The sequence below is a fragment of the bacterium genome, from assembly GCA_009926305.1.
Classification (GTDB): Bacteria; Bdellovibrionota_C; UBA2361; order UBA2361; family RFPC01; genus RFPC01.
Genome location: RFPC01000008.1, coordinates 1 through 50820, shown reverse-complemented (window position 1 = coordinate 50820; position 50820 = coordinate 1). Strand labels below are relative to the sequence as shown.

Sequence of the window (50820 nt, the reverse complement as noted above, 5' to 3'; positions counted from 1 at the left end):
GCTCCACTTGCCCAAAAGATAGACCATGAACATTATTTCCCAGAGGAATTGCTCCCTGAGTTAGCTGAACTCGGTTTTATGGGAGCGACAGTTCCAGAGCAACTTGGGGGATCCGGTCTTACTCAAGTGCAGTACTGTATTCTTATTGAAGAGCTAGCAGCAGCCTGCGCTTCCACCTCGATCATCGTGAGCGCACATAGTTCTTTGTGTCTTGCACCAATTGTGAATTTTGGAACACCTGAACAACATGCTGAATTCGCAACTCCACTTGCTACGGGAGATCAGCTCGGTTGTTTTGCGCTGTCTGAACCGGGGACGGGCAGTGACGCCGCTGCTCTGACCTGTCGATATGAAAAGAACGAGGCGGGCTTCATTGTGAGCGGAACAAAGAACTGGATCACCAATGGTCCGCGAGCCGATGCGTGTGTGCTTTTTGCCACGTCCGATCTTCAGTCTGGGTATCGGGGTGTTTCAGCTTTTGTGCACTCTCTACGCTTGCCAGGGATCACCCGTGGACCTCTCGAAGATAAGCTAGGTATTTGTGGTTCTCCTACTTGTGCGATTCACTATGATAATGTGCAGTTGCCCAAATCTGCGTTATTGGGGAACGAAGGAAAAGGATTTAATGTTGCCATGTCGACCCTGAATGGTGGAAGAACTGGCGTCGCGGCACAAGCAGTTGGGATAGCTCGCGCGGCACTTCAAGACGCGCTTGGTTATGCGCAGGAGCGAAAAACATTCGGTAAGCCTATCTGCGAGCACCAGTCAATTAAGAACTATCTCGCTGATATGATGAATCGAGTTGAGGCTTCTCGCTTGTTAACGCTCTCTGCAGCCTTTAAAAAAGACCAGGGAATGAGCTATAGTCGAGAAGCGGCCATGGCCAAGCTTTACGCATCAGAGTCGGCATCATGGGTTGCGAATAAGGCGGTCCAGATTTTTGGTGGCTATGGTTATGTGAAAGACTTTCCAGCAGAAAGGCACCTCCGTGATGCAAAAATTACGGAAATCTACGAGGGAACCAGTGAGATTCAGCGTCTGGTAGTTGCTGATTCTCTCTTGCGTGAAGAGCAGGACTAGAGGGGGAAAGGTTGCGAGAGCAGCCAGATTCCGTGTAAATTTTGTACCGGATGCAAACGGTCACTGGAGCGAGACGGTTCTAGTGGGTTATACCGTAAGGGGGCTTTGAAAAGAGCGGAAGTAGGGTGGTATGGCAAACGATAAAAGTAAGAAGTCTCAGTCGAAGGCTGAGTGGCTAGCAACACACAAACCAGAATCACGACAAAGAAAAGAGCACTTCGACTCTATCAGTTTTCGTCCACATCCAACTGTCGTAACGCATGATGAGATGGCAGATTTTTCTCCGGATGCTGAGCTTGGTTTTCCGGGAGAGTTCCCATTTACCAGAGGCATCCATCCGAATCTCTACCGTGGAAAGCTGTGGACCATGCGTCAGTTTGCCGGTTTTGGAACACCAGAGGATACGAATAAGCGCTTTCGGTTTCTTCTCGAAAATGGACAAACAGGACTCTCTACCGCTTTCGATATGCCAACGCTGATGGGGTACGACGCGGATCATGCGCTCTCGAAGGGTGAGGTCGGTCGAGAGGGAGTGAGCATTTCAACCATTGAAGATATGGAAGTGCTTTTTCAAGAGATCGATCTCACGAAAGTTACCGTTTCAATGACGATTAACTGCACTGCACCCATTGCCATGGCGATGTACTTTGCTGTCGCTCGGCGACGGGGGTATGACTTCTCTCAACTTGGTGGAACTATTCAAAACGATATGCTCAAGGAGTTTATCGCACAGAAAGAGTGGATTTGTCCGCCAGCGCCCTCAGTGAGGCTCTCTTGTGATATTATCGAGTATTGTTCGCAACATGCCCCGAGGTTCCACGGGATTAGTATCAGCGGCTATCATATCCGGGAAGCAGGTGCGACCGCTGCTCAGGAGTTGGCGTTTACGCTGGCTGATGGTCTTGCTTATGTTCAGCATTGTGTTGACCGGGGTATGCCAGTTGACGACTTCGCTCCACGACTCTCCTTTTTCTTTGATGTCCACAATGATTTTTTCGAGGAAGTGGCTAAGTTTCGAGCTGCTCGCCGAATGTGGGCACGATTCATGAGGGATCGCTTCGGGGCGCAAACCACAAAGTCGATGCAGTTACGGACACATGCCCAAACCGCAGGAGTAAGTCTTACAGCGCAACAACCCGTCAATAATGTAGCTCGTGTTGCCTTACAGGCGCTTGCTGCAGTGCTTGGCGGTGTACAGTCACTCCATACAAATTCAATGGATGAGACCCTGTCGTTGCCCACAGAGCACGCAGTGAAAGTTGCTCTAAGAACGCAACAGATTCTTGCTGAAGAAACGGGAGTTGCAGATGTTGTAGATCCGCTGGGTGGTTCTTATTACGTGGAACAGCTCACCACGCAGATTGAATCTGAAGCACTGGCCTACATCGAGAAGATCGACGCACTGGGCGGCATGCTTGCAGCGGTGGAGCAAGGCTATCCACAAAAGGAACTCTCTGAGGCTTCTTATGAGTTCCAAAAGCGGGTGGATGGAGATGCCTATAGGATTGTAGGAGTAAATTCATACAAAGATGAGAATGAGGAGAACCCGATACCGACCCATCAGATCGATCTTGCCGTCGAGGAGAATCAACGAGAACGAGTTGTGGCGTTTAAGTTAGGGCGCGACAGCGCAAAAGTAGAGAGTGCGCTGGAGCGTATTAGAGCAGCATGTAAAAATAGTGAAAATATTATGCCAGTGTTGGTGGATGCGGTGGATGATGGCGTTACAGTGGGTGAGGTTTCTGATATTTTTCGGGAGGTATTCGGGATCTATCGCGACCCTGGCTTGCTTTAGCGAGCGGCTTGCTTTAGCGAGCGGCTTACTTTAGGTAGCGGATTGCTTCAGGGAGCCGTAGAGGAGAGAGTCTTTGGGGTTGGAAATAAGATTTTGTGATGGAGAGTAGTGTATGACGGGGAAGCAAGAAGTCAGTGAGCGAAGCGAATCCTCACCAATTCGGGTTCTTATTGGAAAGCCAGGGCTTGATGGTCATGATCGGGGAGCAAAAGTCGTGGCACGTGCTCTTCGGGACGCTGGGATGGAAGTGATTTATACAGGTCTTCATCAAACACCTGACATGATTGTAACGAGTGCCATACAAGAAGATGTCGATTGCTTAGGCATGAGTATTTTGTCGGGTGCCCACATGACGCTGTTTACTGAAGTGCTCTCACTCCTCAAAGAGAAGAAAGCAGAGGATATCGCCGTTTTTGGTGGCGGGATTATCCCTGAAGAGGATGCAGCAAAGTTGAAAGAGCTCGGAGTCAAGGAGCTCTTTCCCCCAGGGACTGCGACACGAGATATCGTTGCTTGGATTGAGGGGAACATCCAGGTGAAGCGATAGCTGACAAGAAGAGGCTCCTTCTGGAATCCCCCTGAAGGAGAGGGGGGGTCGTTCAAAACATCGGTTGTAGAATGCGACTTCCCTGTGAGACACTAAGGCAGAACCATTTTTGAACGGTGAACTATGAGTAATAATAGTGGTCCGATCTTAGACCGAGTCGTTATCATTCTCATTGCGATTGGTGTCGTCATTCTTGGCGCGAAGGATCTGGCACACCTGCGTAGTGATCTTGCCATGAAGAATCCACGGTTGGATATGAGTGGAACACGGTCGGTCTTAACCGAGTTACGAGCGGATCCATCAACATCGTTTTCTGATGGCGTTCCAGTTGAAAAGCTCACGGCTAAGACAGATAGCGAAGTCCGAGCCCGGTATCCTTTTACCTTTCACAAGGAGAATGATCGGTTTTCAATCCGGGCAGAAGATAGAGCGAGTGACGAGAATCTCTCACTCACGGCTCGATTGAAGCGATTATTTGGAAAGTAGGAATTCAATGCAAAGACGGACTCTTTTTTTAATTCTTGGGTTGATACTGAGTGTATCTCTAACAGGGTGTATTTTTGTTCCGTTCATTGATTCTGCTCGACAGTCAGGTTTGCTTCAGAGTGATCGACAACGGCTCCTCCAGGAGGAAGTGGTTCGTTTTAACCGAGTTCGTATGTGGGGTAAGCAATTGCAGGCTTTGTCGTTTGCGGAGCCAGATTCGCAGGCGACGATTCGGCAATTTCTTGTTCAGCATGGGAAAGACGAGCGTGTAGTCGAGAGTGAGATCGAGTCAATTGAGTTTTCTCCAGATGCTTACGCGGCTATCGTAAATTCTCGAGTTCGCTATTACCGAGTTCCATATTATGTTGTTGAGGAGCGGCAGGAGAATCAGGAGTGGAGCTTTTCGTTGTCTGGCGGGTGGAAGATAAAGGATGTTGAAGTTGAGACTCGTGGCTAGCTATCTGGTGTTATCTGGTGTGAGTGTATTTGTACTCGCGGCCTGTTCATGGGTACCCCTTGCCTCTCAAACAGAAATATCAGCACCTGTTCAAATAGAGCAGGATGCCCCTCCTTCTGTAAGCATGGATATTCTTGATGAAGTCAATGACGGAAAAATGCTTTCGCTCGTGCTCGATATAGTTCCAAGAGCGCAGATTGAGGCCGATAGCATAGAGATTGCTATTAAGCTCTTTTCCCATGGAAGTCTTGTTCGTGAAAATGGATATCGACTCTCTCAGTTACGGGCATTACGTACCCTTAAGCCCGTAGGTGAAGCAACACTGTCAGCAGATGTCTCTTCTCGAGTGCTCCTCCAGCAGCCACTCATGGAAGGGATAACGGATTATCAGATAGAGGCAAACTGGGGACACGCAAAGAATACTCCCCCCGAGTCTTTAGATATCATTGAGCATGTCGAGGTCCAAGAGTTTCCAGCTGAATGTCGTGATGAGTGTTTTGTTCCCTTCGAGTTGCGAGTCAGCCTTAAAAATCCATTCGAGAAACCAATTGGGAATATTTGGCTGAGTACGAGTTTCGAGCGGCCAGGTGGGGTCGAGACGGCCACAGGAGACCCTGGGAAATTCTCTTTAGGCGAGAGATACTTAGAGCCCCAAGAGCATTTTAACCTTTCACTACGCACACAAACGCCCCTTCCATATAATCTCTATCAGCAAGGGTTTCGTCCAGCTATTCGGCTCAGTTCGTTTGAGTTTCTATCAGAAGGGCATTAGACTCCTACTCCCAGTATATGCCAGCGGCAAATGTGGTCGCAGACAAGGTCTTATAACATGTCAGAAGAATCTCTGATTCAAATTGGTGCGAAGCAAACAGCCTCAGCCGGATGTGGAACTCATGCCCATGAGCTGATCGAACCGTCTGGTTCACATGCCGTACGAGTACCGGGTGCGGAGTTGAAAGGGGTCTATATTCATACCTTCGGTTGTCAGATGAATGTTTATGACTCGGAGAAGCTTGGGGTGCTGCTTGAGAATACTCATCAACCAGTATCGAAACCTGAGGATGCCGATCTTATTCTGATTAATACCTGTAGTATCCGAGAAAAAGCCGAACATAAGCTCTATAGCCTGGTGGGTGGTCTCCGCAGTTTGAAGGAAAAGAATACCGACCTCCTGATTGGAGTGGGGGGATGTGTTGCCCAGCAAGAGGGCGCTGAAATAATCAAGCGTGCACCGCTCGTAGACTTTGTTTTTGGCACCCACAATCTTTCGCTCGTTCCAGCGCTGATTCAGAACATACAGAAAGGAGCCGGAAAGCAGGTTGCGGTTGACTATCGTGAGGACTGGGAAACGTTGCCGCTTCATGGGCCAACTGGACGAGCCTCTGCTTTTATTACCATTTCTCGAGGATGCAATAAAAACTGCGCATATTGTATCGTGCCGACGACACGAGGACCTGAGGTGTCTCGTCCCATAGCAGAGATTTTGCAAGAAGTTCGCCTTGCTGCTACGCGAGGTGTTCGAGAGGTAACTCTTTTAGGTCAAACGGTAAACTCTTACGGATTAGATCTTTCACCGCGAATGAAGTTTTCACAACTGTTAGAAAAAGTTGCTGAGGTGGATGGAATCGATCGGATTCGCTTTACGAGCCCGCATCCACAAGAGATTCGAGACGACTTCTTTAGAATCCTCCATGACAATCCAAAGGTGTGTCGGCATGTTCATATGCCCATGCAGTCAGGCAGTGATAGAGTCTTAAAGGCAATGAACCGTAATTATCGAATGAAAAAATTTCATCGAATTGTTGAAGGATTGAGAGATGCATGTCCGAGCGTCGCAATCACCACGGATATTATTGTCGGTTTTCCTGGTGAGACTGAAGAGGAGTTTAGGGAAACTCTAAAAGCAATGAATGAGATTAGATTTGATTCGAGTTATTCTTTTGCCTTTTCGCCCCGACCTGGTACAGAAGCTGAAAGACTCTCGGAACAGCTCCCTGAAAGTGTGAAGAGAGAGCGACTTCTGGAGTTACAGGCATTACAGCAAGATCATACGGCAGAGAAGCTCACCGCTTGGATTGGCCAGGAGACTGAAGTTCTCATCGATGGGTTTGTGAAGAGTAATCCAGAGCTTGTGCAAGGGAGAAACTCACAGAATATACTGATCCACCTTGAACAACCTGAGGAGGATCTGGGTCCTGGCATGATGACGAAAGTTCGGATTACCCGTAGCTCTCGATACACCCTACACGGTGCACGGATTGCCCCCTGCTGATAATTCAAAGCGTAGAAGACTCGTGTTGCACCTTTGCACACGTAGTAATCCCCCTGAAAATAGCCTTCAATACAGTAGGAGCTGTAGAGAATTTATTCCGCTCAGCATAGACAGTGAGCCTCGCACTCGATACACTCTCTATAGTGAGAGGAAAGAGTTTTCGTTCGGTTAGGGGATATAGAGTCGATACTATGGAAGATGAATCAGCGATAGAAATGTTTGTTGGTGGTCTAGTGCTAGACCCGAACACCCAGGCTCCCGTTGTTGTTCTGAAAAATGAAGAGGGTGATATTCACCTGCCGATATGGATCGGTGTAGCAGAGGCAACCTCAATTGCAAGTGCAATTAAAGAATTAGAGATGGCAAGACCTCTCACCCATGACCTCGTGATGACTATTCTCGATGAGGTCTCGTTTCGTGTAGAGCGGGTGGTCATCACTGAGTTAAAAGACTCGACTTATTTTGCCGAGCTAATTTTAGCGAGTGGAGATAAAGCGCTTATTCTTGATTCTCGCCCCTCTGATGCAATCGCAGTTGCGTTGCGTGCGGAGGCGCCGATTTTTGTTACCCAACAAGTATTGTCCCAAGCTCAGATTAGTTTCGCTGATAACATGCATTCTGGAGGAGATTCTCAGGAAGACGGAGAGCCAGATGCTCCCTCACACTCTTCGGACGTTTCTGGCGGTGAAGGTCAGGGTCCAGCAGATGCGGAAGCAGCAAGCGATTTATTAGAAGAGGAGCTTGCTTCTCGATTTCAGAATTTTAAGGAAATCGACAAGGACAAGTGGAATGAGATTCTTGAAGAACTCGATCCTGATGACTTCAAATACAAGACCTGATTGATTCATGAAGAGGTGCGTAGGCGTTTCTCTTATCACCACAGACGGACGCAGTAGGGAGGAAATGTGAGAGTAGATAGTGGAGAGCAAGAGTCGATGACGAGTCAAAAGGCCGCATCACAGAGTCACGGCAAGAATATCAGCTCTGGAAACAGGGAGAAGAAGGGAGGTTCGGACTCAGGGGACGGCTCCAGTGAGATTATTCAACAAACCGTCGCTGAAGATCCGATTGCAAAGTTTCTTCAGACGAACTGGCGCATCATTACAACTGTAGTGATTCTGGGATTTGCTTTTGTATATGGGAAAAGTTTTTTCGAACAAACGCGCCATGAATCGCTCCGAAGGTCTGCCGATGTTCTTCTCAACCTTCAAGAGCAAGTTGAGCAACTCAGTACTTTTGATTCCACAGCAGTGGCGGATGAGACGAAAGAAGATCAGTTTGAACAAGGGCTATCGCGCGCACGAGAGTTAACGAGAGCCTTGTCTCAGGAGAGGGCGCCTTATGCTTCACTTGCGCCCATGTATACCGCTCTTCTCTCGCAGATTCAGTTAAGCAAAGCAGGAGGTGGAAATGAACTCGGTGCAGACCTTACCCCTCAGAGTTTGTCGGAGACAGAGCTCGTTCTACAGAAGGAAGAGGGGGTAGTCGTTGAGTTGCAAAACTTTCACAGAGCGTTGTATAGCCTGAATGTAGCGACACGGTCTGCAACTGATTCAGCTTCATCTGACGCCGAACCCGCCCTTCTTAAGCTCAAAGAGCTTGTTCGTACGGGGGACTTCGTTGGTGGTGCGGCTCTTGCTGTGCTCCAGGCCTTTGCTTCTGATGACCAGCAGATGCAGGACGAGTTGAGAGTGCTTGCTAAAGAGTACCTGGTGCGGAATCCCGAGCAGGCTGAGGTGCTGCGTCGAGAGCTTCCTGCTTTATACGAGTAGTTTTTCGTTTGTCGGGGAGAACGCCGATTTTATATCGACTTTGATACGTCATGTGTTACTTGAGTTGGCTTTCCCGTCTCAACGGTAGGCTCATCGCCCTCACTCAAGTGCTGTAAGTTGTAGAGTTCAACGGAAGCCTCATTGCTTCCCGTGGAAGCGTACTTCTTCTTCCGCTTCTTTTTCTTCAAATGTGGAATACTCTGATGGTCTTGCGCGACGTGTGTTGGATTCGGCATCGTTTCTTTGTCATCAAGAGAACGCAGAAGAAATCTCTCGAATCGTTTTAACAGGTTCGCAAGAAATCCAATCGGATCTTCAATAATTGAAATATCCTTTGAAGTATTCTTCTTCACCGAAAGGGCTTTCTCGTCATTCCCTTTGGGGTTTGAAGTAAGCTCGGATGTAACGTCGCTTTTCTGAGTCTCTCTTGAAAGTCCTCTATCAGTAATCGGTGAAATATCGGTCAACGTTTCTCGATACTGGTCAAGGTGAACAGAGAGTTTATTATCTAGTGTGGAGTCTTTCCGAACTACCGCTTCTGAGGTCTGGAGGGACTCCCTCGTAATTTCAGGTTCGGTGCGGAGTTCCGCTGAGTGAGACGGATTACTTTGAGGAGTCTTTGCAACCTCTTGCGCTTGTCTTGTTAAGACTTGTTTTTGTTCAGTTCCGTGACTCATTCTATCCTTTAGTTAAGCATAAAGTCGGTGCTTAAACGATTGTGCCAAGGAGCATTCTCTGTTCCCCATTCGATATAACGCATAAGACATTGAAAGATCAAAGTTTTCTCCATTTGCGCGTAGCGTGGTCTGAGAAGCCATTGCAAACGCGGTATATAGCGATGCGAGTTCTTCGACACTGTATTGTCTTCTGGCTCCTGTGTTATGGGGTATTAAGACTCGAAAGATGCATAGGTTGGAATAATAACTAACTGAAATTACTTGTTTACTTCAATTCTTCTCAATAGCCGGAAGTCAGAAAATTAAGATAAGTCGGGTAATTTCGGGCATTTGCAGCGAGCAAGCATTCTTCATGCGATTTATGCCATTAAACCTCCATGGGGTTCAGGTCGAGAGCAGACAGACTCTCAAAGACGGATTGTTTATGTTTGAGGTCTCGTATCTCAAGTAGAAAAGTGATTTCTACATTGCCTGGTTCTCGAGAAAAGCTCCGTTCATGGAAGGTTTCAAGGACGTTCGCATGTTGGTCGGATATACACTTTGTGAGTTGCATCAAAGACCCGGGGCGATCCGGAACAGATACTCGAAGGCGTACCAACTGACCTTGTTGAAACTGTGATCTCTGAATAAGTCGAGCTAGAATATTAAGATCGATGTTGCTTCCACATGCAAGAAGCACCGTCTTCTTAAAGTTCGCTGGAATCATATCAGCCATCAGAGTCGCGAGCGATGCACTTCCAGCCCCCTCAATCACGGTCCGTTCCTCATAGAGGTAGAGAGTTACTGCTGAAGCAATGATTTGTTCTTCTACATATAAAATTTCATCAACATCAGTCTCTATAATTTCTGCGGGAACGCCCCCAATCTCTTTTACTGCAATACCATCAGCGATAGGACTTGGTGAAAACGGCGATGTATATCCAGGGCCTTTTGTCCACGTTGAGCGAACCCCGAATATTTTTGCTGGGTGATTGCTCTCCTTGAGGGCACGAGCTATCCCAGCAATCAGCCCGCCGCCCCCAATAGGAACTACTATCGAATCAAAATCAGGCAGATCTTCAAGTATTTCTAGACCGGAGACGCCGGCGCCAGCCACTACGTCTACATGGTCATATCCTGGGACGAATATTTTCTTTTGCTTGCGTGATAACTCCTGCGCAAATTCATAGGACTCCCCAAGGATTTTCCCAACGAGTTGAACCTCTGCTCCGAAGTTTGAAGAGGTTTTAATTTTTACAAGTGGAGCGGTGGTGGGCATGACAATCGTGCATGGGATGCCAAGTTTTTTACAGTGCCATGCTACGGCGAGAGCATGATTGCCAGCACTTGCAGCGCAGACTCCTTGCTTTCGCTGCTCATCACTCAGTCGAAGTAGAAAGTTTAGGGCTCCACGCTCTTTGAAAGAGCCAGTGCGTAATTTATTATCCCACTTGATATATACATCTCGATTAAATCGTGCACTAAGACCATGAGAGAATGAGAGGGGCGTTTTAAAAAGATGAGGTGCGATTCGCTTCCGCGCGTCTTCGATGTCCCGTAGCGATACAGGGGCTGTGGTTTGTTGTTTCGTCATTTTTCCTTCTCTCTCGCGAAATACTCTCACTGTACAAAAAATGGGTATTGCGCGAATCAATGTTTCTCTTTGATGATACCGATAAGTTGTCGTGCATGCCACATCTCTCTTTCTTGTGACGGGTGTGGTAGGGATTGCTTGAGTGAAGAACTCGTATGATTGCTGAGTAACTTATGCTTGTTGGGCAACTTCGGAGAGGTTACCAATTTTGGAGGTAGCAATCTCTTGCGGGTAACAGCCCAAAAAGGACTGTTATTGGGCGTAAGTGATCGAAACGCACAGGAGGAAGAGCGCAATGTCACGGTACTTCATTCCTTTTTCCGGAAGAGCTCCAGCTGCTCTCGATATTAATGGGCATCGTTTGCTGATCGTTTCTCGGGACCAAGACGATATCGAAGAGAGCCTATCTTTGTTTGGTGCTGATACGGTCAAGAGTATCGAAGGAGAGTTTGGAAGAGATGAAAGTTTTGTCGCCCTTGAGAAGCTCGCTGATTCGATACAAGGGGATGTCGTTATCGCGCCTGATGATGAGCCGCTTGAGGCCATCTTGATGGATCTTCAAGAAGAGCTTCCCTGGATTCAATAGTAAAGGGGATTCAATAGTAAAGGGGATTCAATAGTAAAGGGGGCTGAGTCCATTGCGTAGAGATACGCTCAAACCATGGGATCTCCTAACCATTTTCTCTGTACTTCAGAGGAGGTTCTTTTCAGGGACCGATCAATCTGTTTAGATGTTAGGAGAGGGTATAGTTCGGACGTCTTGAGCAGGCCGTCCCCCGTGGAGGAAAAGTGTCTCTTTCTGATAGATTACTGTTGATTCAGTTCAATGATCCGAAGTTCCAGAGCTTCCTTGAGAAAGTTGGATATGAACTTTTCTCCGTTGATCAGTGGAGTGAAGTGCAAGATCTGTTAGGTCGCGAGCCGATTGATGCTATTCTTTTTGATGGCTCTACCGATACCGATTCAATCGATTTTTTGGAGACGGTCAAAAACCAGCCGAAGATTCAGAGTCTTCCCATGTTCTTCTTTGTGGATAATGAAGATAGAGCAGAGGAGCTTCAGAAAAAATCCCTGGATAAAGTCGAAGTTTTTGTAAAGCCGTATTCAATTGGTGCGGTGGCCAGCAAGATTGCGACTGAGGTGCGGTTACGTAAATTTGCTGGAGAAGATGAAGTAACAGCAACATTATCCGAGACAAATGCTGCTTTGCGAGATCTTACGCTTCATTTGAAGAAAGATCTTGAGGAGGCAAGAAGCATTCAACAGAATCTTCTTCCCAAAGTGCTACCTGAAAAAGATGAGTTTGAAATAGCCTTCTCATATGAGCCTCTTGAGGAAGTCGGAGGAGACTGGTTTTTTATCGAAGAGGTTGCCGGGAACAAAGTGAGTGTTCAGATTGGCGATGTGACGGGACATGGACTTTCCGCGGCGTTTATCGGCAGTATGACAAAAATGGCGATGGTAGCAGCTGGTGCATGTGCTCCACATGAGTTGCTGCAAAAGATGAACGGACTTTTAGAGCCGCAGCTCCCGGATGGCAAGTTCGTGACGATGTTCAGTTATTTGTATGAATATGAAACCGGTCTTCTTCACTACGCACGTGCTGGACATCCCCCAGCACTACTTCTTAGGCGTCGAGAGGGTAAAGTCTTACAATTGAAGGGGGAAGGATTTCCCCTTGGGTTTCTTGAGGGAGCAGACTATTCTCTTGGTCAAGAAATAGTTGAGAAAGATGATATTCTCATCATTTACACAGATGCCTTCCCCGAGAGTACCAATATGGAGGGAGCGTATTACGGTATCGAGCGATTGGAAAAGTTTCTCCTTGAACTTCCTCGTGAAATTTCTGCAGAAGATGTTATCCAGCTGCTCAAGGAAAATTTTGATGATTTTCGAGAGGGACGTCTCTTGAAAGATGATGCAACTGTTGTTGCATTGAGACGAAAAAATGGTGGATAAGGTATAAAATGGAAGTCCCACCCCACTTTTTTCATCCTTTCGTCATCCATGGACCTCTTATTTTTCCGTTTGTACTATTTCTCGTCTGCCTGTTCCGATTAGAGAACTTATCCAGTGTAAAGAATGAATTGTTAGCACTTGTGATATTACAGATCGGGTTAGCCGCATGGGCATTCTATTCAGGTTCATGGACTACCGATGGGATAATCGAGGATGTTCATCCGACAGCCAAGGAGGCATTAGAGTGGCATTATTTTTGGGGACGAGTTCTTCTTTTGGCCTCTCTAGTAACTGGAGGAGCTATTTTTGTGGGAATAATTGCTGTGCGGCATGAAAAGACTTTCGCTGCGCTCGCACTCCTGATGTCTCTGTTTTTATGCCTGTTATCAATCTTTACGGGTGCTACGGGTGGTAGTCTTGTTCATGAATACGGGATGAATACTCTTTTGATTCCACCTGAAAATATTTAAAAGAGTGGCACTCATTCTTCTGGCACAGACCGAGTAGAATCCCATAAATGTTCAGCCTCACCTGTAATCTCAGAACAATGACGGGCAAATGCAAAAAGCCAGTCACTGAGGCGATTCAGATAGATGAGAATAATAGGTCTTACTGACTCTTCTTGCGAGTAGCCAACGATAGAGCGTTCCGCACGTCTACATACCGTTCTCGTAATGTGAATGGTGCTCATGAGTTGAGAGCCCCCTGGAAGGAGAAAAGACTTCAGTTCTGGAACCGAGGCAGTCCATACATCAATCTGTTTTTCGAGAGCTGCTACCTCTGACTCTGTGATGATGGTAGGAGGCTTCCATTCAGACTCATGTGGAGTCGCTAACTCAGCGCCAATGTCAAAGAGCTCTTGTTGAATTTCGTGGAGGGCGGTATCAGCATCTATGGCACTTTGCCCTCTCAGTTGCGTTCTGATCATGCCGATCCAACTATTGAGCTCATCAATATCACCATACGCATGCACCTGAGGACTTGCTTTCACCACTCGCTTACCTCCAACGAGCCCTGTCTCGCCAGCGTCCCCGGCTCGAGTATAGAGTTTTGAAAGCTTTACCATGATTCATTCCTTCCACATTTTAATTCATCCCGTGGAATAGTGCCGATTCACGCTCTAAATCTCAAGTTTTTAGATTTTCTCGCCTTTAAAGGCGTAAGTGATGGAAGAGAGCTACCTGCTGGTAGGTTCAAGATTTGAGTCGTACGAAAAAAGCAGCAATGCCCCGTTACACTGACTGGATTTTTATTCAGGAAAATTACTCCCTATCAACTTTTCGTTGTCTCGCTCGTGGTTCTTTTCAGAGCGAAGCACAAAATGAAGGAAGTATCACGGAGCACGTTCCGCATTTCTCAGAATGATCTTTTGGAGAACGCTTTTCGCTTTCGCACTGAAGCAGCAACTGAAAGAGGGAGGCTGTTGAGCGGAGAAGCGTCGGACCAGAATCCTATCGAATTTAGAACAAAGTTTAATGTCTTCTTTTTGGCTCTTCTCGCGTAGAGCAGTAGTGGGCTTCCCTGATGTATTTTTCGAGCTCCGCTGAAACGGTATTTGCAGAAAAAAGACCGACTTTTGCCACCAGAGCTGAAAATATGGACCGTATCTTCAAATACTTGAATCCAAATATGGGGTTTTCCGTTTGTGGTGCTCTCCAGCGCAAAGGCTCTTTGGATGCTTTTTAGCATGACCATTGGATTTGTCTTTGAGCAGATGTCTGCAAGGAACTATGCAAAGAGGCTACAGATGGGGGTAATAAACACGGTGAAGAGGCAGCAAGCTCATAATGCAAAGTGACCACGAATCATACCTAGAACCAGCCGCTATTTCTGATGTTGGGTGTGAACGAACACTCAATGAAGATCGGTTTGCTTCGATCGAGTCGCCGTCTGGAATAACGTGGCTTGTCTGCGATGGAATGGGAGGACAGACAGGAGGCGATCTCGCTGCTCAACTTGCAATAGATGCAATTCGTCGCGAGCTTCAGAATCAGCCGGCGCGTTCTCCGATGGTATCGATCAAGAGTGCTCTAGAAGAAGCAAATCGTCGGGTAGTGCTTCGAAGACAAAATCAATCATTTGCGCAAATGGGCACGACCGCCACGGCCGTTCAGGTATTTGGCGCAGAGGTTGTCATTGCAAATGTGGGTGATTCACGTGCCTATCTTGTTCGGGATGGAGCAATTCAGCAACTCACAGTAGACCATACTTATGTACAGGAGCTTGTTGAGAAAGGCGAGATCGATGAGAACGAAGCGCTGTCCCATCCAAAAGCGCATATTCTCACAAGATGTCTCGGTGCAAATCCTGGATTAGACATTGATCTCATCCAGTACTGGATTAATCCGAGTACATCGAAAAGTGATAGTAGCCTGGGAGATATCTTGCTCCTCTGTTCCGATGGGCTTTATAGCCTCGTTGAGGAAGGAGAGATCGCTTCAATTATTAGCTCTTGTTCTCCATCGGATGCTTGCGACCGTCTTGTTACACTCGCAAAGGAGCGAGGTGGATATGACAATATTACCGCTATTATCATCCCGCTACATGGCGAGCTATCTTCAGAGCAGCCTTTTGGATACTCCAGTCAGACAGTTACGTAGTGCATCACAGCCTCGACGAAAGGTTGATGGCGCGGCGCTTTTTCAGACAACAATCATAATGGGTATTCTGTCTCTTATTGCTGTACTGACAGCGGGAATGGCCATTGCTTTGCAAATCAGATTTTAGGGAGAAGGGAATGACTTCAAAAAAAGATCGAAAGAACGAACGAGTCAAAGAAGAGGACGCAGCGGAGAGCGGCAAGGGTTCGAGAGCGAGAAATCGTACCGTCATGTTGACGCCAGATATTACGAATGAAGTTCGAGCTCGACTGGCGAAGGATATGGGTGCAGCCGACACGACTCAAGATCCAGTTGAGGATCCGGATGCATTCCAGGCTCCAGCAGGAGTGGCAACAGAGAGTTATGAAACGAATAGAACACTCCGAGAAAGCTCTTCTTCAACTCCACGTGAGGAGCGAAAACCGCCAAAGCCTCAGTTTACACACTATCAGGAGCCTCTGAGCGAAGATGAAGGAGTTGCACCCTCTGAAAGAACGAAGAGTAGTAACGCAGGTGGAAAGAGGGAGAGAACACCATCTGCCGCAAGGATTGCCACTCCGGTTCAACCCGTGACTCCTCCAGCTGCCTATCGGATTCGGCAAGGTATTATCTGGAGTAAACAGTCGAGAATCATGGGGTTTCTGGTCTCTTATGATGAGGAGGAAAACGGCGAGTTTTTTGAGCTGAGACAGGGGCGCTTAATCATTACCTCTGAACCACCCGCTTCTGGAAATTTTCTCGTACTTGATGATGAGAGCGTGAGTCCGATGCATGCCATTGTTCGCATTGCTGATTTTGGAGAATTACAGGTTCTTGATCAACTTTCAGAACATGGAACCCGAATTATCCGAGGAGATACTGGCGAAGAGGAGTCGCTATCTGGGGACAAGAGCACCGTGCGTCATGGTGATACTATTTTCTTCGGCAAGAAGCAGTTTTCCGTTTGTCTCATTTCGCGGGGTCACGCCCTGTAGGGAGTAATGGTATTCTGAACTAAGTATATGAACCAAGCAAAACTGATTCATATCCGTTCCGGAACAATTATCGCATCTCGATACAAAGTCACTCGCCGCCTCGGCACGGGCAGTATGGGGGTGGTCTATGCCTGTACCGACAAAGAGGAAGACGATCAACTTGTTGCAATGAAGGTCTTATTTCCAGAAGTTGCGCAAGATCGGGTGGCACTAAGACGGTTTCGAAATGAGATTTTTGCCTCTTACGGTGTAATTCATGAAAATGTGGTCCGTGCGTTCGACTATATACGTGATGGAGAGATAACAGGATATACGCTGGAGTACGTCGGTGGGGGGGACCTTGCAGATAAACTTGGAGAGGATCCTACGCCGATTCCGATCAGAGAAATTGTAGGTCTACTAATAGACATGTGTGCTGGACTTCAAGCAATTCACGATGCGGGGATTGTTCACCGTGACATGAAGCCAGAAAATATTCTCCTTACGGAACTTGGGAGAGCCAAGATAGCTGATTTTGGAATAGCTCGTACGGGCAGTGGCCAGAAGTTAACCGAGCACGGTGGAGTGGTCGGCACAATTGACTACGTGAGTCCTGAGTATATGCTCAACTCGCACGTCGATTGGCGTTCAGACATTTATGCACTTGGCATTCTCGGTTACGAAATGGTGACTCAAGAGCAGCCATTCAGGGGTGAAAGTGTCTATGCAACAATGATGAAGCGATTAAAGACTGAGCCAAGAATGCCAAGTGCTATACGAACGGAGTGTCCGCCAGAGTTAGAGAGAATCATTCTCAAGGCTATGGCTCGAGCGATAGAGGAACGCTACCAATCTTCCGAAGCCATGCTTCATGACTTGTTAGCGCTTCAACAACAACTCTCACGAGACAGCGTTCGGTACTCTGAGGCTAACGAAGGAAGCCTCAGAGAGGGGTCCCCGAAGAGGGCGCTCTTGGCAGAAAAGCCTCGTAAGGGAAAAAGAGCTTCATCCGGGGGAACGCACTCCTCCCGGGTTAAGGTGAGAGATATTTTACCGATTGATCAGCATGAGTCTGGTCTTGAGCGTAGGACCTCAATGGCAGAGGGTACCGATATTGCTGCCATGCTGCCCGTCTCTGGGCAGCAGAAAGGAGCAGAGCGCGGAAGGAGCAGTACCCTGTGGAGGGGGTCTTCCGCTCCCTCTGGATTTGGTGATTTTGGGGAGTCGGAGCCAGTTTTTCACTCCAGAGCTAATAACAGACCCCGAACTGGTTTGGAGCGTATCCGTTTTAACGCGAAGACATTTTTAACTATTGTTTTATTTATACTTCTCTCCTTGGCTCTGACAGGGCTTGTGGTTTGTGGTCTCGTTTATCCATCGCAATGTGGCTCTTTTTTGCCTCTAGATGCGCTTTTTATGAGTTTTTCCCCATAATCATTGTCGTGTAGGGCAATTATTCGTGAGATGGGGAGAGGCTTAATCCTAAATTGTCGAGACGTTACAGCTATAGTAGCATCTTATTTACATTGCTTATTTTAATAGGTTTTTTCGAATGAAGTTGCTTATCGTTGATGTCACCACAGAGGCACAGGCATTTTGTGCCAAGCGCATAGAGCTCTTTACGAAGAGTGACATCGAAATGCTCGACCTCAAAGTAAAGCTTGTCAGTGATCGCGATTTTTTAGAGCGAGTATCCGAAGCCGACGTTGTTGTGCTAGGAGCTGGGCTTGGAGAGCAGGCAACAGTGGTGGCTCGACAAGCAAAAGCTGCTGCTCCATGGATTCAGATTATTCTTTTTGTTTCAGATAGCACGTACGGTGGTGGGGCGTTTCGCGCCGCGCATTCGATTGGAGTTCGCAAAGTTTTTCCAGACAGTGCTGGACCTTTAGACCTCTTGCAAGAGCTCGTGGCAATCAATGCTGATTTTAAGAAGGAAGGTCGAGCTCGAGAAGGTCGGGTGGTTGCTGTTACTCATGCCAAGGGTGGGGTAGGTGCAACTTCTATAGCTGCTGCTCTCGGTGAGGTGTGTAGTGTTTACGGGAAACGAACCCTTCTTTGGGATCTCGATGTAGAAACGAGAGATTTAAGTCGTTCGTTAACCGTGAATGGAGCTGAAGCAAAGATAGTCAGTTCTTGGGTCAACGGCAGCCAAGAGATCACCCGAGAGTCGATGAAAGAAGCATCAATACCAATTAGTGAAGATGTGTCGGTGTTGATGCCGCCTGACAGAATGGCGGAATCGATGGACCTGGTTTGTCATACGGATGGAATGGGTCTCGTTCAGAGGATTGTCGATCGCGCGCGGCTTATGAACGATGTTGTGATCGTGGATACCGGGGGAAGAATGGGGCCTGCCACAGGGGGGCTTCTTCGTGCCGCTGATGTCGTTTTGATCGTGATAGATGATACTATCTTAGGGCTCACGGCTGTTGATTTATATCTCACTTTCGTCAAGGCTTTGGTCGGGAGCACTGACCGGATTGTTTTTCTCGTTAATCCATATTCTGGAGACTTACTGGGATTGCCTCAGATTAAAGCAGAGTTAGAGCCAGTTCATGGTCTGGGTGAGCTTCCGTGGCGGTTGCCACCAATTCCGAATGATCCAAAAGCTGCGATCTGGCCTGGAAGTGGCAGAACGCTGTACAGCAAGGGACAGAAGGCAACGAGAGAGGCCCTTGAGGAGGTAGCAAGAGAGATAGGGATAATAGAGTCAGGAGCTGGAGCCTCTGGAGGGCGTGGAACAGGGGGATATGGAGCTGATAGGAGGTCGCAATCATCTGACGGGGCAGGCAGTGGCAGTTGGTTGAGTAGAGTCTTGAAGCGCCGTACCAATGAGCAGGGATTCCCATCTTTTGCCGACCCCACAGATGTGGGAGAATAAGGGGGTTTCATGCGGTGGTTTGGGATGTATTGTGGCTGTTTTTCGTGAAGCCCCGGCATGCCATAGAAGCTTTTGACCAAAGGTTGAGAGTTTCGCTCGCTCGGGCGTGAAGCGTTGTGAATTTTAATCTGCGAAGTTAAGAGTTGTTCTTGTTCGCTATGTTAGGAGAAAGAGATGAAAGCAATTGTTAAAAAAGAAGCTGGGGCAAGCCTTGTTGAGTACGCTCTTTTGGTGGCTCTTGTCGCCGTTGTTGCTATCGGGGCACTCACTTTTCTCGGTAATGAAGTGAGCGAAAGATTTAGTGTTGTTGGTAGTCAAATAGCGGGGTCATAGGTCGGTTGCTTTTGCCTCGTCTGCTAAAACCGACACTGTCGGTGAATGGAGGCGAGGACTGGCCTAAATCAAGAAGGGCTCGGCATACAGGTACGTTGCCGAGCTCGGACTCTTTTTTGGCTCGCACCTTCGTGAGCCTTACCATTATTTGAGAAAAGCATTGAAATGGCTCGTCAATTTGGAAGAACACAACCATCCCGTGGGGGAAGCGGTCCTCAGGTCCTTATACTCGTAGGATTGGTGCTGTTTATCATTTCGGGAGGTGTGGCCTTTCTCCTCATACAGTCTGGAAAGAAAGGGGCTCCTGTCGCCTCTAACCAGCCCGTTGCAGTCGTGGAGCCGGTGGCGCCGATGAAGATGGTTGAGGTGCTGGTTCCCATCCAAGAGGTTCAAGCCGGAAGTGCTCTTGAGCCAAGGATGTTCCGCTCAGAATCTCGGCCGCAGGTAGGGGTGTCTGAGAGAGCTGTTCGGGGGTTCGATGAGATTCAAGGGAGCTATGCCCGCTCGCTGATTGTTCCCGGTCAGCCTCTTCATAAGGAATATATCACTACGATCCGACCAGCGAACGTGCTGACTGCTAAGATACCTGAGGGGTTTCGAGCAGTAACGATCCGTACAGATTCATTAACCAGCGTTGGTGGTTTCGCTCGGCCAGGAGCGCGGGTGGATGTGAATTGGTCGACTCGGGTAAATGGTTCTCCAGCCATTATTCCGATTGTAGAAAACGCTGAGGTGCTTTCTGCCGATAGCCAGACAACGAATCAAGATGTCAAGGCGGGTGTTGTGCCTAATACCGTAACCCTATTGGTGACAGCAGAGGATGCGAAGAAGATACAGCTTGCCTCTACCTCAGGTTCTCTCAGTCTCTCTCTTCGGGGTGATGCCGATTCTCAGGCAACTCAGGGTCGTGGAGAGGTGACCATTCCAGATTTGCTCGGACGACCGGTTACCAGAGAGAAAGTAAAGAATGAGGGTGCCGTTATCGTTGACGGGAAGAAATTCTACCTTGTTAACGGTCAGCTCCTTCCTGCGGACTCCCTAGAATAACCATCAGAAATTACCAGATACCCCTTGAATAGTGAGCTTTTGCTTGCTGCGCGGTGACCATTGAACGACGTTTTGGGTTAACGCTGTTTTGTTTTAACGCCGTTTCCAGATTTTGCACCCGAATCAGACATCCCGTAATCTAAAGGAATAGGGGAAATGCGTCGTATTTTCGCTGAGCAGGCGTAGTGCTTGTAGTGTATAATGAAGGGTTTCTAAAGGGGTTTGGAAGAAAATGAGTAAAGATCGTGATGAAGACTCAATTCTTGGTCTCTTTTCAACGCGTACCACCCGTCAAAATACAGTAGCGGGAACTGGGGCTTCACCTCACCGCGGAGCTGAGAGCGATCACAATCAGCGCGAGACACAAGAGGTTTCTTTTTCTAGACGCAGTGCACAGATAGCCGATAGCAGATCCAGTACGAGTAGAGCCACCAGTCGACATGAGGAACCGTCTCATCGAAGCACTCCGAGACGTGGCAGTGGGCAGGGGGAGTTGTCAGTTCTTGCGACTACCGTTCTTCGAGAGGCTCGACGTGAGATCGGAAGTGAATTTGGTAATCAAGCGCAGAGCGAAGATGGTCTTGAGCATGTGGACGAGGCCTCAATTGTCTCCGCAGTTGATAAGGTTCTACGCACACGTTCGGAAACTCTCGATGATATTGAGCGTGCCAACGTTATCATTCACCTCCAAAAAGATATCATGGGGTGGGGGGTATTGCAGCCGCTCATCGATAATAAAGAAGTGACTGATATTCACGTTTATGACTGGCGTACAGTCGTGTTGCAGCGCGGGAAGGTCAGTGAAGCAACAGGATTACAGTTTCCTAACCATCAAGCATATGTTGCTTTTATTGACCGGCTACTTCTTCGACTCGGAAAGTCGCTTTCAACCCAACAACATACAATCGATGCGTCATTGGCGAATGGAATTCGAATTTGTGCCGTTCATGAGAGCGTCTGTGGAAGTCGTGGACCTCTCCTGGCTATTCGGATTCCAAGGGTGCGTGATGTGTCTCTTGATGGTCTGATCAGTTATGAAGTGGCCCCACCACTGATTGTAAACTATCTCGCCAGTCTCACTCGTAGTGGTCTCGTAACAATGATGATTGCTGGAGAGACTGGAACTGGTAAGACAACGCTTATTAAGTGTTTGGCGAGTCAGTTTGGGCCAGATGAGTCAATTATCTCTGTTGAGGATACCCCCGAATTAAACTTTCAACATCCCTATTTCCGTTCTCTGGTATCTCGTACCGCGAACGTTGAAGGAATTGGAGAGGTGAGTCTGCAAGAGCATATCAAGACAACCCTTAGAATGACGCCAACACGGGTTATTCTTGGTGAGATGCGGACGCCGTATGCTGCCGAAGCATTCCTTGAGAGTGCTCAGACAGGACACGTTGGGATGTCAACTATCCATGCAAGGAACGCACGTGAGACGCTTGTTCGTCTTGAAAGTTTACTGGGTCGAGCTCAGAAATCTGTCTCTGTTGAAATTATTCGACAACAAATAGCGCTGGCCATTGAGTGTGTTGTCTGGCTTTTCCGAGAGAAGGGAACTGGCAAGCCGAGGATCGGTGAGATTATTGAGGTAGGACACTATGTGGAGGGAGTGATACAGGTGAAGCCTATGTTTACCCTCATAGAGACTGGGAGAAACCCAGTGTGGCGGGTCGATTCTTGGTCGAGTAACTACGATGAGATCTTGGCAGCTGATGGCATCTACCTAGGTGATTCTCCAGAAGAGCTTGTATTGGGAGATCGAAGTAATTTTTAACGATGAGTAGCCTCATTTGAGGAGTCGATATGAATCAATCTATCCTTATCGTACTTCTGATTGGGCTCAGTGTGGCCCTCATGGGAGTCCTGCTTGTTTTTTTTGTATCGCGAAGCCGTTCAGCTGTTATTTCATCGCAAATGCGGAATTTGGGGAGTCAAGCATCAAAGCGGGCTGACAGTCGTCGTCAGGGAGAAGGAGCACTAGAGTATGCCTATAAAGCTCCTCAAAAAAAGCGCTCGAGTTCGGTACTCACCCTTGAAAAAAAACTGAAGTATGCTCAGTGGAATCTGTCTCCTCTACTCTTTAGAGGTGCTGAACTGTTTCTAAGTCTGATTGCCTTGGGAATAGTCAGTCAATATTTTCATTTACTCATACAGTTCTTTTCTTTGTTGACTGGTCCATTGGTGATGCGTTGGGCGCTGAATTTAGGTGTCTCTCGACGCTTTAAAGCCTTTGATGCCGATTACCCACAAATGCTTCTTTCCCTTGTGGGGCTGTTGAAAACGGGGATGAACCCTCTTCAAGCGCTAGAGTCGGCAGCAAAGGGTCTGGATCGTGGATCTCTTGTAAGAAAAGAAGTTGAAACGATGATGCTTCGGGTTAGGTATGGTGTGCCTGAAGAGAAATCTATAGGAGCATTTGGCGAAGATATTTTTCATCCTGAGATTGAGCTATTCGTCCAAGCGCTTCTTCTCGCGCAACGGGTAGGGGGGGGAGCACTTTCAAATACTCTCGACCGTCTCGCGAAGCAGGTTCGAAAGCGCCAATATTTTCGTCTCTCTGCTCAGGCTGCTGTTGGAATGCAGCGTGGATCAATCTGGTTTATTATCGCTATCTTGGGCGCACTTCAGGTCTATCTCTACTTTATCTATCCAGAATCAATAATGGGGGCAATGAACGACCCGTTTGGATGGTTGGTGTGGCAGGTAGGTGGAATACTGATCGGGCTGGGGATCTTTTGGATATCTCAGGTAACGAAGATGAAAGTTTAGGAAGAATTGAGAGAAGAATGGATACATTGCTCGTTACAGGAATACTGATTGGGATGCTCGCTTTTAGTGCGCTCGGGATGGTTCTGTACATGACTTTCGGAGCACGAAAGAAAGATGCGTTTCGGACTCTGATGGCGCGTGATGGAGAAGATTCGCAGATCTCGCAACGTCTTACCCAGTCAGATTTTGAGCTTATCAAGGAGCAAACAAAGCAGGCGGCTTCAAAGAAACAAGCGCTGACGGTGGAGGAGAAACTCTTTCGAGCAGGAATTCTTGACGTCAAATTGAAGAACTCTTTTCATCGACTCAGATTTTTTGCTCCTCTTGCAGGTGCGATTCTCGGTACTATCGCCGGATTTCTTTATGGCACAGGCATGTTTCCACTCGTCAGTTTAGTGCTTGGTGTCTTAATTGGACTTCAGATCCCTGTGAGTATTCTTGAGCGTCGCACTGAATCAAGATATGAAGAGATCATTTTTTATCTACCACTCGTTATCGAACAAATTGCTATTGGGGTGAGTAGTTCACTTGATGTTGGTCCATGCATAGCTCGTGTTGTCCAGATGGCAGATGAACGTGATAGTCATAATGTCGTAACAGAACTGTTGCGAATGGTGCAGTTTCAAGTGAAGTCTGGAGTATCACTGGAAGAGGCTTTGACGGAGATTGGAGTCCGAACGGGACAGACGGAGCTAAAACATGCTTTTTTAGCACTTGCGCAAGTAGCAAAGCACGGAGGAGAAATTACTCGGCAGTTAAATGAGTTGGCTGATGCAGTCGCGAATCAGAGAGCAATGCAAATCGAGGCGAAGATTAAGAAGCTTGAATTGGCTGCAACTGGACCTGTAGCGCTTGTTTTCCTCGGATTTTTAGCCATTTTATTGATTGGATTCGGCATACAGATTCGAGATGGCTTTGGTTGAGGTGGAGACGGAAAAGACAGGTAGGGATATGGTTCTCTAGAGGGAAGAGAAGTTTACGATAGGAATGAAATGACGAAGGGTTGGCCAAGAATCAGTGAATTGTTTGTATCGCTTTTTGTTGCAGCGATAGCATGCCTATTGTTGGTACCCTTGCCGACGGCGGTACTTGATATTCTCCTTGCGCTTAATCTTGCCTCAGCTTTCTTTCTTCTCCTCGTTGTCTTGTATCTGCCAAATGCAGTCCAGCTTCTTGCATTTCCAACTATTTTATTGCTAACGACACTTTTTCGTTTAGGGTTGAATGTAGCTTCAACACGACTGATTTTAAGTCAAGGCGATGCGGGGCAGGTTATTGAATCTTTCGGGACGTTTCTTGTCGGAGGAGAGCTGCTCGTTGGAGTCGTGGTATTTGCCATTATCACCGTTATCAATCTTATGGTAATTGCAAAGGGCGCCAGTCGTATTTCTGAAGTCGCGGCGCGATTTGCACTCGATTCACTTCCTGGAAAGCAGATGTCGATCGATGCAGATCTTCGAGCAGGACTTATTTCACCTCAAGAGGCGGAACGCAGAAGGGAGCAGCTTCGCAAAGAGTCTCAGCTCTATGGCGCTATGGATGGAGCGATGAAATTTGTTCAGGGCGATGCGATTGCCGGGGTAGTCATCATCTTTACCAATGTGGTTGGTGGCTTATCCCTTGGCCTCTATCATGGGATGGGGCTTGAGAATGCGGTGTCAGTGTATACCACGCTCACAGTAGGAGATGGTCTCGTAAGCCAGATTCCAGCATTCCTCATTGCCATTTCTGCAGGCCTCGTCGTGACGCGCATTGGAACAAGTTCTGAAAGTACGATCGGGACAGAGCTACGGCATCAACTCTTTAGGCAGCCAATCGTCTTAATAGTGGTGAGTGTATTACTTTTTGGTTTGTCGGCAATCGATGGAATGCCATGGCAGCCATTTGTCATCGTGGGTACGCTTTCGCTTGTCTCGTGGTTCGCCATGCGGAAGATGCGAGACTTGAGCTTGAGTCGCGAAGGTACCAGTGTCGACGGTACTCTTATCGGGGAAGAGGGGAGCGTCCTACAACTTCCTTTACATGATACGTTTGTACTCTCGGTTTCATCAGAGATAGGAGCAGTAGGCTCTCAACGTATTGATAGCCTGACAACACAAGCATGGAAAAGTATGTCCCAAGAATCATACTTTTACTTTGGTGCGCATCTGCCAGCTCCACGAATAGAGCTCGATAAAAGCTTGCGGGGCGGCGAATACGAGTTGCGACGTGGACAGCAGGTTCTTATTCATCATGCGATACCAGAAAAGGGACAATTTGTAGCAATACACCCTATTCATGCGAAAGCACTTGGATTCGTCGTATTAAAGGAGGAAGTGACACCATTGTTCGGTGGGGCCGGTTCCTGGATCCGTGTCCATACTCCAGGCGTGCAACGCATGGTTGATGCGCTTGAAGTCAGATCATTTAATCCTCTCGAATTCATGGCACTACAGCTTTTTGAATTTTGTCGCCGTAATCCTGAAGAAGTGATAACCATGCGCTGGCTGCATGCCGAGCTCAAAGATCTTGAGAATGCTCAGCCAGGGCTTGTATCCGAGGCTTTGGAAGATTACGGAATTTCTGTCAGCAGATTGTTAAGTGTTATTCATCAATTGCTCCGCGAGGGCTTACCAATCCTTCACTTGCAGCGGTTGGTAGAGGATGTTTCTACATTCTATTCCTCCGCAAATTCAGCAAGTGAGGTTGATGAACAATTTAATATGGTTGAACTGGTCGTCTTCTTGCGCCATCGTCACCGCGAAAGACTCATGGGCTTTCAGAAGAAAGGCCGTGCTCCAATGCGTATTATCAGAATAACCCCAGGAGTAGAGTCTCTTTTTCTAAGTGCTGGTGGACAACTCCTAGGGGGAAGTCTGCAAATGAGTCGCTCTGACTACCGGAATCTGCGGGAGACCTTAGAGAATATCTTACAGACGGCCAGAATGAGAGGAGTTCTTCCGATTGCTATTCAGTGTCCAAGTTTCCTGCGTGTCCCCGTTTTTCATTTTCTTCACTCACTTGCATTCACGGTGCCTATGCTCTGTGATGATGAGATTTCACTAGAGTGTCCTCGCGTAGTATTTCATGAGTGGAGTATCGGTAGTGACTCCTGAAACCCTCCAAGGAGTATCAGGAAGACAGGATCAGCGTGATGCAGGGCTGGTCTCGGGATGTCTTTCCTTGTTTCCAGGTAATGTAGTGCCCTGTGCAAAGAATTTGGTGCACATATTCTTACCTCTTTCATGCGGATTGTTATTTTTCGGGATGTTGTCTTCCTGTGATAGTGGGCGTACGCCAGCGAGCTTTCCGGATTGGGAAGCTCAACGACATCTCGAAGACTTGATGAATTTAAAAGAAGGTGAACCAAGAGCAGTCGTAGTCAAACGCTTCTTGGAGTTGAATATTTCGCGAGAGCAAAAGATAAAAGTGGTCAAATTACTCTCAAATTCTGATGATCTTTTGGCTCTTGAGGTTCTAATTGAAATTGCTGTGCAAGGAGGAGAGAGTGATCTGAGGAACGCTGCACATGATACGCTTTTTAATCGAGCCGCCCGTCAGGGACTTTTGTTGACTCTGGAAAGTATGCGTCTTTGGTTGCCGGTATTAGCTGTTGACTATCCACGGACCCTCTATAAATCGTCTCTCAGTCTTCTCGATCGGTCGCTTCCACAGGAAGCGCGGCTTACAGCTCTTCGTAGCCTGTATAAAGTGAACAGCTTACTCGGGTTACGCCTTAGTGGAGCCTTAGGTTTTGATTTGATGCAGTTACCAAGTTTTCAACCTCTCTTTGCTGAGTTTGTTCGAGACTCCCTCGCCCTCCAAGATCTCCCAGAGCATTCTTCGTTAGCACTACTTGTCGTGCATCCTCAGTTAAGAAAGATGTTTCATGATGAAGTGCAATACAACTCTTCGAATCTGTCGCAAAGTGAAATATTTTGGGTTTTGGAGCAGTTGGCATATCAGCATAGCCCGCTATTTCAGACAATCGTCCAGCAGCTGCAGAGTGAGCAGATAGAGAATCCAGCGCAACGAAAATTTCTGAAAATTCTAAGGAGTGATGACAGTATTCTCAAGCAAGATGTATCGTTATCGTTACTTCGAGGCGTTTACGGCAAAATTCAACTCCAAGATCTGACGGTTATTGGACGCTGGATTGATAGACGGGCTGAAGTGGCGCTGCTTGCCATTGTTGCCAGTGAAAAGAATCCACTGATCAGTACGAAAGCGTATGAAATGCTCTTCGGAAAGAGCATTAGCACTGAGCCACTTGCGACTTTGCTTGCGTGGATTCGAAAGCATCGATGGGAGGAGAGGGACAAATACAAAGAGTTGGTTGGAGTGGTAGGCAATCGGGATATTGTGGGTGAGGAGCAAGTTAAGGCAGCATTCAAGAAAATTCGTGATGAACTGAATGCAACAACTTTGCTCGACGCATTACTTCGAGTGTCTGATGCTTTGCTGATATCGTTATTTGTCGATGATTTTGAAAAGGAAATGTCACTAGGAAGAAGACTCGCACTCCTCTCTCATAGAAACGATTCTGTAAGAGCATTAGGTGTCCGCTCACTGGCGGGATGTAGTGATGTAGGTGCTTTGAAGATTCTTCGTGATAGTTATCTGGGTGAGAAAAGTCAGACAGTGATCGGCGAGTATGAAGCTGTCTTTCCAGAGTTTCCGAATAACGGCTCCCAACATATATTTGATGAACTCTAGGGTTTTGCTCTCTTTCCTCGACCATCAGACTATGACAGTGTTGACACTGTAAATAAGGCGATAGAGCACTGATGCTTAGTCTGGGGGAGCCGACAAAAGGGGAGTCTGCACAATGCAGCGAGTAATAGGAAAGAGGAATCGGGGTCGAAAATCATTGTTGTTTTCATTATGCATTGTATGCCTTGCTTCGGTGGTAGGATGTAGTTCTCAGTCTTCGAAGTTCGTTCCACTCGACATCGAGTCTCCTCAAACACGAATTACTCGTCTTGATGGTAGTTATGTCGGACTGCAGGAGTATGCAGGGAAACGAATAGCCATCCTGTTTTGGGCGAAGTGGTGTAGTAAATCAAGACGAGCATTAAAGCAGTTTGTATCCCTCTCTACTGAAGCACCAAGAGATACCGCCTTCGTTGCTATAAGCCTTGATCCGCTGAAATATGAGAAGGCACTTCGCGAATATTTAGCTGTCCATCCTCGCGGAAGAGTAGACTTCGCTTTTTCAGGGAACGGTGCAGATGACGAAGCAGCACTTGCATTTCAGGCCTCTAAATTGCCGTCAGTGTACCTTATTGATGCTAAAGGATTGATTGTTTCAAAAACAATCTCACTAGAAATCCTAGAGGATTCGGTAGCAGCAGGTGTCCCAGAGCGATGGCTTCCGGAAAGACAGGGTTAAAACGAGATTGCGGCTGAGCATTCCGTAGGGCAGTAGGTGCTATCAGGCTATCCCAAGCACTTGGTCTGTTTTCCATTGAAAAATTTCTGCTGGTGGAGTTCGTGGAGGAATGCAGCCTGATGGGCTTGGGCAGTTATCTCCTCGTAGAGATTGAATGCTCCGAGATGCCCAGTATTTTCGCCGATATCGAGCGTGAGTGGTAATCTGGGAAAGCGCTCAATCAAATCAGACGTCCACTGGAGCAGAGGTTCGGCAGGTAGCAATGCGTCATCCTGTCCTATTCTGAGGTAGATAGCCGGAAGAGGATCTTTCAAGTGTTTGATATCAAACTTTGTATAGAGTTCCTTGATCTGTCTGTGGTTTGGATTCCCCCATTCTTTCTCTTCTTGTGCCCAATATGGATCCTCTGATGTGATTTGGCGAAGTGGGTCAACGAGCGGCATTTCAAGGATAAGTCCCTCTAGCTTACTGCTACAAAAAGTCTGTGATGCGAATAGTGGCCACGCCCCTGCGCTTTTGCCGATTCCGATCATTATTCTTTTAGGATATCGATGCCGTAGGTACTCGATAGCAGCACGGAGGTCAGATACAGTACGTTCTTTTTTGTGAGCACGCGCTGCCTTATGCCAGGTAGACCCGTTGAAGCCGCCTCCCCGAATATGCGGTATCGCGATAATAAATCCTTGCTGCGAGAGAAGGGAAAGGAGGGGTTGGAACCGCGAGGGGAAAACTTTTCCATAGCTACCATAGGTTAAAACGAGGAGTGGGGCAGTACGTGTACTCTCTTCACGAGGAGTGGATGTATTAAAAATCGTAATGGGAATGTTCAATCCATCATTTGCTATGGCGAATTCATGATTTGGGACTGCGGTGGAATCTAAAGCCGGCAAGGTTTGAAGCTGAGTGCTAATCCTCCGTGACTGAATATCAAAGCGAACGGCATGATTTATAGCGACAGGCGTTTCACATCGAAAGAACAATGATGAGACTGCTCCAATGTACGGCTCGTGAAAGAGCGAGCAATATTGTTTTCGAATAGTGATAGGGGTTTCCTTCTGAGGGCCATTGGAAGGGAAAAAAAGATAATGGACAAAAAACCCTTGCCGAGCGCGTACGAGAAATCCTCCTGGTACCCGATAAAGCTTTTCGGGAAATACATCCGGCGCGAACTCATATATCTGTTTATGGTTGCCAGCAATGCCTCGATCATTGGTCCGAAAGATGGAGTACGAGCTGTCGGCAGCAAGTGAAATCATGTATGAGGCTTTATCGGATGATGCAACCGAAATAATCTCGCCCACTCCCTGTATTTCATCAAAAGCGTTTTCAAGCGTGGAATACTTCCACCATCGAAAGCTGTCGCCAGTGGAACATCTCATCAAGAGCTCGTCCTCTTGCAGCACCTCTAGATTGGCATGAATACACGGGAGTGGAAGTGGCACAACGTTTGGATGTTTACCGATAATATGCAGGGCAAGCAGGTCTTCTTTCTTATTGAGAATAGCGACTGTCTGATCTGAGGGAAGCGCGAAATCAATAATCTTTCCCTCGAAGAGTTTTCTCCATGTCGAAGTCATTGGATTAAAGAGAACGAGGAGTTGTTCTGCTTGAGCTTCAAGTAAGGCAGCGCCGTACTTCCCATGAGGGCTAAAGCGTAAACCACTGAGATAAGGGGCCGAGAAGTGGTTTAAAATTGGCTCGAATGAGAAATCGTTCCGTACTTTCTGCTCATTATCTTGAATAAAAAGGCGTGGCGCTCGGTCTTTTTTTGCCTGTTTTAGGGTGATTGAGCCGCCTGGGGTATGAATCTTAGATTTCTCTTCCTTCATGAAGAGCGCATAGTCTTTCAGTTGTCGTATTGATCTCTTGAAGGCGCGATTGTTTGAAGTCGGCTGATGAGAAACGACCGTAACGCCTGAACTGCCATGTGTTCGAGTAAGAGGCGTACAAGAATTTGTTAAAAGCAGAAGGGTGGCTATGAAGCCAATCGCAGAGCTCCTTCTCTGTTTCTGCCATCTTTTAGAAGAGACATTTCTTTTCATGGGCGTAGTACATTTTTTATTTTGCGCGCACGAGGGTGCGACGGATGAATTATAGTGTTTTTTACGGGGTTTCTACAAAAGAAGAATGTCTGAAAGGAAAAATAAAGAGAGCAAGAAATGAGAACAGAGACATGGGATGAACGGAGAAAATACAGGGAGAGAATACAAATGAAGGAGAAACCGGCTCCCAGTCAGGTACATAGCTTGCCTCGAATAACATAGCTTGCCTCTAATAACACTGAGCTGATTTGTGAAAGTAGTGAGCTGGTTAGTAGTACTGAGCTGGTTAGTAGTACTGAGCTGGTTAGTAATACTGAGCTGATTAGTAATACTGCGGGCTGAATTAATGTCGCGCAAATGCGGGAGGAGGGAGTCGAACCCTCACACCTCGCGGCACTGGATCCTAAATCCAGCGTGTCTACCAATTCCACCACTCCCGCGCAGCGACCCGAGATACATACACTTCTCCGCCAAGCAATGCAAGTTATTGAGTATAAAGAGGAATGTTTACTGGAGTTTTTTCTCTTCTAGCGATATTCTATTGGGATTCCGACCAGTTCGGATGATAGTGGAAAATAGCAATAGAAAGAGAACAACACGACAAGGTATTCGAATGAATCAAGTAAGTACCGACTTCTCCCATGAGCGGTCTGATATCGATGAGGTAACAACAAAAATTGAAGTAACAGTTCCCCAGGCCGAATTTGAAAAGCGAGTTGAAGCCGAAGTGGTAAAGTTGCAGCCGCAGGTGAGTCTGAAAGGATTTCGAAAGGGGAAGGCTCCCTTGGGCATGGTAAAGAAAATGCACGGAGAGCGAGTTCGATTTGAGGTCTCACAACGACTAATTTCAGAGACTCTGTATCAAGCGCTCGTCAAAGAGGAGATTAACGAAACTGTCGGAGAGCCAGAGCTTGAGCTCGGTGAGCGACAGGATGGCGGTGACTTCTCGTATGTAGCGAAGGTATTCTTTCCGCCGAAACCGAACATCGAGAAGTACGATGCATTTAAAGTGGAGCTCGATGAGGGGGATGTCACTGATAGTGACGTGGATAATGCCATAGAGGAAATGCGCGCATCTCAGAGTACCTTTCGAACGATTACTGACCGCACCGTGGTAGAAAGCGGTGATGTCATTAAGGGAAAGATTCGTGTTGGTCTTGAGGGGGAGGAGCCCGCAGCGGAGGAGCCTCTTGTTGTTCGGCTGGGAGATGGACGCTTGCCGGAGGAATTGGAGTCAGGTCTCCTTGGACTTGAGGTGGGAGAGACGAAGTCAATCGAAACCACGCTCCCAGATGATCACAGAGATGAACAGCTACAAGGCAAGAAAGCGGTATATCTCGTGACTCTTGATGAGTTGCAAGAGCAGCTTTTGCCAGAGGTGACCGATGACTTTGTAAAAACCTTGGGTATGGGTGCGCAGACAGTGCTTGAGCTCCGGTTGAAGGTTCGGGAGCAGATGGAGAAGCAACGCGAGCAACAAGAGCAAGCGGAGATTCATGCACAAATCCTCAAAGAACTCCTCGAGAAAAACGCCTTTACTGTGCCCCAGAGTATGATTGACGGCGAGATTCGCTCGTTGCTGGTGCGTAATGGATATGTCGATCCACAAAAGGTTGATGTACATCGAATGCCTGTTGATACTTTCCGAGAGCAGTTGGGGAAAATTGCTGAGGAGCGTGCCCGTACTACTATTTTAGTAGAACGAATTGTAGAGCAGGAGAGTATTGATTTTAGTGATGCTGAGCTCAGCACGCTTTTATCCGAAATATCTGAAGAACATGGAATGCCGATAGCAGATGTAGAGAAAGCGTTACTCTCAGATGGCAGAAAAGCAAACTTTGTGAGAGAACAGAAGCAGAAGAAGGCATTAGACCTATTGCGTGATAGAGCATCTATTACCAGAGTAAAGAAGTCTAAGGACTAAACGAGGGAGCACGAAGATGAATGAGCAAGCAATGAATTATATTCCCTACGTAGTAGAGCAGACCGGAAGGGGTGAGCGTTCCTACGATATTTTTTCGCGACTCTTAAAGGAGCGTATTGTATTTCTGGGAAGTGAGGTAAACGATGCAGTGGCAAATGTCATCATTGCTCAGCTCTTATTTCTGGAGAGCGAGGACCCTGAGAAAGATATCTATCTTTACATCAACAGTCCTGGTGGTTCTGTAACTGCAGGGATGGCGATTTACGATACGATGCAGTACGTGAAGCCAAGTGTTGGGACCGTCTGTGTAGGGCAAGCGGCAAGCATGGGAGCTGTGCTTCTTTCAGGTGGTGCTGAAGGAAAACGTTCTGCCCTACCGCATTCAAGAGTGATGATTCATCAGCCTATGGGTGGATTCCAGGGGCAGGAGTCTGATATCGCAATCCATGCCCGAGAGATTGCGAGAGTGAAGAAAGAGCTTCTTCAGATTCTGGCAAGGCATACTGGAAAGACGCTGGAAGAGATTGAGCGGGATAGTGACCGGGACTACTTTCTGACTTCAATGGAAGCGAAAGAGTACGGGGTCATTGACCACGTGTATGAACGCCGTGGAGAGGACGCAAAGTAGGAATAAATAGTTCATTTCAAATAGTTAAGGCGGATATTGATGTCCTTTGCTCTGTGACCATCGGTGGCCTGTTCGCAATCATGAACAAGGTGAGTATTGGAATTTCTGATAGGTGCTCACTTAGTCGTAGCTGGTATGGTAGACTTGAGGGAAGAGGGGAATTGAGGTCGCCTCTGAGCATTAGGAATCTTTGAAAGGGAGATGAGAGTTGGCGAAAGGAAGTGATAAGGGAAGAAATACTCTCGTATGTTCATTCTGTAACCGCACGCAAGAGGAGGTGCGTAAGCTCATTGCAGGACCTGGTGTCTATATTTGTGATGAGTGTATTGACCTCTGTAACGATATTATCGCTGATGAGGTAGAGCAGGAAGAAACCCTTTCGGGACAATCGCAAGTACCCAAGCCGCAAGAGATAATGGATTTTTTAGACCAGTACGTAATTGGTCAAGCGTACGCGAAGAAAGTGCTTAGTGTTGCAGTGCATAATCATTACAAGCGAATCGATGCGAAAGGCGGCTCTTCTGACGTGGAGATTCAGAAATCGAATATTTTGCTGTGTGGTCCAACAGGAACTGGGAAAACACTACTTGCACAGACCCTCGCGCGCATACTAAAGGTGCCCTTTACGATCACGGATGCAACAAGTTTGACCGAGGCGGGATACGTAGGAGAAGATGTTGAGAACATCATCCTCAATCTATTGCAGGCTTCAGATTATGATGTTGAGCAGGCTCAGCGCGGTATCGTGTATATCGATGAGATTGATAAGGTTTCACGGAAGGCTGAAAATCCCTCTATTACTCGCGATGTTTCAGGTGAAGGAGTTCAGCAGGCATTATTGAAAATGTTGGAGGGGACAGTAGCGAGCGTTCCACCGAAAGGCGGAAGAAAGCACCCCCAGCAAGAGTTCTTACAAGTGGACACCTCTAATATTCTCTTCATTTGTGGTGGGGCATTCGTTGGCCTAGAAGATATCGTCCGCCAGCGGGTTGGAGAGAAGAAGCTGGGGTTTGGAGTTGCTTCTGAAGAAAAAAAGTCAGCTTCAAAGAAAGAAGAACGTGAGAGACTCCTTTCACAGCTACAACCGGAGGATCTGTTGAAGTTCGGATTGATTCCGGAATTTATTGGGCGTCTTCCACTGATTGCGACTCTTGAGGATCTCGACGAAGAAGCGCTGGTACAGATACTGAAAGAGCCGAAGAATGCGCTTACGAAGCAGTACAAAAAGCTTTTTGAGCTAGAGAATGTAACTCTGAAGATTACAGATGAGGCCTTGCTCGCTATCGCCCGAAAAGCGTTAGAACGAAAATCTGGAGCGAGAGGTCTTCGCGCTATCTTAGAGGACCTGATGCTTGACATGATGTTTGAAATCCCATCTCAGCCTGACATTAAAGAGGTGGTGATTAGTGAGGACACGGTCGTTAAAGGTGAAAAGCCTCTGGTGGTCTACCATCAGCAAGAAAAGTCAGCCTAGTCATTTTTTCAATCCAAAACCCCTCTGTATACTTCGCCAAGCGGGGCGTTGCTCCCTTGAAGAGAGATTTTATGGTATTTGAAGTGCCTTTCCCTAGAGTCACAACCCAGCCTCCTCCGATATCGAAATGAGGAGTGCGCCTTTTTAGACTTATCCACAGGATGTGGATAACTTCCCCGAAACCTGTGTTGCGCCCTTTTGCAACCAGGAATATGATCGGTAAATAGTGAGATTGTTGCTCTTTTTTACCAAAGGCATCTCTGGCTGTCCCTAAAAATTGTCGATCTGGTCAATGATAGGTTCGAACAGGGGAGGCTTTGTTGAGAAAAGAGAAGAAAATCATGCAAAGCCAATAGTTTGGCGGTTCTCGCTCCACGAGATTGCATCATATAGAGAGAGGCTCTCTGTTTGGTGTTTGGAGAGAGCTAGAGGCTTCTTCCTGATGATGTAAGAGATAGAGGGGAGGGGCGTCTCTTACGAGAAGATTAAGAAAAGTTTCTTGGGCTATCTCAAGAAGCGCATATGGAAAAGATGAGCATGAAAGAGTCAAAGAAGACCCACAACGTTCCATTACTGGCATTGCGAGAGCTAGTGGTATTCCCACAACAGGTTGTCCCGCTCTTTGTCGGACGAGAGAAGAGTGTTCGGGCAATCGAAGAGTCTCAAAAGGAGAACAAGCTCATCATGCTCGCAGCACAAAAAGATGCAAGGACAAGTAATCCGAGCTCGAAGGATATTTATGAAGTCGGGACGTTGGGAGAAGTTGTTCAGTTAATTCGCTTAGCGGACGGCCCCATCAAGGTGCTTGTCGAGGGAAAACAGCGAGCTCGTATTACTGACTTCACACAAGAAGATGAATTCATGATGGTTGAGGTCGAAGAGCTTGCTCCTGATATGGCAGCCTCAACAGAGCTTAAAGCGCTTATGCGTTCGGTGAATACAACTTTTGAAAGTTACGTAAAGCTCGGGAAGAAAGTAAATCCCGAGATGATTATGCAGGTGAACGCCATTGAAGATGCCTCGCGTCTTGCCGATGCAATTGTTGTGCAGCTCAACATCAAACTTGAGGACAAGCAGGAGATTCTCGAAATTATCGATCCAGAAAAACGATTGGAGAAAATCCTCTCCCACATGAAGTCTGAGATTGAGATTCTGCAGGTAGAAAAGCGGATCCGCAGTCGGGTCAAGAAGCAGATGGAGAAGACCCAGAAAGAGTACTATCTGAATGAGCAAATGCGGGCTATTCAGAAGGAGCTTGGTGATAAGGATGACTTCAGGAATGAAATTCAGGAGTTGGAAGATCAGCTTCGAGCAAAGGAAATGCCTGAAGAGGCAAGAGAGAAGACAGAAAAGGAGATTCGCAAGTTAAAGATGATGTCTCCCATGTCCGCCGAAGCTACCGTTGTTCGCAATTATGTGGATTGGATGATTTCTCTCCCATGGGATGAGATGTCTGAGACGGAGATAGATGTTGAAAAGGCTCGTGACGTCTTAGAGGCTGATCATTATGGGCTGGAGAAAGTGAAGGAGCGTATTTTGGAATACCTGGCAGTTCAGAAGCTGGTAGGGAAGATACGTGGACCTATCCTATGTCTTGTGGGCCCTCCTGGGGTGGGGAAGACCTCACTTGGAAAGTCGATTGGTAAGGCAACAGGTCGAGAGTTTGTTCGGGTAGCCCTTGGTGGGGTTCGAGATGAGGCAGAGATTCGTGGCCATCGTCGGACCTATATTGGGGCATTGCCAGGTAAAGTTATCCAGTCTCTGAAGAAAGCAGGAAAGAGCAATCCGATCTTTCTTTTAGATGAGATTGACAAGATGTCAACAGACTTCAGGGGAGACCCCTCTTCAGCACTGTTGGAAGTATTGGACCCAGAGCAAAACTGTACTTTCAATGATCACTATCTTGATTGTGATTACGACCTATCTAAGGTGATGTTTGTGTGTACCGCCAATACGCTACACACCATCCCTGGGCCGTTGATGGATCGGATGGAAATTATACGTCTATCAGGTTACACGGAGCTTGAGAAGCTTGCTATCATGCGCAAGTACCTTGTTCCAAAGCAGCTTGAAGAGAACGGATTGTCCGAAGAGAATGTTGATCTGCAGCCGTCTGCTGCTGTGCAAATTGCAAGACGATACACTCGGGAAGCAGGAGTGCGGAGCCTTGAGCGTGTGGTAGCGACCCTCTGTCGAAAGGCGGCCGTTGAGGTTGTTGAGCATGGGCCAGACCATCAGGTGATATTTACGGCAGATAATCTTGCTCAGTATCTGGGTCAGCCAAAGTTTCGGTATGGAAATGCTGAAGCAGAACATCAGGTGGGAATGTCCACTGGTTTGGCATGGACTGAGAAGGGTGGAGAGATGCTGGTAATTGAAACAGCAATTCTACCAGGTCGAGGGCGTTTGCAGATTACTGGGAAGCTTGGGGATGTAATGCAGGAGTCAGCGAAAGCTGCTCTCAGTTATGTTCGTTCAAGGGCGGAGATGCTGGGCCTTCCACGATACTTTTTTGATAAAGTGGACATTCATGTGCACGTCCCAGAGGGAGCTATTCCAAAAGATGGCCCCTCTGCTGGGATAACGATGGCAACATCACTAGTCTCGGCGCTAACTGGGATTCCAATTGATAAGAACCTGGCCATGACTGGAGAGATTACTCTTCGCGGTAACGTGCTTCCAATCGGTGGTTTGAAGGAGAAAGCGCTGGCAGCACACCGAGGGGGAATTACGAGGATCTGTCTTCCGAAGGAGAATGAAAACGACATCGAAGACATTCCAGCAACTGTTCGTGACCAACTTGAGTTTATTCCAGTGGCGCACGTTGACGAGGTGCTCTACGAGGCCTTGGTAACTGATGGGCGTGCTGGATTTGAGCGTTTACTTGACCAGACAGCGATTCGTGACGAGGTACTGTTCTCTGATTTTGTCAAAGAGGAAGATAAGGTATCTGCTGGACGAGATGGCTCAAAGTCTGCTCAGATTAGTGATGTAGTGACTCACTAGAGAGCGCAAGCTGGAAAGATACGAGCGCAAAAAAGGGAACGTCTATACGTTCCCTTTTTTATGGTTCCAATAAAGACTCAGAGGAGACGATCTCACCACAAGGACGTCTAAATAGCCGATAATTTCTACTGTAATCTTGTGGAGTTGACATCTCTTTTCTTCGTGGGTACTCTTTGGCTTCCCTTCAACTGGGGGCGCTTAGCTCAGTTGGTAGAGCGTCAGCCTTACAAGCTGAATGTCGCAAGTTCGATCCTTGCAGCGCCCATTTTTTCATTTCTGTTTCTATTCTCGCTGTTTTCATCTCTCGCTCTTCTGATCTCTAGCTGCTCTTATTTCTCGTGCTCTTATTCTTTTTGCTTTCGAATCTTTAGCAGCAATAATGTTTAGCACCAGTGACTTTTAGCAGCAGTGATCTTTAGGAGCAGTGCGCAGTAGTGCATCGAAAAATTTGCGCAATTTGATACATCGCAATCCGTTCTCTACGATATCTTTATTGCAAGATATGCCCAACCTATGAGGAGCAGGATTCCTCCGATCGGTGTTATGCGACCCAGCCACCTGAGATCTGTTACGGCAAGAGCGTAAAGGGACCCAGAAAAGATAAGAATTCCGCAGAGGAAGATGAGAGCGCAGACTTTCATATGTTCTGGCTGAAGTTTAAGGCAGGGAATAGAAAGCAGTACAAGCGCGTGAACGATATGATAATTCCATGCTGTTTGAAACACTTCTTTGTGGTAGGCGGATAGAGAGTCTCTCAATGCATGGGCACCAAAGGCTCCAAGGAGTACAGCAAAAAAGCCTAAGATGGCACCGATTTTCATGTAACCTCCCTCTTCTTATCCGTCTATCCCGGCCTGCGGATGCAGACTCGTTAATTAAAGTTTACTGATGGGGGTTGTTGAGCAGCTTTTAATTCAGCCTCATCCAGTTCAAAAAACTCACGAGCATTGAATCCGGTAAAGCCCGCGACGATGTTATTGGGAAATTGTTGGATTGATGTATTAAAAAGACCAACAGAGTCATTGTAGTGTTGTCTTGAAAATGAAACTTTATTCTCGGTGCTTGTCAGCTCTTCCTGTAGCTGAAGGAAATTTTCATTTGCCTTGAGCTCTGGATAGGACTCTGAAAGAGCAAATACTTGTCTTAGCATGCCAGCGAGCATCCCTTCAGCTTCAGAGACTCCGCGAACATCTCCTTGTGAAGCTGCGGCCATCGCAGAGTTTCTTGCCGTAATTACTTGTTCAAGGGTCTCTTGTTCATGCTTTGCATAGCCCTTGGCAGTTTCTACTAAGTTCGGGATGAGGTCGTAGCGGCGTTTTAATTGGACATCAATCTGAGACCATGCGTTATCAGTCGCAACTTTTTGACGAACGAGGCGATTATAAATGCCAACCCCATAAATAACGAGAATAATGAGCGTGAGTCCTAAAATTGCGAGCGTGTTCATGCTTCTTTCTCCCTAAGAATTGGAGGACCGTCGATATGCCTTCCTCTGTCCTAGGGTATCAGAATCAATACTGTTCGAGAAGTTGCGAAGTGGGGGGTAATGCTATTCGCTATCTCGTGCTGATTATTTTTAAAAGATGGTGGGCGAACCCTTTCCCATAAGACTCACTTCTACCACAACTCGTGCCTTCAGTCGGTAGAACAGGGATAATGCTGAGTTCATTGTTAGGGTCTAGTTCTTCAATGAGCCATTTTTCGTCTTCAGGGATAAGGATGCATCGGGGTGATGAATGTTTTATGAACTCGCGGCAGGCATGTAAATGCTCGACTTTCTTTAGGTTGGGGTCAAATCCAAGACCTGATGTCACTATAATATAGTCTGGACGTACGAGAGAAACATACTGCTGGACTTCGGGTGTCTTCGTTATGCCACATTCCAGTATAGACACCGCATGTCGTCTCTTCGCGATAAGTGCTTTTTTCAGAATCTGAAAAACTACTCTGAGTTTTTCACGAGTATTTTTCGGAAGAGAAAGTTCCAATATTGAGAAGGATAGTCCGGTAAGAGTATTGTGAGAAAGATGAGAGCTGATGACCGAGTGTTGCTTGCTGAGGCTTTCGCTGATAATTCGCCTCACAATTGTTTTTCCTCTCATTCCGATAATAGCAACAACTGGTCCACTAACGTTTCTTCGAGCAAGTCGAGTCAAGGTAACGAGCAGACGTTGCTTTTTTTGCTTTCCAGAAAGAAGACTTTTATTCATCGATTCCAGCGGGACATTCTTTATCTTTCGTTGGAGTCTTCTACCAGCCGTAGTCCGCTGAAGATAGTCGCCGAAGCGTGTCATCCCTTCCCGGATGTCCTCTTCGCTTCTTCCAAAGTTAATACGAAGATGTGACTCTCCTGATGGACCGAACGCTGCTCCTTCAACAAAGGCAACGTTTGCTTTTTTTAGAATATCATAAACGAGTCTCCGCGACTGCCTTGCCAGCGGCACGGTATCTTTAATACGAGGAAATGCGAAATATGTAGCTTGTGGAACTTGATAGTCTAACCACTCAGACATCTGATCGAGAAATGCGACCGTCAGATCGCGGCGTTGACGAAATTCCTCAATGGCTGCAAGACGAGCAGATTCACCATAACGAAGTGCAGCAATAGCAGCGTATTGAGATGCAACTGGAGCACATGAAACCATAACGTCATGGATCTTGAGAATACTTTCAGTAACGTGCGATGGGGCCGCAAGAAATCCAACCCTCCAGCCAGTCATGGCATACGCTTTTGAAAAAGAGCAAACTCGAATCAGGTATTCTCGTGCCCATGGGAATGCCGCTGGTGAAATGTGTCCAGCGGGTGAGAAGTAAAAATCTTTGTATACTTCGTCAACGATCACATATATGCCATTCTTGACCGCGAGTCGGAGGAGTCCCTCAAGTAGTGTTGAGGAAAATACTGTTCCAGTTGGATTATTTGGAGTACAGAGGATAATTGCTCGCGTGCGGGGTGTGATTGCCTGCTCAAAGGCCTCTAGCGAAAGATCAAATCCAGTATCTTCATCAAGGGGAACATATACCGGGGTAGCCTCAGAAAGGTGAATGGAACCAATATAGGAGGCATAAGTAGGGGAGGGAACAAGGACTTCATCACCTCGTTGTACGAGTGCTAGGAGGGTCGCTGTCATGCCCTGAATTGAGCCTGCTGTGACAATCATCTCCTTCTCCGGATCGTACTCCGCCCCGTCAGTTCCAAGCGAGAGCGCTAGCTCTTCTCGTAATTCTTCAAGTCCTGGAGAAAGCGAGTATCGGTCGCATAGTCCAGCTCGTATCTTCTCCTCGACGTACTCGACAATTTCTTGGGGAGTATTAAGGTATGGGATACCTTGAGCCAAAGAGATTGCTCCAGGAATCTTCGAGGCCTTTAACTCAATTTCCTTGATGGGAGAGAGAGAAAAGCGTGAAGCGCGATTACTTATTCTAGCGAGGTGCTCTCGGGAGGGAACCGAGGATAACCAATTCTGAGTGCTAACGCGACCTTCCGCTCTTGTCATGCTCTTTAGCCTAGCAGTGAAAGGAGCGAAATTCTACAGTTGTTGAACGAACTCAGAAGGGCTTTTTCCTCTCGGTCGATTGATATGGTCATAAGCCTCGGCCAGACAAGCCTCGCTCAGTCAACTCTCTACCAGTCAATGCAAGAGACTGAGTGAGAATCTTTTTTACACAATGTATTGCAGTAGGAGAGAGGTTAAGCCCTCTAACTTCTCGCTTCTAATTCTTGCCGCAGCTCTAGTAGGAACGGAATATCCTGAAACTGGTCTTCTTGTACTGCTTCCCAGAGCACTCCAGATGGGCGGGGATGAGCACTCTTCGTTTCTATCGTTTCTGATGGTGTAAAGACCCACTCAAGCGGATAGTCGTGTGGTTGTAGGGTGATAACACCATTATCAACCAACTGGACATCGTGAATGGTAGTTACCACTTTTGCATGGTCTGGGATGATATTCAGTTCCCCGAAAACACCGAGCTCAAGGTCGGCAAAGCCACCACCCTTTCCAGTTCTTGCTCCATCCCGAGTTACAGCAACGCTTCCAACCACAAGAATATCCATCGGCAGCATCTCAGTGAAGCGCACCGGTGTTCCATACTTAAGAGCTCCTTCAATATGAGCAGCCTCCAGAAGGTCAATGCCATCTGCATTGAGCTTTGCTGGATCCAGAAGAACGAACGGAAAGTCTTCAACAAGTTCTGGTACTGGCGTATACAGCAACTTACCATCGCGGAGCGCATTATAGCGTACTGGAATCTGAGGCATGTCAGGGTTAGACTTCACGACTCGAGCGTCTTTCCAGAAGGGCATGGCTGCCAGTCGATCAGCAGCTTTATCGGCATCAACAAAATTAGAAATACGATTCCAAGCTGGGCCGACGGCGTACCCTTTCTCTTCTAGGGTCGACCAGATAAGACTTCTGAGTGAATCTTTCTCGGTATTTCTCCCTGCCCAGCGCAATGCTTCTTCCGCCATACTCTTGCTCCTTTTGAATGAATGCGTGCCTGACTATAGCCCAGGTCAGGAATTAATTCAAAAAATCTCATGCGATGGTCAGAGATGCTAACGTTGAGTTAAGACTGAGAAAGTCTTGAAATTTGCTTACCGCCATAGGCTTGCTACTCTAACAGGGAGGTCCCCCAGAAAGTGAGCTGGGAGTGCTGGTATTTTCCAGTAGTAGGAATGAAGAGACTTTTTGATATGGTGGAGCCTAAAAAGGGAAATCGGTCGGAGTCTGCTGAATCAGGTCATGATGAGCGTTCCCCTGCACTGCCTTCGCTCTCGGATACTGCCTTCGAATTGCCTCATCCTGATCAGGATCCCCTTCGTTCAATTGATCAGTCTGATCGATACGGCTTTGAGCTTATCGAACGGAGAATCAAGGCTATTCCCGAGTTATTTGAAAGATATATGGAGAGCCCGCTGCCAGATCTCCAGCCGTTATCCGGCTCAGTGGGTGTTTATGGATTGGGAAGTTCTCGTTCGCATGCGGAATATCTGGCTACACTCCTGCAACGGATTCCAGGCGTGCATGCCAGCAGTCAATCTGTGTCATCTCTTCATGATCAGAGTGGAGCAGGCGAGGTAAAGATAGTCTTTTCTCAGGGAATGAGCACTAATACGCATGGTTTGATTCAATCACAGATCGCTGATGAACGAGGTATTCTTTTTACCGCTACTACATCAGAAGGAGCTCATAATACCAGGAAAGCTGAAGTTCATAGCCTGTTAACAGACATCAACTCTTCAGGGGTCGATACGGTCATCATGCCGATGGAAAATGAATATCAAGTACTCGTTCGGACGGTTGGGCCATGGTTCGGGTTCCTTGCTGCATATCGTGTTGCTTCTCAATTAGCGCCAAAGGAGTTCGCCCCAATCCGTACCGAGCAGATCGTCGAGATGTTTTCTGAGGCGCCCCTTAAGGCGAAGGAGATATTATCGCAGACCTCGAGAGAAACCCTAGCATCCGCGAGCATTTATCTTGTCGGGCATACTCCTGCCATTAATCATCTCCGAAATATCGGATACAAGTTTATGGAGGGAGCCTTTCTTGAGAACCCCATGGTATCAACCGTGATGGAATTTGATCATGGACCGTTTCAATTAGTTCAGCGAAGGGGAGGGTCGATATTTCTTTTTAGTAGTGAGGACGAGAGCGAGATAGATTTTAATCGCTCGTTGACGGAGAGTCTTGTTGCTGTAGGGCAAGCTCCACCACTTGTTGTCTGTTCCACCCTAAAACCTGAACTGAGAGTCCTAGAATATGAAATGGTAATGAATCACGTCATGCTGGACTTGATGAAGCAAGGTGGAAATGCCTGTAATCAATTGGATTTTCAGGAAGGTGAGAATTACAATAAAAACCCGACCAAGAGATAGAATAGCGTTTGTTTTAGTGGTACAACGTGGTTCACGCGATACTGAAAGACCGACCCCAAGGGTCTTAAGTCGTCAGGGCGGCGGGAAAGAGTTGTTGAAAAGAAATTCCAAGTAAGACACGGAGTTGAACTTGATGAGGCCAAGACCTCACGATCCCAAGACGGAAGCCAATTCGATTCCAAACGAACCATTTCAGAGTGCACCGTCTACTGCTGCAAACACGTCTGAGAATTTGGATAAGTTAAATCCCCCCAATGTGTTTGCTGGAATAGGTGAACTTGTGGAGGCCTTTCGTACAGATCCTTCGCTTGCGCCAGTTCTAGCGAACCTCCGGGCTCAACTTGAAGCAGCGTTATCGGAACATGGCAGTAAGCAAGAGGGAAAGATAACAGAACAACTTGTTGCCTCAGCCTCTGTCCATGACCGTGGCTCTGCGCTCAGCCAAGAGTTAGGGGAACGGCCTACACGAGGGGCAATTACGTGTTTAGGCTCCTTACCTTTGCCTCTAAGGCAGGGGGATTTCAAGGCGTATGTTTTTGAGTCAACCCAATCGCATGATCACCTGATTGCTGTTACGAAAGGTGACATAAGTTCGGATGAGCCTCTACTGGTCCGAGTTCATTCTGAGTGTATCACGAGCGAGACCCTATGCGGATGCGACTGCGACTGTGTTGAGCAGCTTGAGGGTGCGCTCAGTCAGATAGAGGAGGAGGGGCGAGGTATTCTTTTTTATCTTCGGCAGGAAGGCAGGGGCGCTGGGTACTCCAACAAGGCACGTGATCGAATGTTAGTATGTGCCTCTGAAAACGAACTTGGCACTTTCGACGCATATAGGGGGCTTGGACTCCCCGAAGATAGACGGAACTACGAAAGTCTTCGGGATGTTGCATACCTTTTGGATATTAATGCGCCCCTCATTGTAATGACCAATAACCCCGATAAGCTGAATGGACTTCGACAACTCGGATTTACGGTTGAGAGCCGCTCGAAGTTGACGATTCCTCCGAACCCTCATAACGCCTATTACCTCAAGACGAAGGGTGAGAATGGGCATATGTTGGACAAGAGCGATACGATGGATCAAGAGGAACAGGGGATCCAGTCTGCTTATCCCTGGGAAGTCAAAGCATTTGTGCCGCATTCTTTAGATGTTGCAACTCGATACACGCATAATGCCTCTTATCCGCTTCCGATTCGACCATTACCAGGTGTACTCGTACTGGATCCGAAACAGGTAGGAGAGCTGTATAGTATCCAAAGTAATCTTGGTGTGTCTTTGATTCAGAATATGGAGACACTTTCCTATGGGAAATTTCATATTCAATTAGATGCCAATCTTACTAATGCCAAGCTCGAAGAGAATGCGCATGGACCTCTCGCAAAGATCATTGGAGCCAATCCACACTGGTTCAATACCCATGTTTATCGCGATAGTATCGCAGGGCTTGATTATGTAACGCTTGAATACAATGTAGCGCCTCTCGCAGCTCCAATTGTCCGAGTCCATAGTGAAAATCTCCTAGATCGATTTCCATCGTCCGATACTACTGACACCAGTAAGTATCAGCGCTCTATTGATACTATAGTGAAGAATGGGCGTGGATTACTGTTACTTTATCCAGAGGATGGTCGCGGGAAGGGATTGAGTGGAACGTTTCTTGAGCGCATGTTAGTAGCGAAGGGCGCTGCTCGGAACAGCTCTGAGGCATCCGCGATTCTTGGCACTGAGGATGATCGACGTGATTATGCAGCTATAGCGAAACTGGTCCGGCATCATTATCCTCACGATAATATTACTCTTCTCTTCAGCTCAACAGATAGCATCCCGAAAAAGCAAAACCTGCTCGCTTGCCTCTTACAAGAGGGAGTCAAGAATTTAAATCTCAGTTATCTGAATAAAAGCCGAAAAGGCTGAAAAATAAAATCTCGGTCTTTTTATGGATCCTTTTACAGAAGATGGAAGGAGCAAAAGAGATGAAACGAGTAAGGGAGTCACTCTTATTACGATCAAAGCCTCATCATCGTTCAACCCAGAGAAAGCTGGTTAAGTTATTTTTGAGGTCTTGCAGATCTTCATCGATTATCTTGAGACCATATACTTCAGCAAGTACTCTACTTCCCATAGTAGCAATATTGATTGGCAATTTCCCCGCATGGAGATGCTCGGCCACAACGGCATGGTCAATCAGGTTCCCCGTTCCACTGGTGAGATTCAAGGTTTTATAGCGGCGCATTAAGTTCTCTCGGCACTGCTTCAGTACTTGGGGATGAGTCATAATGGTATCAATGTCATCGATTGAAGCATCAGGATGACTCATCAGCGTATGTTGAATTGGTATTGCATATTGTTCGACTATTTTAAACTTCCATTCTCCCATAGCATTAATGCTTTCCTCAACAACTCCGCCTGTGGAGTTATGAATCGCAAACTGACCAGCATCGATACGTCCCTCACACAGTTCGCGAAGGACATTTTCAGTCGTATGAAGGTACTGGACGGTCAGGTTTTCTAACCCCTGTTTTTGAATGCGGTACTGAAGCGCTTCTTCATTGAAGCTTCCTTTGCCACCCTGAATACCTACGGTGAGAGTTCCAGCATTTGCCTGTTTTGGAAGTAGAGCTCCATAAACGGTATCGAGCGCTTTCCCAAGCTTAGAGCGCATCGCCATGGTATACGGATTGAGAGTCTGCAAGTCTGAAAAGAGATCCCATGAGTCGTTACATGTCTGCTCTCTGAGTTCAAATAACTTTTTTGCTCCTAAAGTATCTATTGTTGTCGGTTGAAAGTCGAAGCTATCGAGCACTCGACCAATGAAGTGCGTGAGTCCCTGACTACCTGCAGCAAGGCGGTCATGTTCATCTGCCGAGAGTTCAAGCGTCCGAAACCCGAGCTCCTCGAAAAGAGATTTCCATCGTTGATAGAGAACTTCCGGGCTATTGAGATTCTCCAGCACGATGGGAAGGTCACGATTGGAGTCTGACAGGATACTGTCTGGACCAAACATTGGATGAGTTAGAATAGTATATGCATCATCACCAAGATATTTCTGAAACAGCTTCTTGGGATAGCTCTTGACCGATAAGACATCGAGGACCAACGGCTTATTCGCTCGGGATTTAATAATGCTGACATGTTGCGCGAGTGTCCGCTTTAATTCGCGAATAGGGATGCAGTAAAAGAGGGCATCTGCGTGGAGCGCTTCAATTTCATCCACGAGTCTTCCGTGACCACTTTCTATTTCTTCTACTGCCGGATCATGAATCAGTAATGTAGCCTTTGGAGCTAATAACTGAGCAAGGATTTTTCCAAATCTTCCATATCCAAATATTGCAACGGTTTCATCCATTGGACTTTTTGAGCTCCACATAAACAAAAATGGTCTTCGTGATTTACTCACGGCTTTTAAATGTGTGGCTGATGGTACCGAAAGCGTTTTGCGATTACAATTCTAGAAGGTGCTATGTCCTACCACTTCTTAGAGTAAGTTTTAGTCGCGACGGTATGAGTTTCCACTCACCGCGGTTTAGCTCGATGGAGGTCTGCTGGTTTTTAAATATTAGTCGTACCGCTCGCTTGGGTTTGGTATCTCATAGCTCTTGACCTCTCCAGAAGTGAGCCGTACTTCAACAGAGAGCCCCTCTGGATACTGTTCACCAGGCCTGTCGAATCGAAAGTGCTCTCTATTGCCATTCGCTACACCAGTGCCCCTTCCTCGTTCGAGAATATTCCCATCTTTATCTTTCAGAAGGAGATCCTCTACTCCCCCCGTCATAAACTTCGGTAAAATAACAACAAGCTTTCCATCGCTGTCGGAATGGGGCTTAAAAACGAACTCGTCTGGCCCATCCATTTCATTCCCTTTAGGAGTTACCACGGTACCAGAATTTGAGCTGTCAGAGGGAGTTTCAGGAGAACTGGTTTGTCCTGTCGGAAGCTCTCCCCGTTCGAGTGCCTCAATCGCTGCTTGAGCCCTTGCCAGAGCGGATTCAAGGTCTCCCGTAGCGATAGTCTGATCTTCTCCTTCTCCTCGTCCATCAAAAAGGGCGGAGTGATTGTCATCGAGTTGAGCTGCCATGAAAGATTGTTGGTAGAGAGTATCGTGCTCCTCCTGGGTGATGTGACCCTCTGTTACAAGGTCGGCCAGAGCCCGATTCGCGGCCTCTTCCACATTAATATAACCATCTGCTCTCGTGAGAGCCGCTTTATGAGAGTCGAAGCGCTCGCCAAAAAATTGAGCAATCTCACTACCCTCTGAAGACTGAATTCTCTCTTGTAGGAGTGCGGCAAAGAGTTCCTCTTCGTTAATCGTTGAGCCTATTGAGGGGGAAAGAAATGCGCGTAGCTGATTTTCAAAAGTGGCACTCTGTTCAGTGGTCTGGACGGACTCATTTGGTGCCTCAGATGTCCTAAGTCTCGCTGATTGTTCAGTATTTATAGAAATGCTCATCTCTGCGTACTCCATGTACTGGTTGATCTTGATTCTGGAGCCTCTATCCCTGAGGGCTCTCTAACGAATGAACAGCAGAAATCATGCCACTCCAGGGAGTGGACTTGGGGGTATCAAGCACTCAAGGGCGTTCGTTCGTGTATGTGCACGGTGTTTATGCAGGTCGTCACGAAGCGTGACTGCTGCGTGGTGGGGAGGGGCGGGACTTGAGAGTAACAATAAAACAGTTCTTCCCTTCCTCGGTGATTTGAAAGTCTAAAGTACCACCCATTCGCCTCATTCTTTTTTGGCAAAGAGAAAGCGAAAACGGCGTCTGTTTTCCACCGAGTCGAGTTCTTTGTGTTCCCTGTTCCAGTGATTTTGGATAGAAGATATGGTCAATGAACGTTTCTGGTATTTGGGGAGCGGAATCAAGATGAAGTATTTTCGTTTCAACTGAATCTTGTATCAGTTGAAGTTCAATATCTGGCACCACTGAATCGGTACAGAGTGCTTGTGAGTAATTTGTCAGCGATGAAAGCACTTCCAGTAAATCTTCCTCGTCAGCAATAACTGGAATCTCATCATCCGGCATGGTGATGGAAAGATGTCCAGAGAGGTGGGTCTGCTGCTCTTGATAGGTTTGCAGGATGCGAACCGGGGGTACCGTTTTTAGTTCTCTTTTTTCCCCCGACGCTTTGCCAAACTCTGTGAGGCCCTGCGCCAGGCTCTCTAATTTTGCCGCAGAAGCACCGATCGCACTATTCATTGTCTCGAGCGGCAGTCCATCTTCCGAAAGGGCAAGCATTCCTTTTAAGGTAAAGACCTCATTCTGTATTTCTTCGGCAGCTATAGAGGTGATTTGTTGTAAGTCTTGATTTCGTTCTTGCATTTGTTCTTCGAATCGAACCGCACTCGTTACATCGACCATGAGGGTGAGTGACGCCATAAATCTTCCAGACTCATCGAACAACGGTGCGGTTCGGGATTCAATCCATATTTCAAAACCTGAGTTATGGAAGAATCGATGTCGCATCTGAAAGCTTTCACCCATTTGAGCAAGTTGTATGCTTCTTAAGAATGATGCTCGGTCCGAGGGATGGACAATTCTTGCAAAGAAATCCTCGTTGCCTTCGTAAATAGTCGACAGCGGGCAGCCGCACATAACTTCCGTGAAGGGGCTACAGTAAGTAATGGCACCATTCATATCTCGAATGATGAGCGCCGCAGCCAAATTCTCAACAAGGACTTGATGTCGATTAAGGAGAATCTGATCTTGTCCTGATGGGGAGGGGGGCTGCACCGAATCTCCCAAGATAAGGTGTTGAATCCTTCTTATCGCTTGACGAAATATTGTCATGGAACCTGGAGCCGCTCGCGCTCTTCTTCAAAAAGCATAGGGAATTCAGCGAGGATCTCTTTCGACTCTCCCTCTGAGAATCCGAGTGCATTGAGTGTGTGTGGAAGCTCTTTGACTGCAACGCTTCTGAGCCCATCTGCATATTGCTTAAGTCCAATCCGTAAACGATGCGAGAGAAGATCTGCGCTTTTTACGAGGATCGCCAGCGGATCATCTTGAATGATATCAAGGGGTGCATGGTGTAACCGAATGACTGCTTTGAGCTCATCAGAGAAATTCCATAGCTCAGCGATGAATTGTCCTACTTCACAGTGATTAAATGGATAAACATCTTCTTCTGCTGGACAAAATGCACCAACATTGCCGCCTTGCTTCATGATGCGTTCATATCCACTGGGGTCTACATCTAAGAGCAAGAGTTTTCCAATGTCGTGGAGCAGACCTCCGAGAAAAGCTTCATTCTCTTTGCCTGGGAGTCTTCGAATTGACAGTTCACGGCTGAAAATAGCAGTAGCAAGGTTATGCTCCCATAACTGATCTCGTAGAGGATTATTATTGAGAAAGAGCGTGCTGAAGGTATTAGCCCCAAGAATATTCTTGAGTTCCTTGGTTCCGATGACGGCAACAGCCTCTACGACACTTTCGCTTCCGGAACCACGGTCAAAATACACGCTATTTGCAATTTTTATAATCCGAGAGGAAAGCCCCTCGTCACCTTCGATGGCTTTAACAAAGTCGAGTGCTTCAGAATCTGGATTCATCACAACGTGAAAGAGCCGCTCTGCGGAATCAGGCATGACAGGAATCGCATTCGGACCGAGAGAGTTCGTGAGCGTTTGTTTAAAGCCCAATGATAGTCTCGGGATCTGAGACGTGTTATATTTTGGTTTTTTTCTTGAGAGAAGTTTTTTCCACATAGCCCGTTCAGCACCCTTTACAGGACCTTCCTATAGGATACGGCTGTGATAATCACAGCCACAAGTGCCTTTCGGGGAAAACTTTCTGTATTACCACTTGAGGTTCAAATGAAGCATCCTCTCTCTATCGAGAAACTTCATATACGCATGATTGAGCGGTGAAAATACGAATTCTTACCAAGCAGGAGCTAGCACAAGAACCTCGAGAGATGGTATTGAATGGGACCTCAGGACTTGGTGAGATAGTTGGCACTATGGAGAGGTGTGTTATGGATTGGCGAGCAGCAAGAGAAAGAAGTTCTATCATTTTGGGGGTAGTGCTTGGTTTCTCAGTCTTTGTCGGTGCGATGCCTCTGCCAGCAAAAGCACAAGCCGCCAAAGAAGGCGGAAGAGTTCTGCAGCAGGAGGTTCATCAACAAGAAGATCAGCTGATGAGTAAGCTTGCAGAGGCAGTAAAAAATATCGGTGTTGGAGCAGAGAGTGCAATAGCAAAAGAGGCGAAGAGAGACATCGACAAGCTCGCAATCAGTACGCCTCGTGATGACAGAGAGCAGAGTAGCAGTACTGAAAGAGTTTCATCAGGCGGTTTCCCTGA

Annotated in this window: 44 protein-coding genes and 2 tRNA genes; 33 read left to right on the top strand and 13 right to left on the bottom strand. The window is 47.2% G+C overall.

Features of this window, described 5'->3' with window-relative positions; translation table 11 throughout:
* The 9 genes from EBR25_02855 to EBR25_02815 all read left to right on the top strand — a co-directional run.
* A partial coding sequence (locus EBR25_02855) for an acyl-CoA dehydrogenase (protein ID NBW39922.1) occupies positions 1 to 1080 on the top strand: 1080 nt, incomplete at its 5' end.
* A 130-nt stretch (positions 1081 to 1210) separates the two neighbouring features.
* Entirely contained in the window at positions 1211 to 2875 is a 1665-nt protein-coding gene (locus tag EBR25_02850) for a methylmalonyl-CoA mutase (GenBank protein NBW39921.1), read from the top strand.
* Between the two features lie 112 nt (positions 2876 to 2987).
* Positions 2988 to 3422, top strand: coding sequence for a cobalamin B12-binding domain-containing protein (locus EBR25_02845; GenBank protein ID NBW39920.1), 435 nt, complete (start codon positions 2988 to 2990; stop codon positions 3420 to 3422).
* 123 nt (positions 3423 to 3545) lie between these two features.
* The gene (locus tag EBR25_02840; GenBank protein ID NBW39919.1) at positions 3546 to 3908 is read left to right on the top strand and encodes a hypothetical protein; all 363 of its coding nucleotides are present in this window, start codon (positions 3546 to 3548) and stop codon (positions 3906 to 3908) included.
* 7 nt (positions 3909 to 3915) lie between these two features.
* Entirely contained in the window at positions 3916 to 4365 is a 450-nt protein-coding gene (locus tag EBR25_02835; GenBank protein ID NBW39918.1) for a hypothetical protein, read from the top strand.
* On the top strand, positions 4340 to 5137 hold the full coding sequence (locus EBR25_02830) for a hypothetical protein (protein NBW39917.1): 798 nt from the start codon (positions 4340 to 4342) through the stop codon (positions 5135 to 5137). Before EBR25_02835 ends, EBR25_02830 begins: the two co-directional genes overlap by 26 nt.
* Before the next feature lie 30 nt (positions 5138 to 5167).
* On the top strand, positions 5168 to 6637 hold the full coding sequence (gene miaB / locus EBR25_02825) for a tRNA (N6-isopentenyl adenosine(37)-C2)-methylthiotransferase MiaB (GenBank protein NBW39916.1): 1470 nt from the start codon (positions 5168 to 5170) through the stop codon (positions 6635 to 6637).
* Positions 6638 to 6750: 113 nt separating this feature from the next.
* A complete protein-coding gene (locus EBR25_02820) occupies positions 6751 to 7476 on the top strand; it encodes a bifunctional nuclease family protein (GenBank protein NBW39915.1) in 726 nt (241 codons plus the stop codon).
* Positions 7477 to 7542: 66 nt separating this feature from the next.
* Positions 7543 to 8409, top strand: coding sequence for a hypothetical protein (locus EBR25_02815; GenBank protein ID NBW39914.1), 867 nt, complete (start codon positions 7543 to 7545; stop codon positions 8407 to 8409).
* 29 nt (positions 8410 to 8438) lie between these two features.
* Here EBR25_02815 and EBR25_02810 read toward each other — a convergent pair whose 3' ends face one another.
* Together EBR25_02810 and EBR25_02805 are read right to left on the bottom strand one after the other, a co-directional pair.
* Positions 8439 to 9086 carry a hypothetical protein gene (locus EBR25_02810; protein ID NBW39913.1) on the bottom strand — a complete coding sequence of 216 codons (648 nt, stop codon included), beginning with the start codon at positions 9084 to 9086 and terminating at the stop codon, positions 8439 to 8441.
* A 367-nt stretch (positions 9087 to 9453) separates the two neighbouring features.
* Positions 9454 to 10689 carry a pyridoxal-phosphate dependent enzyme gene (locus EBR25_02805; protein ID NBW39912.1) on the bottom strand — a complete coding sequence of 412 codons (1236 nt, stop codon included), beginning with the start codon at positions 10687 to 10689 and terminating at the stop codon, positions 9454 to 9456.
* Positions 10690 to 10954: 265 nt separating this feature from the next.
* Between EBR25_02805 and EBR25_02800 the strand changes: the two genes are divergently transcribed.
* From EBR25_02800 to EBR25_02790, 3 genes are all read left to right on the top strand, one after another.
* Complete coding sequence (locus EBR25_02800) at positions 10955 to 11245, top strand: hypothetical protein (protein ID NBW39911.1); 291 nt, start codon at positions 10955 to 10957, stop codon at positions 11243 to 11245.
* 203 nt (positions 11246 to 11448) lie between these two features.
* On the top strand, positions 11449 to 12618 hold the full coding sequence (locus EBR25_02795) for a response regulator (GenBank protein NBW39910.1): 1170 nt from the start codon (positions 11449 to 11451) through the stop codon (positions 12616 to 12618).
* A gap of 8 nt (positions 12619 to 12626) precedes the next feature.
* Positions 12627 to 13088, top strand: coding sequence for a hypothetical protein (locus EBR25_02790; GenBank protein NBW39909.1), 462 nt, complete (start codon positions 12627 to 12629; stop codon positions 13086 to 13088).
* An 11-nt stretch (positions 13089 to 13099) separates the two neighbouring features.
* Here the strand turns inward: EBR25_02790 and EBR25_02785 are convergent, their stop codons facing one another.
* The gene (locus EBR25_02785; GenBank protein NBW39908.1) at positions 13100 to 13684 is read right to left on the bottom strand and encodes a cob(I)yrinic acid a,c-diamide adenosyltransferase; all 585 of its coding nucleotides are present in this window, start codon (positions 13682 to 13684) and stop codon (positions 13100 to 13102) included.
* A gap of 228 nt (positions 13685 to 13912) precedes the next feature.
* On the opposite strand from EBR25_02785, the gene EBR25_02780 reads away from it, so the two are divergent.
* From EBR25_02780 to EBR25_02720, 13 genes are all read left to right on the top strand, one after another.
* Positions 13913 to 14122, top strand: coding sequence for a hypothetical protein (locus EBR25_02780; protein ID NBW39907.1), 210 nt, complete (start codon positions 13913 to 13915; stop codon positions 14120 to 14122).
* Between the two features lie 283 nt (positions 14123 to 14405).
* On the top strand, positions 14406 to 15218 hold the full coding sequence (locus EBR25_02775) for a serine/threonine-protein phosphatase (protein ID NBW39906.1): 813 nt from the start codon (positions 14406 to 14408) through the stop codon (positions 15216 to 15218).
* Positions 15219 to 15355: 137 nt separating this feature from the next.
* Positions 15356 to 16192 carry a hypothetical protein gene (locus EBR25_02770; protein ID NBW39905.1) on the top strand — a complete coding sequence of 279 codons (837 nt, stop codon included), beginning with the start codon at positions 15356 to 15358 and terminating at the stop codon, positions 16190 to 16192.
* Between the two features lie 27 nt (positions 16193 to 16219).
* On the top strand, positions 16220 to 17605 hold the full coding sequence (locus EBR25_02765; GenBank protein ID NBW39904.1) for a serine/threonine protein kinase: 1386 nt from the start codon (positions 16220 to 16222) through the stop codon (positions 17603 to 17605).
* A gap of 118 nt (positions 17606 to 17723) precedes the next feature.
* Positions 17724 to 19052, top strand: coding sequence for a hypothetical protein (locus tag EBR25_02760; GenBank protein ID NBW39903.1), 1329 nt, complete (start codon positions 17724 to 17726; stop codon positions 19050 to 19052).
* Between the two features lie 174 nt (positions 19053 to 19226).
* Positions 19227 to 19385: a Flp family type IVb pilin gene (locus EBR25_02755; GenBank protein NBW39902.1), complete on the top strand. Its 159-nt coding sequence runs from the start codon at positions 19227 to 19229 to the stop codon at positions 19383 to 19385.
* A 165-nt stretch (positions 19386 to 19550) separates the two neighbouring features.
* Positions 19551 to 20432, top strand: a complete 882-nt coding sequence (cpaB, locus tag EBR25_02750) for a Flp pilus assembly protein CpaB (protein NBW39901.1) — start codon at positions 19551 to 19553, stop codon at positions 20430 to 20432.
* 232 nt (positions 20433 to 20664) lie between these two features.
* A complete protein-coding gene (locus EBR25_02745; GenBank protein NBW39900.1) occupies positions 20665 to 22206 on the top strand; it encodes a CpaF family protein in 1542 nt (513 codons plus the stop codon).
* 29 nt (positions 22207 to 22235) lie between these two features.
* Complete coding sequence (locus tag EBR25_02740; protein NBW39899.1) at positions 22236 to 23201, top strand: hypothetical protein; 966 nt, start codon at positions 22236 to 22238, stop codon at positions 23199 to 23201.
* On the top strand, positions 23120 to 24124 hold the full coding sequence (locus tag EBR25_02735) for a hypothetical protein (GenBank protein NBW39898.1): 1005 nt from the start codon (positions 23120 to 23122) through the stop codon (positions 24122 to 24124). The genes EBR25_02740 and EBR25_02735 overlap by 82 nt, the downstream gene beginning before the upstream one ends.
* A 69-nt stretch (positions 24125 to 24193) precedes the next feature.
* Positions 24194 to 26296, top strand: coding sequence for a hypothetical protein (locus EBR25_02730; protein ID NBW39897.1), 2103 nt, complete (start codon positions 24194 to 24196; stop codon positions 26294 to 26296).
* Positions 26268 to 27896, top strand: coding sequence for a hypothetical protein (locus EBR25_02725; protein NBW39896.1), 1629 nt, complete (start codon positions 26268 to 26270; stop codon positions 27894 to 27896). Before EBR25_02730 ends, EBR25_02725 begins: the two co-directional genes overlap by 29 nt.
* Positions 27897 to 28008: 112 nt before the next feature.
* The gene (locus EBR25_02720) at positions 28009 to 28572 is read left to right on the top strand and encodes a TlpA family protein disulfide reductase (GenBank protein ID NBW39895.1); all 564 of its coding nucleotides are present in this window, start codon (positions 28009 to 28011) and stop codon (positions 28570 to 28572) included.
* 47 nt (positions 28573 to 28619) lie between these two features.
* Here EBR25_02720 and EBR25_02715 read toward each other — a convergent pair whose 3' ends face one another.
* Entirely contained in the window at positions 28620 to 30614 is a 1995-nt protein-coding gene (locus EBR25_02715; GenBank protein ID NBW39894.1) for a hypothetical protein, read from the bottom strand.
* A gap of 358 nt (positions 30615 to 30972) precedes the next feature.
* Positions 30973 to 31054: transfer RNA gene (locus EBR25_02710), tRNA-Leu, on the bottom strand.
* A gap of 122 nt (positions 31055 to 31176) precedes the next feature.
* On the opposite strand from EBR25_02710, the gene tig reads away from it, so the two are divergent.
* The 5 genes from tig (at position 31177) to EBR25_02685 (ending at position 37911) form a co-directional block, all read left to right on the top strand.
* Positions 31177 to 32538 carry a trigger factor gene (gene tig, locus EBR25_02705; protein NBW39893.1) on the top strand — a complete coding sequence of 454 codons (1362 nt, stop codon included), beginning with the start codon at positions 31177 to 31179 and terminating at the stop codon, positions 32536 to 32538.
* A 16-nt stretch (positions 32539 to 32554) separates the two neighbouring features.
* Positions 32555 to 33166, top strand: coding sequence for an ATP-dependent Clp endopeptidase proteolytic subunit ClpP (clpP, locus tag EBR25_02700; GenBank protein NBW39892.1), 612 nt, complete (start codon positions 32555 to 32557; stop codon positions 33164 to 33166).
* Between the two features lie 208 nt (positions 33167 to 33374).
* The gene (gene clpX, locus EBR25_02695; protein NBW39891.1) at positions 33375 to 34640 is read left to right on the top strand and encodes an ATP-dependent Clp protease ATP-binding subunit ClpX; all 1266 of its coding nucleotides are present in this window, start codon (positions 33375 to 33377) and stop codon (positions 34638 to 34640) included.
* A gap of 522 nt (positions 34641 to 35162) precedes the next feature.
* Entirely contained in the window at positions 35163 to 37646 is a 2484-nt protein-coding gene (locus EBR25_02690; GenBank protein NBW39890.1) for an endopeptidase La, read from the top strand.
* 192 nt (positions 37647 to 37838) lie between these two features.
* Positions 37839 to 37911 (top strand) — tRNA-Val (locus EBR25_02685).
* Between the two features lie 214 nt (positions 37912 to 38125).
* Here the strand turns inward: EBR25_02685 and EBR25_02680 are convergent.
* The 4 genes from EBR25_02680 to EBR25_02665 all read right to left on the bottom strand — a co-directional run bounded on the left by EBR25_02680 (position 38126) and on the right by EBR25_02665 (position 42114).
* Positions 38126 to 38467: a DUF423 domain-containing protein gene (locus tag EBR25_02680; GenBank protein NBW39889.1), complete on the bottom strand. Its 342-nt coding sequence runs from the start codon at positions 38465 to 38467 to the stop codon at positions 38126 to 38128.
* A gap of 50 nt (positions 38468 to 38517) precedes the next feature.
* Complete coding sequence (locus EBR25_02675; protein ID NBW39888.1) at positions 38518 to 39093, bottom strand: LemA family protein; 576 nt, start codon at positions 39091 to 39093, stop codon at positions 38518 to 38520.
* A gap of 109 nt (positions 39094 to 39202) precedes the next feature.
* Positions 39203 to 41143, bottom strand: a complete 1941-nt coding sequence (locus EBR25_02670) for an aminotransferase class I/II-fold pyridoxal phosphate-dependent enzyme (protein ID NBW39887.1) — start codon at positions 41141 to 41143, stop codon at positions 39203 to 39205.
* 203 nt (positions 41144 to 41346) lie between these two features.
* Complete coding sequence (locus EBR25_02665; GenBank protein ID NBW39886.1) at positions 41347 to 42114, bottom strand: 5-formyltetrahydrofolate cyclo-ligase; 768 nt, start codon at positions 42112 to 42114, stop codon at positions 41347 to 41349.
* 225 nt (positions 42115 to 42339) lie between these two features.
* On the opposite strand from EBR25_02665, the gene EBR25_02660 reads away from it, so the two are divergent.
* Positions 42340 to 43521, top strand: coding sequence for a hypothetical protein (locus tag EBR25_02660; protein ID NBW39885.1), 1182 nt, complete (start codon positions 42340 to 42342; stop codon positions 43519 to 43521).
* A gap of 133 nt (positions 43522 to 43654) precedes the next feature.
* Positions 43655 to 45436, top strand: coding sequence for a GTP cyclohydrolase II RibA (gene ribA, locus EBR25_02655; GenBank protein NBW39884.1), 1782 nt, complete (start codon positions 43655 to 43657; stop codon positions 45434 to 45436).
* A gap of 103 nt (positions 45437 to 45539) precedes the next feature.
* Here ribA and EBR25_02650 read toward each other — a convergent pair whose 3' ends face one another.
* The 4 genes from EBR25_02650 to EBR25_02635 form a co-directional block, all read right to left on the bottom strand.
* Positions 45540 to 46889, bottom strand: a complete 1350-nt coding sequence (locus EBR25_02650) for a prephenate dehydrogenase/arogenate dehydrogenase family protein (protein NBW39883.1) — start codon at positions 46887 to 46889, stop codon at positions 45540 to 45542.
* Positions 46890 to 47078: 189 nt separating this feature from the next.
* Positions 47079 to 47984, bottom strand: coding sequence for a hypothetical protein (locus EBR25_02645; protein NBW39882.1), 906 nt, complete (start codon positions 47982 to 47984; stop codon positions 47079 to 47081).
* 151 nt (positions 47985 to 48135) lie between these two features.
* On the bottom strand, positions 48136 to 49308 hold the full coding sequence (locus EBR25_02640; GenBank protein ID NBW39881.1) for a PAS domain S-box protein: 1173 nt from the start codon (positions 49306 to 49308) through the stop codon (positions 48136 to 48138).
* Complete coding sequence (locus EBR25_02635) at positions 49305 to 50225, bottom strand: HDOD domain-containing protein (protein NBW39880.1); 921 nt, start codon at positions 50223 to 50225, stop codon at positions 49305 to 49307. The genes EBR25_02640 and EBR25_02635 overlap by 4 nt, the downstream gene beginning before the upstream one ends.
* Positions 50226 to 50383: 158 nt before the next feature.
* Here EBR25_02635 and EBR25_02630 point away from each other — a divergent pair.
* Positions 50384 to 50820, top strand: a 437-nt coding sequence (locus tag EBR25_02630; protein ID NBW39879.1) for a hypothetical protein, incomplete at its 3' end; no start/stop codon positions are given.

Coding starts and splice junctions, on each gene's coding strand:
- EBR25_02850 (NBW39921.1), top strand. CDS start 1,211: ATGGCAAACGATAAAAGTAAGAAGTCTCAGTCGAAGGCTGAGTGGCTA.
- EBR25_02845 (NBW39920.1), top strand. CDS start 2,988: ATGACGGGGAAGCAAGAAGTCAGTGAGCGAAGCGAATCCTCACCAATT.
- EBR25_02840 (NBW39919.1), top strand. CDS start 3,546: ATGAGTAATAATAGTGGTCCGATCTTAGACCGAGTCGTTATCATTCTC.
- EBR25_02835 (NBW39918.1), top strand. CDS start 3,916: ATGCAAAGACGGACTCTTTTTTTAATTCTTGGGTTGATACTGAGTGTA.
- EBR25_02830 (NBW39917.1), top strand. CDS start 4,340: ATGTTGAAGTTGAGACTCGTGGCTAGCTATCTGGTGTTATCTGGTGTG.
- miaB (NBW39916.1), top strand. CDS start 5,168: ATGTGGTCGCAGACAAGGTCTTATAACATGTCAGAAGAATCTCTGATT.
- EBR25_02810 (NBW39913.1), bottom strand. CDS start 9,086: ATGAGTCACGGAACTGAACAAAAACAAGTCTTAACAAGACAAGCGCAA.
- EBR25_02800 (NBW39911.1), top strand. CDS start 10,955: ATGTCACGGTACTTCATTCCTTTTTCCGGAAGAGCTCCAGCTGCTCTC.
- EBR25_02790 (NBW39909.1), top strand. CDS start 12,627: ATGGAAGTCCCACCCCACTTTTTTCATCCTTTCGTCATCCATGGACCT.
- EBR25_02785 (NBW39908.1), bottom strand. CDS start 13,684: ATGGTAAAGCTTTCAAAACTCTATACTCGAGCCGGGGACGCTGGCGAG.
- EBR25_02775 (NBW39906.1), top strand. CDS start 14,406: ATGCAAAGTGACCACGAATCATACCTAGAACCAGCCGCTATTTCTGAT.
- EBR25_02770 (NBW39905.1), top strand. CDS start 15,356: ATGACTTCAAAAAAAGATCGAAAGAACGAACGAGTCAAAGAAGAGGAC.
- EBR25_02765 (NBW39904.1), top strand. CDS start 16,220: ATGAACCAAGCAAAACTGATTCATATCCGTTCCGGAACAATTATCGCA.
- EBR25_02760 (NBW39903.1), top strand. CDS start 17,724: ATGAAGTTGCTTATCGTTGATGTCACCACAGAGGCACAGGCATTTTGT.
- EBR25_02755 (NBW39902.1), top strand. CDS start 19,227: ATGAAAGCAATTGTTAAAAAAGAAGCTGGGGCAAGCCTTGTTGAGTAC.
- cpaB (NBW39901.1), top strand. CDS start 19,551: ATGGCTCGTCAATTTGGAAGAACACAACCATCCCGTGGGGGAAGCGGT.
- EBR25_02745 (NBW39900.1), top strand. CDS start 20,665: ATGAGTAAAGATCGTGATGAAGACTCAATTCTTGGTCTCTTTTCAACG.
- EBR25_02740 (NBW39899.1), top strand. CDS start 22,236: ATGAATCAATCTATCCTTATCGTACTTCTGATTGGGCTCAGTGTGGCC.
- EBR25_02735 (NBW39898.1), top strand. CDS start 23,120: ATGGTTGGTGTGGCAGGTAGGTGGAATACTGATCGGGCTGGGGATCTT.
- EBR25_02730 (NBW39897.1), top strand. CDS start 24,194: ATGACGAAGGGTTGGCCAAGAATCAGTGAATTGTTTGTATCGCTTTTT.
- EBR25_02725 (NBW39896.1), top strand. CDS start 26,268: ATGAGTGGAGTATCGGTAGTGACTCCTGAAACCCTCCAAGGAGTATCA.
- EBR25_02720 (NBW39895.1), top strand. CDS start 28,009: ATGCAGCGAGTAATAGGAAAGAGGAATCGGGGTCGAAAATCATTGTTG.
- EBR25_02715 (NBW39894.1), bottom strand. CDS start 30,614: ATGAAAAGAAATGTCTCTTCTAAAAGATGGCAGAAACAGAGAAGGAGC.
- tig (NBW39893.1), top strand. CDS start 31,177: ATGATAGTGGAAAATAGCAATAGAAAGAGAACAACACGACAAGGTATT.
- clpP (NBW39892.1), top strand. CDS start 32,555: ATGAATGAGCAAGCAATGAATTATATTCCCTACGTAGTAGAGCAGACC.
- EBR25_02690 (NBW39890.1), top strand. CDS start 35,163: ATGGAAAAGATGAGCATGAAAGAGTCAAAGAAGACCCACAACGTTCCA.
- EBR25_02680 (NBW39889.1), bottom strand. CDS start 38,467: ATGAAAATCGGTGCCATCTTAGGCTTTTTTGCTGTACTCCTTGGAGCC.
- EBR25_02675 (NBW39888.1), bottom strand. CDS start 39,093: ATGAACACGCTCGCAATTTTAGGACTCACGCTCATTATTCTCGTTATT.
- EBR25_02670 (NBW39887.1), bottom strand. CDS start 41,143: ATGACAAGAGCGGAAGGTCGCGTTAGCACTCAGAATTGGTTATCCTCG.
- EBR25_02665 (NBW39886.1), bottom strand. CDS start 42,114: ATGGCGGAAGAAGCATTGCGCTGGGCAGGGAGAAATACCGAGAAAGAT.
- EBR25_02660 (NBW39885.1), top strand. CDS start 42,340: ATGGTGGAGCCTAAAAAGGGAAATCGGTCGGAGTCTGCTGAATCAGGT.
- ribA (NBW39884.1), top strand. CDS start 43,655: ATGAGGCCAAGACCTCACGATCCCAAGACGGAAGCCAATTCGATTCCA.
- EBR25_02650 (NBW39883.1), bottom strand. CDS start 46,889: ATGTGGAGCTCAAAAAGTCCAATGGATGAAACCGTTGCAATATTTGGA.
- EBR25_02645 (NBW39882.1), bottom strand. CDS start 47,984: ATGGAGTACGCAGAGATGAGCATTTCTATAAATACTGAACAATCAGCG.
- EBR25_02640 (NBW39881.1), bottom strand. CDS start 49,308: ATGACAATATTTCGTCAAGCGATAAGAAGGATTCAACACCTTATCTTG.
- EBR25_02635 (NBW39880.1), bottom strand. CDS start 50,225: ATGTGGAAAAAACTTCTCTCAAGAAAAAAACCAAAATATAACACGTCT.